The sequence below is a fragment of the Priestia sp. D3YE.R1 genome, assembly GCF_049199565.1.
Lineage (GTDB): Bacteria > Bacillota > Bacilli > Bacillales > Bacillaceae_H > Priestia > Priestia aryabhattai.
On sequence record NZ_JBLTHW010000002.1, the window covers coordinates 576716 to 634386 of the forward strand.

The following is a 57671-nucleotide window of genomic DNA, read 5'->3' on the forward strand; positions in this document are numbered from 1 at the left end:
TTTCTTTCCACACGCAAAGTCCGGTAATATGGATGGGTTTTTCATTTAAATAAAAGCTGATTTTTAGCTGAATTTGATGGTTGAAAATAGGTAAATCAAGCGGCGTAATTATTTTGATTCCTTTTGGTGAAAGGTCGATAACAGACAAAGGACCGGGCTTAGAATCAATTTCTTTGTTGTCGTATTTAGCAATGGAAAACGTTCCAACAATGGGAGTCTCAAATAAAAAGCGAAACGGTTCTTCACGTTTAAAATGCATGTATCATCAGTCCTTTTCGTAATCTAAGTTTGTTAAGTAAGTATTCGATGAAAGTCTAAAAATTCCTACACGTTTTTCCCCATCACCCATATAATGTTTATCGATGTAGAATACTACCATGGCCAAAGACCGGCCATAGTAGATATTCTAGACCTTTGTGGGAGGATTCAGGGGGTCTTAGTTATCGATTGCCGATTGTGAGTACGATCGGATTATTAAATAGCGGGTATACTAGTAGGGCTTTTATAGTAGCGGAAGTTTTGTTTGAAACTTTAAATAGAGAGGGAAAGGTTTTGAAAAAAGCGCTACGCTAGAGTTGGATTGTATGTTAAAATTAAACTTTGTGAAGTAGCTGTATTACAAGTCAGCGTTCCTTCAACTAATTAGGAGGTGAGATGAATGGGCACTGATGACCCCATTTCGATGAAGGTTACTGCAAAACAAGATAGGGGCAGCAAAGGTGTATGTGTTCCTCTCATTTCAACGAAGGAAAATACTCCTTAATGCCTCAATGATGTGAGGTGAAAAATCAATGATTAAAACATACTTATATGATGATGAAACAAAAGAAATGGTAACGAATCTTGATTTAGGAGACGTGCATGAGAAATTGCGCAATCCTGATAATTTGCTGTGGATTGATTTGTATGATGTCCACGGACAAGAGCTTGCTCAAATTGCTAAATTATTCGATTTTCACCCATTGGCGATTGAAGACTGCTTACACGACAGTCCTCGCGCTAAAATGGATGATTACGAAGACTATAAATTTTTCGTTTTTCACGCGCTTCGCTATAATGAAGAAAGTGATGACGAGATTACGACGCTTGAGTTAAATGCCTTTGTCGGATCAAATTACGTAGTAACAATTCATAAACATAAAATGGGCTGGCTTCGCAAAATGGATGCTGTATGCTCACGCTATCCAAAGTTTATGAACCGCGGCGCCGACTTTTTATTATATGCTTTGATTGATGGCATCACGGACGAATACTTTCCGATTTTAGACCGAATCGACATGCGTATTGATGAATTAGAAGACGAAATCTACAACAAAGAAGTGCGCGGAGTGACGGAAGAGTTCTTGGCGTTAAAAAGAACGATTATCTTAATCCGGCGCGTTATTCTGCCTCAGCGCCGAATTTTCTTAACGGTGAATGGAAAGTGGAAATTCGATATACGAGAAGAAAATGTTCCTTTCTACATTGACTTGCTTGACCACTTAGAGCGTATTGTAGACTCTGCCGAAACGTTTAGAGACCTCGTAAACAGTGCGCTTGATACGTATTATTCTATTACCAATGCAACTTCATCTGAAAAGCTGAACGTCTTAACGTTAATTTCAACGATTATGCTTCCGCTAACGTTCGTAACCGGATTTTTTGGAATGAACGTGCCGATTCCATATCAGAATTCCCACTGGGCTACTGCTGTTATTATTGTTATGTTAATTGTGTTAACGTGGGGAATGTGGAAATACTTTAAAAACAAACAGCTGCTATAACAAAAAGGCACTTGGCCATAAGCCAAGCGCCTTTTTTCTTTATTTTGTCACTGTTTTTGTTGTTGCCTTACTCGTATTGTTCGCTTTGTCTTTTGCCGTTACGCTTAAGACTGTTTTTTCTTTTTGTTTTTTAATTTTTACTGAGTATTGTCCTTTGCTGTTAGCAGCAGCAGAGCCGATGCTTTTTTTGTTTACTGTTACCGTTACGGTAGCATTTGCTTCTGCCTTACCTGTTACAGCCGTGCTTTTTGTTGTGACAGCATTTACGCTTGGTGCAGCAGGGGGAGTTTTATCGCTCACTTTTACAGTCGTAGCTTTACTTGTGTTGTTGGCTGCGTCTGCTGCTGTTACACTGATTGCTGTACCTGCTTTTTGTTTTTTAATTGTTATGCTGTACTGACCTTTTGCATTGGCTTTTGCTTTGCCGATTTCTTTGTTGTTCACTTTCGCTACAACAGATGCATTTGCTTCTGCTGTTCCTTTAATAGCTGTATCCGCGTCGCTGACTGGATTCACTTTAGGTGCATTTGGAGCAATAACGTCACGCACCGTTACTTTTACTTCTTCACTTTCTTGCTTTTGGCTGTTTGTAGCCGTGATATACAAGACTGTGTTTTCTTTTTGTTTTGGAATCTTCACTTTGAACGCGCCTTTTGCATCAGCTTTTGCCGAAGCAATCACTTTTTTAGCGCTGTTTTTAACATTTACCGTAAAATTCGCTTTAGACGTTCCTGTTACGTATTCATCTTTATTCGTCACGGCTTTTACCGCTGGTTTGGCAGGTGCTTTTTGAACAACTGCACGAATGCTCGTGCTTGCTTTTCCGTTTGTTACAACCACTTGTAAAACGGTATCAGCTTTTTGAGCTGGAATGTTCACAGAGAACGTATTTTTTGCATCAGCTTTGGCAGTGCCAAGTGTTTTTGAGCCGCTCATTACTTTAACAGTTGAACCGCTTTGAGCTTTACCTGTAACAACTTTTTGCGTGCTGACAAATGTATTTACCTGCGCTTGCAGCTGCTGTGCACTTACCGCGCTGTACGCATTTAAACGTCCCCATCCTGATACGTAATCGTAGCCTGGAGCAGGGGGAGCTGCTGGACTTTCTTCATCATCGTATACAGGAGCATCTTTTTCATCAAACTTAATATCTTTAGCTGTATCCGTTAGGCGTTTTTCAACGTCTTTTGGCTTTAAGCCTGGGTTTTGGGATAGCAATAATCCCGCAACGGCAGCTACGTGAGGTGTTGCCATTGATGTTCCGCTTAAGTAAGTAACGTTTCCGTCTGGAACAAGACTTGGAATATCAGAGCCAGGAGCTGTAATATCTAATCCTTTTCCATAGTTTGAGTAGTCAGATACGATATCTAAACGGTTTGATGCGCCTACTGAAATCGCATAGGCAGATGAAGCAGGGTAAGAGAGTTCTTCCATACCGTCGTTTCCGCTTGCTGCTACAACCGTTACGTTATGGTCGTATGCATATTTTAATGAATATTCAAGCACGCGGCTGTAAGATCCGCCAAGGCTTAAGTTAATGACTTTTGCACCGTGGTCAACCGCATATTTAATACCGTACGCAATTTGTTCTGTATCTCCGCTTCCAGATGCGTCTAGAATTTTAACCGGTAAAATTTTTGCATGAGAATTAATACCGGCCATTGAATAGTTATTGTTTGCAGAGGCTGCGATAATACCTGCTACGTGAGTTCCATGTCCATTGTCATCAGTTGCATTTGACGAACGATCCACATAGTTATAGCCTGTTTTTGTATCCACCACGCCTTTTAAATCAGCTAGTGATGAATCGACGCCCGTATCCGCAACGGCAATAACCGTATCTTTTAACTTTTGACCGTTTAGTAATTTTTCAAGTGATTCGTATTGAATATCGGCATGCTGAGTACCGTCATTTTTACCCGTGTTATTTAATGACCATTGATACGGATATTGTGAATCCATTGAAAGAGCGTGGTACTCTTGAACCGGCTCGATAAATTCAGTTTCAGGAAGTGCCTGAATTTGTTTTGCCGTCATTTTACCTTGAGCAGATGACGTGCTGAAGCTTTTTCCATTGCTGTCATCTAATTGAATAACAAACATATTATCAAAAGAAGCAGCTGATTGTTTTAATGGATTAATAGATTCAATGCCTGCTGATTTTGACTGTGCTTTTGTTTTGAATGATTTAGCATTTGCACCATCTTTTATTTTAACAATATAGCGAGTTTCCGCTTTTGTTGAAACGCTGTTTGCGCTGACTAGTTTAGCTCTTACTAATACAGACGATACGTTTAAGTCCGTTACGTCTTTTAATTTTGTCTGCGCTGCTACTTTTTCTAAATCTTTCTTTAAAGCAGCCGGCACGGATTTATATGCGATGCTGTATAAATCATTGATTGCTTTTTGATCAGCACTTGTAATCATGTACGTGCTTGATGCGCCGTTTTTCGCCACATCTGTAAATAGACCCTTTAGCTGAACTAAATCTTTGTATACTTGTTCACGCATCGATTTATCAATAATCATTTTAGAGCTGATAAACGGAGCGGCTTTGTAGTAAAGAGAAGAAAGGTCTTTTCCGCTTGCTGTTTTTGAAAGCACAGCGTCGCGAATCGTACGCAAATCTTTTAAAATACCTTTTCCGTTTTCTTTTTGGCTTGTACTCAATTCAGCCGGGCATTCTTCTGCCTCCATTTGAGAAGGGGGAAGTGAAGCGCCTTCATAGCTGATTGTGTAAGGAACTTCTGTTTTTAATTCCGGTTGAGGTTCAGAAGGTGTTTTTCCATCTTCTTCTGTATCGTCTTCGATGATGATATCTTCATCTCCATAATACTCAACTTTCACATAATAAGGGCCAGTCCAGGCGATTGGAAAATCTAGCTGAGCAGGCTCGTCTTTGTAGGAGTATCCCATATAACGGTCAAATGCCACGTTGTTTTTGGCATTTTCAAGACTAGAGTAAACTGTGATGTTTACTTCATCATCACTTTGAAGCCTAATTCGGTAGTGTGAAAACTTTGCTACATCTTGTTTAGAAGGATTAATTTTGTACCAATGTGCTTGTTCTGGTTCTGTAAATGTTCCTTTTGCTGCTTTGCCAATGCTTAATGTTTTTTCATTAGCAGGAGGATTGCCTGCTGCTTGTGTTTTCAGTAAGCCCAATTGGCTAAAACACAAGGTGAACATTAAAGCAAAAGCAATAAAACGATAAATTGACCCTTTTTTCATGTTAAACCTCCAAAAAATATAGTAAAAAACAGGAATTACATACCTATTAAACCATAAAGTTTAAAAATTTGTAAATAATTACTGTTGCTTATTTTGATATTTTGTCAAGTTATTAATCTCATAGGATAAATGGTGAGATAAGTCCTAGTTGCAAAAAGTAGAAAAAATTGGAATAATAAAGGTTGAGCCTATTTATAAGAGGCGAGAGTATGCTGAAAAGGGAAGAAGGGAATGAGAATTATTTTTAAAAGCAGAATCTGTTGGAGAAAATCTAATCGGTTTCTTTTTACCTGTGTTTATAAAGAGGAAATCGGGCTATATAAATAAAGATTGGAAAAATTTTCAGTCTAATTAAGTTCATTTGTAGCATATAATACGAGCTGGATTTCTTTTATAATAAACAAAAGCAAAGAAAGAGCAAATGGTGAAAAGGAGTGAAAGAAGTTGTCAAATGTGATGCAACGACAGGAAAAACGAATGAAGTTTGATGCCGAACAGCTTGCACCCCTTGATATTGATAAAGAGATAAAGAAGTTGCTAACAGAAAAAGGATTGCCAAAAGAAGCTTCACCATTTCTAGAGTTCGTTTCATCAAAAGGAAAGCTAACAACGCTATGCGAAACATTTGAGTTATCATCTCGCTATCAACACTATTGGTTTTTAGGAACAACAGGCGCCGGAGATCCAATTTGTCTGCACCACAAAAACGGTTCTGTTGTACTGCTCGATACGTCCAACGATGACTGCGAGCGCTTTATTAATACAACTTTTCCACAGTTTTTAGCATGCTTAGATGTGTTTGAAGAACTGGTAGAAGAAACGATTCAAGCGAACGGAGAATCTGCATACTTAGAGCGACACATTCCTGCTGAGGTGCTTCAGCGATGCAAAAAACGAATGAATGAAATTGATGAAGCTTGTTTAGCCCCTTATTCTTTTTGGTTCAAAGAACTTTCTTTTTAATATAGTAGAAAAATAGACATGACCATTTTGGTCATGTCTATTTAGTTGTGGCTGCAGGGCTATTAATATAGATAGAATAAATAAAAATGATAGTATATAATGGATATAAATTCCTTTTTTAAAGAGGGAGGAAGGTGTAAATGATTTCTTTATTTGGATTAATGGGTGCTTTCTTTGTACTGCTGTTTGGTGCGTCGTATTTCTTCTATAGAAAGAACTCGCCCGTGCAGTACGGGATTTCACTTAGCAGCATGCTAATAAGCATGTTTCTATTTCTATATAGCATATTTGGAGTTGGCGGCTTTGAAGGAAGGGGTCTTGGTGCTTTAGCGGCTGCTTTGTTCTTGGCGTCGGTTCTGAGCTTGTTCGTCAGCGTTCTTTTTACCATCATAAATAGACACAGGAAAGGTGCTGTTTGAAATGGGAGAAATAACCTTTAGAGAAGCAGTCCGGGAAGATTTAGATAAAATTGTTGAAATGCTCGCTGATGATATGCTTGGAAGCAAACGAGAGCGCTACGAATTACCGCTTCCAGCCTGTTATGTTCAAGCATTTCAGGCAATTGATGCGGATTCAAACAATGAACTGATTGTCGCATGTAAAGATAGTAAAGTAATAGGTGTTCAACAAATAACCTTTACGCCCCACATTGCACGACAAGGCGGGTGGAGAGCAACGATTGAAGGAGTTCGAACAGCTTCATCAGAGCGCGGTAAAGGGGTTGGATATCAGCTGATTACATGGGCGATTGAACGAGCGAAAGAACGTAATTGTCAGTTAGTACAATTAACAACGGATAAAGAGCGGTCAGAGGCTTTGCGTTTTTATCAAAAGCTTGGATTTACTGCTTCTCATGAAGGATTAAAGCTCCATTTATAATAGGCTGCTAATGGTTATAAACATAAAGAATAATAAGTATGACAGCAAGAGAAGAGGTTGAGACAAAACGAAATTAAATTAATCGAAAGACGAACAAATGAGATACATGAGTTGAACCGCTGGTGACAACGCAGTTGATTTCCGTGCAAGACTTCGCTTTCCGCGGGCGGCCGCTGAGCCTCCTCGTCGCATACGCTCCTGCGGGGTCTTCGTCTTGCTCTCCAATCAACAGCTAGAAGAACGAAACAAATGAAATCTACGTTCACCCTCAACAAAAACACTTTTGTCTCAGCCGCTTTTCTACGTCTAGCTTATTGCAAGAAACTAACGGAAATTGTTTTTAATAAATGTTTTTTCGTCCGATTCGCTGAGTCTGCCCGTTGCTTCTCCAATGTTGCCTCCTTGAAGAGTCCAAAAGTAATTATGATCTTCTACTACCGTACTAAAATCATTATTCTCCCATTTAGTTAAGATTTGAAGAAGCTGAGCTTTATGTTCAAATTCATTCATTTCTAATACATGTTTAACTTTTTGAATATTAGCCGAAGTCATTTCGACTGCGCCCCATTTATCAGGAGAATATACTTTTTGATGAGTCATTTTGTGCATCGTTTCAATGACTGTTTCTTCAGTTGTAGATTGATTCAGTTCAACTTCGGGCTCAGGCGTTCCTCCTATATAAGAAACTTGCTCTTCTAATTGTTGGTCTTTTTCCTTACTTTCTTTAGCTGATGGAAGGGCAGATTTAGTATGGAAAGCGCTAATCAACCCAACACCTAATGCAATAATGACCGTACAGCAGGCTGCTATAAATGTCCAAAATAGGATCTTCTTCATAAAACGTTAGCTCCTCACTTCATAAAAAATATGTATATATACCTAACTATGTATAAGTATAAACTTATTTACTGGTATAGTAAATATAAGGTACTAGTATATTGCCATTGTAGTAGGTAGTGAGAATGACACGAAGTGGGGTAGCAGTACGGACAATTATTGTTTGACACCTAAGGTATAAAAGAGTATACTTATGTTAAACATAGTAATTATGTCGGATAAGTAGGTTATGGTGCTGTGAACAAGACTTCTACTGATAAAGAGGAGATCTAGTCCAAATCGTACAGTCCGACTTTGATGAGATGCTTTTAAGCATCTTTTTTTTGTGCAAAAAAACAGCCGCACGGGCTGTTATAGGGTATTAATTCTTCCTTTGTAAGCATCAATCAACCGCTGGTTATGTTCATCTGAACCTTCCATGTTTCCACTTAAAAAGATAGGAGGCGTGATGCCGCGGCTAAGCAGTTTTTGAATGGTTCTAGATAGGATATCGTTTAAGATAGCACCTCCAATTACAGTAGAACCAGAAGCGAAAGAAATGTCTTGCTGATGAAGAAGAACGTCTCCTTTTGGAATATGATTGTTAATAACAAGATCCACGACATCATGAAGGTATTTTCCGCTTTTATGTCGCGAAGCCCGGCTTGTGGCATAAGAAGGAGAGGTAAGACCGATAACAAAGGCGCCTTTTTCTTTTGCAATTAAAGCCACATCAATGGGAACAGGATTTACGCCTGACGTAGAAATGACAATCATAATATCGCCTGGTACGATATCTTCTTTTTCCATAAAGGTGGAGGCATAGTCGTTTTTACGTTCTAGCTGTGAAGAGCGCGAAGCTCCTTTATGAAGCATCAGTTCTTCTACAAAAATAGGATGAATCGGTGCAAGCCCGCCGGAACGGTAAAACACTTCTTCCGTTAAAATATGAGAATGACCGCACCCAAATAAGTGAATGAGGTGATGAGAAGCTAGTTGCTGTGAAATTTTCTCGGCTGCGGATTCCATTGCCTGCTGTTCATGCGCCTCCACTTTAGCAAGCAGTTTTGTTAGTTCCTGTAGATATAAACTAGACATAAAAAAACTCCTTAGTTAAGATCGTGTCATGTTAATCGTAAACTTATAGCGGTCTGCTCGGTACGAAGACTTCACCACTTCAAGCGGCGTGCCGTCTTGCAAATACGTATTTCGTTGAATCAGTAGAACCGGTGAATATGAGCTGATTCCAAGATGCTTCACTTCGGTTTCAGAAGCTAAAATGGATTCTAGTGTTTGATTGGCTTCGCCAATTTTCAGCCCGAGCTCTTCTTCAATATAGCGGTAGAGAGAGTCATTAACAATGGATTCTGTTAGTCCTTTGACTAAGTTAGCGGATACATACACGCTTTCGAGCGCCATTGGCACGTCATCAGCTAAACGAATACGCTTGATTTCATAAACAGGTGCATGAAGAGAAATGTGCAGCTGCTCGGCAATTTTTTCTGAAGCCGCAATAATTTCAAAGCTCAGCAGCTTACTGCTTGGCACCATTCCGCGCGCTTTCATATCTTCTGTAAAACTCGTTAATCCAACGAGCTGCTGCTCCAGCTTTTTTTCAGATACAAAGGTGCCGCGGCCTTTTTGACGGTATAAATAACCGTCGTTTACTAAATTATTAATCGCTTGGCGAACGGTCATTCTGCTGATTTCAAATCGTTCTGCAAACTCGCGTTCAGAAGGAAGCGAATCATTTGGTTTTAACTCTCCGTTTTCAATTTGTTTTTTTAGTTGTTCTTCAATTTGATAATAAATCGGAAGAGGTGAGCTTTTATCAATCACGTGAGTTCTCTCCTTTATGTAAACCTCCTCATCTAAAAGAGACGAGGAGGCTATAAATTAAACCGCAGTCGATACTTTACTTAAAGCTTCTTGGTCCGCAATAATTGTAACACAGTGATGCCTTTTTAAAATAGAAGCGGGAAAGTTCTCTGTAATTTCTCCGTTAAGCAGCTCATACATCGCTTCTGCTTTGGCTTCCCCGGAGATAAGCAGTAAAATTTCTTTGCTTTTCATAATCGACTCAATTCCCATTGTAATTGCCTGAGTAGGCACTTCGTCAAGAGAATTAAAGTAGCGTGCATTGGCTTTTCGCGTTGACTCTTCTAACGTCACAATATGAGTAGGAGAGTTGAATGATGTACCGGGTTCGTTAAAGCCAATGTGTCCGTTTTGGCCGATTCCAAGAATCTGAAGGTCAATGCCTCCGTGATTTTGAATCATTTCATCGTAGCGGCGGCACTCTTCTTCAGGCGTATCAGCTAAGCCGTTAGGAACATGGGTGCTGCTTGCGTCAATATCAATGTGATTAAATAACGCATCTGCCATATAGTAGTGATAGCTGTTTGGATCTTGCGGCTTCATTCCGACATATTCATCTAGGTTAAATGAAGTAACGTGTTTGTAAGACGTGCCGTGCTCTTTATGATCTTGAATTAAACGATCATATAATCCTTTCGGCGTGCCTCCCGTTGCAAGTCCCAGATTCATATTTGGCTTTTCATGAAGTTTGCTAATCAGCATATCAGCTGCTTTTGCACTCATTTCACTGTAATTTTTCACTTGGATGATATTCATTGTTAGTCCTCCTTTTGAAAGCTCAATGTGCCTCGGCAAAATGTCATTTCAACATCTAAGTTTTCATTTAATACCACGATATCCGCATCTTTTCCAATTTTGAGGCTTCCTTTTGTATCAAACAGATTAAGCTGTTTTGCTGGGTTTTCAGCAGTCATTTTTACGATGTCTTCTAATGAACAGTTCGTAAAGCTCATCGTGTTTTTAATCGCATCGTTCATCTTTAAGATGCTTCCTGCCAACGTTCCGTCTGCAAGGGTAGCCGTTGTGTCGTTTACGTGAACAGGCTGTCCTCCTAAATCATACGTACCGTTTTTTAGCCATTTGGCACGAAGAGAATCCGTGATAAGAATCATGCGTTCACTTGTAATTTGATCGTACGCAAGCTTGACCATTTCAGGTCGGCAGTGGATGCCGTCTGTAATTAGCTCTACAAATAATTCATCTCTCAAATAAGCGGCGCCTAACACGCCCGGCTCTCTATGGTGAAGGCCGCGCATGCCGTTATATAAGTGCGTAATATGAGAAGCTCCTGCTTTGATAGCTTTACCAACTTGATCATATGTGCTGTCGGAGTGGCCAATAGAAGCGACAACGTTTGTTTCTTTTAAATAAGAAGTAAGTGCTAAGCCGTTTGGCTGCTCCGGAGCTAATGTGACAAGTTTAATATGTCCTTCGGCTGCTTTTTGCCACTCTTGAAACAGTGCTACATTCGGATCTTGAATGTGAGTAGGCGGCTGTGCACCCGCACGTTTTGGTGAAATAAACGGACCTTCTAAGTGAATACCAACTATTTCAGCATCTCTATCTGTTTGTTCTTCTATATAAGCCCCCGCATTGCGAAGCGCTTTTTCAACCGCTTCATTCGACTGCGTCATAGTGGTTGCTAGAAAGCTTGTTGTACCTTCTTTTGGGAGCGTGCGCGCCATTGTTTTTAATGCTTCTGCCGTACCGTCCATCGCATCGGCATTGTTAACGCCATGAATATGCACATCAATGGCACCAGGAATCACTTTATAGGAAGGAGAAAGCTCAATCACATGATCATTCGACTGACGTACGTATTGATGGATCTCTCCGATTTCAGTAATTTTCTTGTTCGTTAGTTTAATATACCCGTTTTTTAATGTCTGATTTTCACTATAAACGGTTACATTATAAATAATGATGGATGAATGTGTATCCATACATACACTCCTTTGCTCGTTGTATTGATTTAAGTGTAACGCTTTTTGGAATAGTTGTCTAGACCAGTTGATTCTTTTTTGTAAACTAGAAAGTTTTGTAAGGGCTTTTAACATTGATATAGAGAGGTTTTTAAAAATAAAATTGGTATAGACAACTATATATTTTATGTGCTAGTATGAGTCCATGCAGTAAAACCGCCTTCATTTCAGCTGATGATGTAATCATAGGCCGGGGATGAATGCGGTAACTTGTCATCCGATAAATACTGTTACGAAAATCCTTGCTCGTAACATCGGGTTAAATACGTTATACAAAGGGGATAGAAACATGCTGAATTTTTTACAACGTATTGGTAAATCGCTTATGCTGCCAATCGCAGTATTACCTGCTGCGGCATTGCTTCTTCGTTTGGGTCAAAAGGACTTATTGGATATTCCATTTATGGCTCAAGCCGGAGATGCGATTTTTGCGAATTTAGCACTACTGTTTGCACTCGGAATTGCTGTAGGGCTTTCAAAAGATGGAAGCGGTGCAGCAGCACTTGCCGGAGTCGTTGGTTATTTTGTGTTAACAAAAGGAACTGTAGCTATTGATAAAGATATTAACATGGGTGTACTCGGCGGGATTGTTTCAGGGGTAACGGCCGGTTTACTATACAATCGCTTCTCAGCGATTAAGCTGCCCGAGTGGCTCGGCTTCTTTGCAGGAAAGCGGTTTGTGCCGATTATTACGTCAGTCGTTATGCTTGCGCTTGCAGGAATCTTTGGCGTTATTTGGCCGCCGATTCAAGATCAAATTAACAACTTAGGAACGTGGATTACAGGAGCAGGAGCCCTTGGTGCAGGTATATACGGATTTTTAAACCGTCTGTTGATTCCAATTGGACTGCATCATGTGTTAAACAGCTTAGTGTGGTTTGTATTCGGAGACTATCACGGCGTAACGGGAGACTTGAATCGCTTCTTTAAAGGAGATCCAACGGCAGGAACATTCATGTCTGGATTCTTCCCGGTTATGATGTTTGGTTTACCGGCAGCTGCGCTTGCGATGGTTGCAGCAGCTAAAAAAGAAAAGCGCAAACAAGTCAGCGGTATGTTAATCGGACTTGCTGTTACTTCTTTTTTAACAGGAATTACGGAACCAATTGAATTTCTATTTATGTTCGTAGCACCGCTATTATACGTTATTCATGCCGTTTTAACGGGAATATCGATGGCTTTAGCCGTTGCTCTTGGCATTCACGCTGGATTTGGATTTTCAGCAGGTGCCATTGACTTCTTCTTAAACTACGGAATTTCACAAAAACCGCTGCTGTTAGCGGGAATTGGAATTGTATATGCAGTGATTTACTTTGTCATTTTCTACACGCTGATTAAAGCGTTAAATTTAAAAACACCGGGACGTGAAGATGATGAAGAAGTAGACACATCAAACGAAACGGTTGTAGCAACAGGCGATAAATATGTGGATATGGCATCGTATTTTATTGAAGATTTAGGCGGAAAAGAAAACTTAACCGTAATTGATAACTGTGCGACTCGTCTTCGCTTACAAGTAGCTGATGCCGGCAATATTAATGAAGCTGCCTTAAAGCGCCACGGAGCGAGAGGAATTATGAAGCTCAGCAAAACAAATGTTCAAGTCATTGTCGGAACGGAAGTAGAGTTTGTTGCAGACGCAATGAATCAATTAGTTCAATACGGCACGGCGTCAACCGGTGCACCTGTTGAACAACAGGCTGTTCAAGCAGACGCACACACAGAGTTTGTTTTACCGTTTGAAGGCGTTGTAAAGCCGCTTAGTGAAGTAGAAGATCAAGTGTTTTCACAAAAAATGATGGGTGACGGCTTTGCGATTGAACCGATTGAAGGAACGCTCGTATCACCGATTAACGGTGAAGTCATGACCGTATTCCCAACAAAACATGCGATTGGCTTAAAAACAACAGAAGGAATTGAAATTCTCATTCACGTTGGATTAGATACTGTGAATTTAAAAGGAGAAGGATTTGAAGCGCTTGTTCAAGAAGGCGACAGCGTTCAACAAGGAACACCTCTTTTACAGGTGAATTTAGACTATGTTAAAAAGCATGCACCCTCTATTGTGACACCAGTTGTATTTACCAACTTGCCAGCGGATAAAGAAGTGAAGCTGTTAAAAACAGGCTACCAAAAGCAAGGTACAAAAGATGTTATTACATTTTAATAAAAAGGTTGGAACAAACCTGTTCTAGTTAAAAGAAGATCCGAACGATGAAGCGTTCGGATCTTTTTATTGTGATGGTGAATGTAGATTTAATCTATTTAGTTGCTTCTGGCTGTTGATTGGAGGGCAAGGCGAAGACTCCTGCGGGAAAAGCGGAACAGGTGAGACTCCGCAGGAGCATAAGCGACGAGGAGGCTTACCGGCCGCCCGCGGAAAGCGAAGCCTTGCACGGAAATCAACAGCCAGAAGCAAGCACTCAGCTCATGTATCCTATTTGTTCGTTTTTATATGGGGGTAATCTAGTTACGTTTCAATCTCTTTTTTCTTTTCTTCATAATTGAAAGAATTTTGTGTTAAAATTTAGGGTGTTTGATACAGCTAGTGTGGAGCAGAGAGGGAGTAGAACAAATGAAAAAAGAAGCGGCATTATTCAGAGTAAAGGTGACGGCATGTTTATTATAGGAGCATTAGTCAATGGATTAGCGATTGTTGTAGGAACATTAATGGGCAAGTTTGCTCACCGCATTCCTGAAAAAGTAAGCGTGACGGTGATGCAAGTGATGGGGTTATCCGTTATTACGCTCGGTTTGCAAATGGGCTTTAAAAGTCATCAGTTTTTAATTGTAATTTTGAGCTTAGCCATTGGAGCGGTTATTGGTGAGTTCATTGATTTAGATGAAAAGCTAAACCTTTTAGGCAATATGATTGAACGAAAATTTCAATCGCAACAAAATGACAAGCAAACATTCAGTATTTCACAGGGCTTTGTGACAGGAACGTTGATTTTTGTTATTGGAGCGATGGCAATCGTAGGAGCATTAGACAGCGGAATACGAGGCGATCACAGCGTATTGTTTACGAAAGCGGTGATGGATGGGTTTATCTCGTTATTATTAGCGACTACGCTTGGAATAGGCGTCATTTTCTCAGCGGTGCCTGTATTTCTGTACGAAGGCATCATTGCGTTATTTGCTACGCAAATTAATGCAGTCGTGCCGCAAGATTTAATGAATAGTATCATTGCTGAAGTAACAGGAGTAGGCGGGGTATTAATTTTAGCGATTGGAATTAATTTATTAGAAATTATTAAAATTAAAGTTGCCAATTTACTGCCTTCGATTTTGATTGCGGTTGTGATTGTAGTTGTACAGCATACATATTTTTTATGAAAAAAAAGAGACTCGGACAAAAGTATGTTAGGTGAAAAAATCCGAATGATGAATTGAGATTCTTGATAAAAAACTCAACTCGTTCGGATTTTTTCATGGTTAGGGTGAAGGCAGGTTTACTGTATGTAACTGCTTCTAGCTGTTGATTGGAGGGCAAGGCGAAGACTCCTGCGGGAAAAGCGGAACAGGGGAGACCCCGCAGGAGCGTACGCGACGAGGAGGCTCAGCGGCCGCCCGCGGAAAGCGAAGTCTTGCACGGAAATCAACAGCGGCGTGGCAAGTGGTCCAACTCAGTTATCTCATTTGTTCGTCTTTAGATTGAGTCTCCAATTACTTCTTTTGATGATTTTTCGTTTTTTACGATAAAAGATCCGGATGGACATGTGGTCATGATTTGCACAGGGTAAGTCGTTAGCTCCAGAAGTTTAAGGTATAGTATACTAATAATAAAACCCTAATGAGATGAAGTAAGGAGAAATACTGCTTATGAAAGACAATCAACCGATTACAGCTCTTATTGCTGCACAAGTGGAGAAGTTAGCACATCAATTTGGCTATGACTTTTTATCTGAAAAACAAGGGAATCAAACGCTTTGTCAAATTCTTCAGCGAGATGAAGACGGATCTATTTTGGCGACGCCGCTTAGTTTTCATTTACATATAAATGAAGACAAAGGAACAGGAGATATTATTTATTACCATGAACAAGGAGAATTTAAGCGTCAGCAGGTGAATGTATATGAAGAAAATAGCCTTGTGAACGTTTTGTTATTTATCCAAGAGCGGTTGAAGGTCAATCGATAAAAGCGATTGACCTAACATATGCAAGAAAAAAAGCAGGGAGCTCCCTGCTTTTTTCTATGAATTGATATAGCGCAATCCTACGCGGTTATTAAAAATTTGGTTATGATTTTTGAAGACAAAAGCACCTGCTGCGTGATCAATCACCAGCTCATTGTCGTAAACTTCTTCCATGTCATCATCAACAATAAACTCTAAGTCTTCAACCGTTACCACTTTTTCGTAGGGTTGAAGACTGCGCTTTGAGATGATCTTCATTTCATAAATTGTATTAACAATATCGCAGCTTCCCCGATCAAAAGAAAGCTGAATCATTTGGTTTTGTTCCACATTCTGCAACGCTTCTTTTGCAGAAGGAGTGACGCGTATATTCATAATGATATCCTCCTTTTTCTATCCTCAAATTAAATTGTGTGAAATGTATTTAGAAATACTTTATTTGATTTTTATGTCACGGGCAAGAAAAAAGCTTTCTTACTATTAGTATTTCCCTTTCAAAATGGAACAAAACGCTGATGTTTTTATCATGTTTTCATAAAGACGTACATAGATATCACCTGTATGTGATTAAAGAAAAAAGAGATAAGCTAAAAAAACTGCGCTTCGTAATTCTTAGGTGTAAATGCTCAATGATAGGAATATATTGTAAAAATACAAGAGGATAAGTCATTTACGTATTTTAATAGTTATTGAGATAGTTTTGAATAATTGGTTTTATTTTCAATATATTGGGTACTTAAGTAGAGTACTTTGCACACGGTATTGCACCGAAAGACATCGGTTTATCGGACTAATTATTGTCTTATTTTGTCGAAGTAGTAGAATTTATGGAAACCATTCCTTATCATGTACAAAGTGACTAACAAAATACATAGGAGGTTCTGGTCTAGATGAGTGAGAAAGATCAAAACAGAACAACAGACGAAACAGCGGCTTCGCTAGAAACAGCGCCCGCTCCCAAAAAAGCGCCGGCTAAATGGATTATCATTTTGGCAGCTTTAATTGTGATTATTGGAGGAGCAATTACATTTGCTACGGTATTTAAAAAATCTCCTAAGCAATTATACTTAATCTCTGAAGTAAATACGTACCAAAAAGCAGCAGATGAATTGGAAACGAAGTACAGTGAAACGATGGCTTATCAGGAAAAAGCGATGAAGCAGCCTTCTACCACAAATGCTACTATTAAAGGCGGCTTTAACATGGATTCACTTTCGTATGATCCAAGCTTTAAAATGATTCAAGATCTTATCAGTAAAGCTGAAATTAAAATTAAAGCGGAACAAGATCCGAAAAAAAGTGAAGGATACGGTTCACTGGCTCTTAATATCGGCGGTTCAAAAGCGCTTGACCTAGAAGGTTTTCAAACGAAAGAAAGAATAGGCTTTAAAGCTCCGATTCTAGCAAATGAATATTTCTATTTAAACTTAGACGAATATGGACAGGTAGCGCGTAAGTTCGATCCTTCGTATTCAGGTCCTGAAACGCTTGATATTAACACGAGCAACGTAAGTTTAGAGGATTTAAAGTTAACGGAAAAAGAAAAGACCTACATTGCAAAAGAGTACGGAACGTTCATTTATGATGAGTTAGACAGCGATTATTTTACAAAAGAAAAAAATGTGGATTATAAAACAAATGGCAAAACGCTTCAGTTAACAAGCGTGACGCTTAACATGTCTGACAAAGAAACAAAACAATTTATGGATAAGCTTATTGCAAAGGTAGCAAAAGATGACAAGCTTCATACTATCTATGCAAATCACGTGTCTAAGCTATTTAAATCTTCAGCAGCGACAAATCCAGAATTAAAAGATATGGCAGATCCAAAAGAATTGAAAAAATCAGTAAAAGAAAGTCTTCAAGACTTCCAAAAAGAAGCAAAAGATACGACTTACCCTGGCGGTGTTAAATCAACTGTGTACGTTCAAGATGATGTTGTGGTAGCTCGCGATATGAACATGGGCGTAAAAAATGCTTCTAACGAAAAAGGAAAGATTAACGTTGTGACTAAAAATGTTCCGTACGAAGATAACAAAACGGCGAAGCAGTTCAAAACAGTACTCACGGAGAACAGTAAGGATGATGTGCTTACGTTTGATATGAAAAATGACGTAACAACGGAAAGTGATAAACGAAAAGAAAATATGTCTATTCATTTGTTAACAAAAGATTCAAAAGATGAAGACACGAATATGACGTTTAAAATGAATTCAGTAATCAACGGTAAAACCGATGCAAAACAAACGGCTGACCGTACTTTCTCTTTAGACTTAGGTGATCAAGAAGATCTAGTAGTAAACGGAGAAGTAAAGCAAAATCAAGCAATAAGTGCTTCAAAAGGAAAAGCAGATTATTCGTTTGATATTCGTACAAAAATAGGACCAAAAGCAGATCCGGCAAACGTTACGTTAAAAATTGACTCTGCTTCTCAATTAAAAAAATCAGCCACTATTCCAGAGCTTGACGCATCTAATGCGACAAACGTAAAAGATGTAACGCCTGAAGATATGCTGTCGATTCAAGAAAATTTCGCTAAAAATGTTCAAGGTCTCATGATGAATATGGGAACCGCTGGTTACTAAAAGGTGCAAAGCAGATGAAGATATATTTCTCTTTGACTCTTTTTACATGTAAAGCTCTATTGAAAAATATAAAATCTCTCATACTGCTAATAATGATCCCTGCTCTGTTTTTACTTGGAGCAGGGATCATTATTAGTCAGACCATGCAAGGTGAGGAGAAAGTCAATCGGTTTCCCGTGGCCATTGTGGATAAAGATGATACTGCACAAACGAAGTACGTCATTGAACAGCTGACTGAAGGTAAGCTTCGCAAGATCATGAAGCCTCTTTACACGAATGAAGAGAAAGCTAAACAGCTGCTGCAGCAAAATAAAGTGGCAGCCATTGTAACGCTGCCAAAAGGTTTTAGTCACGATATTGCTCATGGGAAAAATCAGCCTTTACACGTCATTGGAAACAACAATAAGCCGCTTCAGTCACAGCTGTTTCGCTACGTGATGGAAAGTGCAGCTGACTACACGTCAGCCGCTCAAAGCGGTATTAATACGGTTAATACCTTTTTAGAAAAAGAAAATGTCTCTGATAAAAATAGACACGCAGAGTTTAAGAAGAGCTTAGTAACGTTTGGGCTTCATGTATTAGATAGAGGAAGTTTATTTGATGAACAAGTAGAAACGAGTTTCTTTCAGCAGGATATGAAGCAATATTACGTCCTGTCTTTTGCTGCTTTGCTGCTTATGATTTGGAGCTACGGCGGATGGCTGCTTGCTAGTGAAACGCAGACTTATCCCGTACTGGCTCGAATGAAAACAAGAGGTGTATCGTTTGTCCACATTTATTTAGCGCAGCTGACGGCTCTGTTTGTTCTTTTGCTGCCGGTATCTGTCGTTTTGTTTGGAAGCCTCATTAAAGGACTGAAACTGCCTGTAACCGGTACGTACGGAGAGCTTTTTTTAGGGGTAAGCGGAAGTTTGCTTGCTTTTTTATGTTTGTTTTTACTTCTTCGGGTTCTTTTTTTATCACAAAAAGCTTATCAAATAACCGGTTTGCTGTTCATTTTGCTGAGTGCGATTTTAAGTGGACATGTTGTGCCGGTCGTCTATTTACCGGACTGGGCGAGTGGTTTTCAGAAATGGTCACTCAACACCCGCGTCTTGGAGCTGTTATTTTATGAATTTGATGGATATAACACAAACGAAGCTTTTCTTTACCTTACGCCTATTCTCATTACGGCAGCAGGAAGTTTTGTTCTTGCTGTTGGCTACGTGATGATTATGCAAAGGCGGTGGAGAAAATGATCAGTGAAAAAATAAAGCAGCTGCTGAAGCGTCCTATGCTTATTGTCATGATCTTCTTTTTACCTTTAATAGGAACGGTCATCAGCAGCTCATTTTTAGCAAAAGTACAAAGTGATTCAAAAATCCCTGTTGCTCTTGTCGATCAAGATCACAGCAACATGTCTAAACAAGTGATGGATCGACTACAGAAAACAACAGAAATTCAGTTTCTTTCTCTGAACGAAGAACAAGCGAGAAAGCAGCTGGCAAAAAATAAAATTGACAGCATTTTTATGTTTCCTAACGGATTTCAGGAAGAAGTAGAAGCGGGGAATTATCAAGGAGTCATTGATTTGCTCACGCTGCCTTCTTCAGTTGCCACAGAAGCGGTTCGAGAAGTCGTGGCGAGTGAAGTGACAAGGTTAACAACAAATGTTAAAGCGGCAAATGAAGTGCGTTTTTTATATAAAGTCTATCACATTCAGGCAGGACCAGATTTATGGAAAGAGGCGTATCACTATACCGATAACCAGTGGAAGCCAAGGCCGCTGATGACAATTGATTACGAGGAGCAAGGAACGAAGAAGCGTACGAAGCAAGGGAGCGTTCAAATGACCGGATACGTGCCGCTATGGGGATTTTTTACGCTTTTGATTTGCTGCATCACATCAGATTGGATGATTAAAGAGAGAAGGCATCTTTTTAAACGAATGAAAACGATGCAAAAAGGACTTTACGGTTATATTCGAGGCGTCAGCGCCGCTTATGCTGTTTTATACGTGCTTCAAGCCTGCATCAGTTTTGCTTTATTTAAATGGCTTTATGGAGTAGAGTCTTACGGTGTACTGCTGTATATGTGTATTTATGTGGTTGTATGCGTTGCTTTGAGCACGTGGTTTGCAAGTGAAAGTCAGCGAGTTGGATCTTATTATATGATCAGCGTTGTCATGGTCACAGGACTCAGCATAATAGGAGGAAGCTTTTTCCCGGTAGGAGAGCTTTCTGCAACGATTGAAAAAATAAGTCAGTGGCTTCCGCAGCATCTGCTTCTGTATCAGCATGCACTGCCGCTTACGCTCATTTGGAAAGAGATAGCTGTTTCCATTGCATGCATATGTTTGTGCGCATTTAAAATAGTGTGGAATGTGAGGAGCATCAAATGATTGAAATTAACAATGTTAGCAAAACATACGGAAAAAAACGTTCGTTAGCAAATGTTACGCTGACCGTAGAAAGTGGGGAAGTCATTGGACTTTTAGGGCCAAACGGCGCTGGTAAGTCGACGCTTCTGTCTATTTTGTCTACCATTACGGCTCCTTCAAGTGGGAATGTCACGATTGGAGGCTTATCGCTTAAGAAAAATCAAAAAGCGATTCGAGAAGTCATTGGCTACGTTCCACAAGATATAGCGCTGTGGGAAGAGCTTAGCGTAAAAGAAAACATGAAAATGTGGAGCAAAATGGCTTCACGCTCTTTGTCGAATGAACAGCTTCAGTCTCTTTGCTCAGCTGTACAGCTGGAAGGAAGATGGAAGGGAAAAGTGAAAAATTTATCAGGAGGTATGAAGAGAAAGTTAAATATAGCCGTTTCGCTTATTCATGAACCGTCCGTTTTGTTAATGGATGAGCCTACGGTCGGAATTGATTTGCAGTCCAAGCTTGAGATTATTCGTTATATTAAACAGCTGGCGGCAAAAGGAAAGACGATTATCTATATTACCCATGATTTGAATGAAATCTTGGGCGTGTGTGATCGGTTTGCGGTCTTAAAGGAAGGAAAGCTGGAGTTTGTCGGCACGATGGACCAAGCAAAGGAAAAGACGGGGGAAGATGCAGAAGAGAACGTTGTGTATAAGCTGCTGCATGATTAAGAGTAAGCAATAATAAAAAAAGAGCCGCTTCATGAAGAAGCGGCTCTTTCTATTATGCTTGTGTAACTTCTTGTTCTGGTGAATGACTTTCAGGCTGCACGCGTTCTTCCTCAGGAAGGGCACGTACTTCCACTTCTTTCATTTGGTGACCGTCCATTTCTTTTGCAATAAACTCGTATCCAAAAAGTTTGAACGATTCGCCTTCTTGAATATCGATATTTTGCATCAGCATCCAGCCGCCAATTGTATCGATATCATCATTTTCAATTTCGATATGAAGCACTTCGTTGACTTCTTCAAGCAGTACTTTTGAGTTAAAGACAAAATGCTGATCGCTGATTTTTTGAACAAGCGGCTTTTCATCTGTATCAAACTCATCTCGAATTTCTCCAACGATTTCTTCTAAAATATCTTCAACGGTAACGATCCCTGCCGTACCGCCGTACTCGTCAATCAACACAGCCATATGCGTACGTTTCTTTTGCATCGAGCGCAATAGGTCTTGAATCGCTACAGTTTCAATTACTTGAATAATAGGATTCATATAAAGCTTCACGCTTTGCTTTTTTAACGCATCGTTGATTACGACATCGTTTAGAATTTCTTTGACGTTGACTAAGCCGATAATATTATCTTTGTCTCCGTCAACGGTAACAGGGTACCGAGTGTAGCGATCTTCTACAGCAAGCTTTAAGAAATCTTCAATGCTGTCGTCTTCAGAAACAGCTGAAATTTCTGTTCTTGGTACCATGATTTCGCGAGCAACACGGTTATCGAATTCGAAAATGTTGTTCACGTACTTATATTCGGACTGGTTAATTTCCCCGCCTTTAAAACTTTCTGATAAAATAATGCGCAGCTCTTCTTCACTGTGCGCAAGTTCATGCTCTGAAGCTGGCTTTAATCCAAACATGCCAGTTAATAAACGGGCAGAACCATTTAGTAACCAAATGAAAGGGAACATAATTTTATAGAATAAAATTAACGGACGAGCAAACAATAACGTAACTGTTTCAGCTTTTTGAATCGCAAATGTTTTTGGCGCTAATTCACCAACAACTACGTGAACAAACGTTACAAGCGCAAATGCGATAATGAATGAAAGAATATGGGTTAAAGATGCAGCAACACCCATTTCTTCAAACAGAGGTTCTAAAATCTTCGCAACAGTCGGTTCTCCTAACCAACCGAGTCCTAAAGCAGTAATCGTAATACCAAGCTGACACGCAGATAAATACTCATCTAAGTGTGTCGTCACGGTTTTAACCGCATTCGCTCCTTTTTTTCCTTCAGCAACAAGTTGATCTACCCGTGAACTACGAAGCTTCACAATTGCAAACTCTGAAGCAACGAAAAAAGCAGTGAGTACAATTAAAATCGCAAAAATAATTAAGTTAATGGTTATCAATGAATATACTTACTTTATAGTGCTATAAAGTAAGTAAACACCTCCTGTAAATAATAAATTTACGACAGCAGCAGCAGTAAAGAGTGCAAAAGAGTGACGCTTTCTGGTGAGAGCCGATTCATCATTACTTTTCGATCTTCTTCATTCAGCTTTTCCATAAGCGGTGCAACTTCTTTTAAACTGTCGTTTAGTACGTAAAATTTGGATGCTAATTCGTCTTTGGAGTGGCTATTCTCGGATTGCTCTATAGAAAATAGAGAAGAAATCTCTTCAAGAGAACGGCCTTCGCTTTTTAATTTTTCAATTAAGTAAAGACGTTTCAGCGCTTCTTCGTTATAAAAGCGATAGTTAGAAGCAGAGCGTTCTGCTTTTAATAACCCAATGTTAGTATAATAGTCAACCGTGCGTTTCGTTACATGTGCCATCTCTGCAAGTTCTCCAATTTTGTATGTCGCAACCCCATCAGAATACCACCTCCTTTAACTATGTCAACCATCACGTGATGGTTTTTATCTACGCAACTATTTATCTTTTATCCTATCGTAATTAAGTATACGCGCGTAAGATCAAAAAGTTTCATTTTTTTATTAGCATTCAGTATATCTCAAAATAAGGTAGTTTGACAAAGATTTTATAAAAAAAACTCGCTTGTATTAAGCGAGTTTTTTAGTAGGATGACGTACGATAATGTGCATGCGTTCATACACATATTGAATACGTTCAGTATATTCTATGAACTCAGGGCTCATTGGAGATAGCTGATCAGCAATACGGTGCATAATAGCAGCTTCTTCTTTTAACGAATCTAAATTTTGAGTTCGGTCAATTCTGGCTTTAAATGTTAACGAAATCATGTTATTCACCTCGTTGTTATATTACTTGTTATGAAGCGCTATGTCCGTGACTTTTATCACTCTAGTCAAAGGTGATAACGTAATTATTTGATGTTTGCCGGCATTTTGTGTAGGATGATTAGAAAAGGGTTTTTATGGGAGAATGAAATGAATTTAAAACGAATGCACCACGTAGCCATTATAGGAAGTAATTATGAACGTTCAAAAGCTTTTTATGTAAATGTGTTAGGATGCAAGATTATAGAAGAAACATATAGAAAAGAAAGAGATTCATATAAGCTAGATTTAGAAGTAGCTCCTGGCTATCAAATTGAGTTGTTCTCGTTTCCAAATCCGCCACAGCGTCCTTCAAGACCTGAAGCGTGCGGCTTACGCCATTTAGCTTTTGCGGTTGAAAGCGTAGAGGATTCCAAGCGTGAACTAGAGCAGCAAGGGATTGATGTGGAACCTATTAGGGTAGATGAACTAACGGGAAAAAAATTCACATTTTTTGCTGATCCGGACGGGTTACCGCTAGAGCTTTATGAAGAGAAAGAGGGGGAATAAGGAGTATGTGCAATTATTTATTCGTATACGGAACGCTTCTTGAAGGAGAAGGTAATCACGGATTGCTGCATCATGCGCGCTCAATTGCCAAGCAGGCAAAAACGAAAGGGAAATTATATGACACTAAGCAAGGCTATCCTATGCTTGATATCGACAGTGAACATATTACGTACGGAGAAGTATATGAAGTGACCGATCAGCTTATGTGGAAGGCGCTTGATGAATTAGAAGGTTATATTCACGAAGGTCATAAAGACAATGAATATGATAAAGTTGTGCAAACGGTTGAAACGGACCAAGGTGAATTTGAAGCCGTTGTATATGTAGCAAGAGATCGTTCCCTGCTGCAAGAATTTATCCCAGGCGGAAACTGGCGCGTGTGGAAAGAAGATTTATTAGAAGGTATGCTGTACTTTGCTTACGGTTCATGTATGGATAACGATCGTTTTATTAAGCACGGGGTGGATCAGTATTTCCAAGACTGTCTCGGCAAAGCTGTTTTTAAAGGCTATACGCTTCGATATAACCACGTTATTCATGACGGAGGACGTGCAGACATGGTTGAAGAAGGCGGAGTCGTTGAAGGCAAACTGTACCGCGTGCCTCCTGAAGCGATTACGTACCTTTACGGCAGAGAAGGCGTAGATAATAACGGCTATCGTCCTGCCATTATCTCTGTAGAGCATGAAGGAAAGATTGTGGATCATGTTCTTACTTTTTTTGTGTTAAATAAAGAAAAAGAAGTCGCACCTCCGGATCATTATTCGGCTGAAATTATTCGAGGAGCAACAGGTGTACTCAGCGAAGAATACGTTCAGAAGCTAATAGAGCAAGTCCATGCGCTAAAAAATAGTGATGTCGTAAATAACTAATATAAAAAGAAGCAAAGACAAAAGTAGTTTAGTTGAAGAAAGCTCCGAACGAGTAATCGTTCGGAGCTTTTCATTGTTATGGTGAACGCAGGCTTAATCTATTTAGCTGCTTCTAGCTGTTTATTGGATTGATTTTGTTATGTGTTGAATTAGTTAAAGGAAACAGAGAATTCTGTTTGAAATACACTGTCTTTTGATAAACGGTTGATGCCTAATTTTTCTTTGAAATTTCCGTTGTGGTCATGCGTATCTGCAATTCCAAACCAAGGTTCGATGCAAAGAAATGGAGCGATTGTATGATTTTCTGCATCATACTTTGACCAAATACCTACGTACGGGAAATCATTAAACTGAACGTTAATTTGATTTTCATTAACCGCCGATTTAATTGTAATTCCGTCAATATGGCTAAAAATTAACGCATCATTTGCAAATAAACCTGCGCTTAGCGGCAGCTGATGCAAATTTTCTGCAGCTCCTTTTTCATGAATAAGCGCGTCTTTTAATACAAATTCCTTTGGCGTAGTTTCAGAAGGCTCTATTTCTAAAAAGTAATCAGAAATCTGCTCGTTTTCACGTAACGGAATACGAAAAGCAGGGTGGGCTCCAATTGAAAAATACATATTCTCTTTATCTTCATTTACTACTTTCCACTGAAACGTTAATCGGTTGTTTTCCAGACGGTAGCTAATTTCAACTGAACATTCAAACGGATACACGTCTTTAAAATGGCCGTTTGTGGCAAATTTCAGCCGTGCTGTTTCGTTTGTTTGCTCAATCACGCTGAAAGTAGAATCACGTAAAAAGCCGTGCTGAGGCAAAGAGTATTCGCGCTGATCAACGGTATACTGATCATTTTTTAATCGGCCTACGATTGGAAACAATACGGGCGATACTCGTCCCCAATAAGTAGGGTCTCCGCTCCACATAAACTGCAGGCCTTTTTCTTTATGAAATACTTCTACAACTTCCGCTCCTTTTTCTTCAATGCTGACTTTCATTTCGCTATTTTCTAGTACAATCATTACAACATCTCCCAAATCATTGTTGTACGCTAGAGCTGTCTCAAACGTACTGGCTTTGCTTATATTATACCCTTCTTGGCAAAAAAGGTATTAATTTCCCTATTTTTGTTCAAATTAATATAGAAAAAGGAGGGTTCAAATATGAATCATGCAACATTATTGCTCATTAAATTTGCAGCGGCACTTATTGCGTTTGGTATAGGCCTTGATTTGTTTTTTGATGCAACCATCGGAGACATTATTTCTTTTAGCTTGCTAACGACAGTTGTGACATATCTAGTAGTGGATCGAATTGTACTGCCTCGAGTGGGCAACCGTGATGCTATTATTGTTGAATTTGTTCTAACCTATATGAGCGTATGGATTTTTGGCACATTGTTATTAGACAGTTACGTTCAAATTGCTTGGGGAAGTATTATTTCTGCAGCTATTATTACATTTGCTGAGGTTTTTGTTCACCGCTACTTATTCAACCATATTGAAACAAAGCATACAGCGAGAACGCGCCCGGCTTTTAAGCGAAAACTAGCGTATGACACAGAATTTGCAGAAGAACAGCATGTAGAAAACAAGGAAAACCCAAAATAAAAAGAAAGCTCAATTTTGAGCTTTCTTTTTATGTGTTAATGCATAAAAGTCATTTCTTTTAAAGGCCAGTATTTCATGTTGACTTCTCCCATGATTGAAGAGATAGGAGTAAGGCCAAAATGCCTTCCATCTCGGCTGATACGTCTGTTGTCACCTAGCACTAATACGTATCCGTCCGGTATCGTGCCGTCTGGAGACAGTTCGTACGTTGAAAAATTTTCGGTGAATCGCTCGTAAACGGGCACTTTGGATAAATATTTATGAAGATGCGGCTCTTTTTTGACCTTATTATTTATATACAGAACATCATCTTTGTATTCGACCGTTTCTCCTGGTAAGCCCACAATGCGCTTTACTAGAAAATCACTGCTGTAGGGAGCTTGCAAAACGACAATGTCAAAGCGCTCCAGCTTGCTGTGTTTGTTAATAATAATTCGATTGCCTTCGTGCAAAATAGGCTTCATAGAATCGCCTTTTACAGTGTAGGGCTGAAACCAATAGTGCTGAACGACCACAGAAAGCAAAACAGTGCCGAGGATGACGCTTGTGTATGTAAGAATTTCACGCTTTAGTTTTTTATTGACCATAATGGATGAACACCTTCTTAACGGTAAGACTGTCAATTTAAGTTTTTCATAGAGATATAACAGTGTTGATTGTACCATTCAGAACTAAAGTTTTCCATATCTATCTATTTATGCGTGTATCGCGAAAATATGCTTGGCGGAACAAAAAATGAAAAGAGCCGTTATTCTTTAAAATAACGGCTCTTTTTTATTATAACTGAGCGCGCTCAGTTCGAGTAACTGGTTGATTCGGCTCTTCTTCCAAAACAGGCTCAACAGACTTATGCTGCTTGATTTCTTCTTCCAGTTCAGCAATTCGCTTGTTTTTCTGTTTCACTTGTCCTCTTAGTTGAACAATTTTTACAAAGCTCAATGAAGCAGCAACAACTCCTCCAAACACAGCCGTTGTTAAGATGATTAAAATAAGAGGCCATTTTTGTGAACCAAATACATAGTTAAATTGTACAGGATCGTTGTTAATTACAGCTAAAACAGCAATGATAAGAGCAAATATAAGTCCTAAAATAAAAAAGCTCTGTCCTTTCATAAGCTGCACTTCCTTTCTTTACATGGTCATTACAACTTTTGTAGCGTAACCACTCGTCTTAAGTGTTTGCTATCTTGCTTATAGGTATACGTATCCACATTTAAACAAAATCAAACATTTTCTTGATTATATATATCTTTCTTTTAAAACACAATATATCGATTGATGTAGAAACTTTGACATGTCCAAAGACCCGGTCTGTCGAATTTTTGGAATAAAGAGCTCGCGTATCCTTTTTTGCTTAAGCAGATTAAGCAGGGGGAGAGACTTTCATTCCTAAAGACGAACAAATGAGATACATGAGCTGAACCGCTTATGACACCGCAGTTGATTTCCATGCAAGGCTTCGCTTTCCGCGGGCGGCCGCTGAGCCTCCTCGTCGCTTGCGCTCCTGCGGGGTCTCATCTGTTACGCTTTTCCCGCAGGAGTCTTTGCCTTGCCCTTCAATCAACTGCTAGAAGGACGAAACAGATGAAGCTGTATTCGTTTTTCACTTGGGCTAAGATACTGTTGTCCCAGCCTCACTTTTATTAAAGAGTTTATATAAACGCAAGCTGAGACTTTAGCTTAATTGCATTAAATTATTTCATTATCTATCACCTGGAGCAGGGTGGTCTACGCCTTTGACATGATGCCGATGCTGGTTGTCTTCGCTGGTGTAAAAGTCATAATAGTGAACATGCATACCGTTGCCAATGGGAATAGCGGGACCAGAGTAGGCTTTGTAATGATGTGTATGTCCGTCTTCAAACACAACATAGCCTTCTGTATAGTGAATGTGGCTTCCATCCTCGCTTTGAATTGGAGGAGACGTTACATCGAGGCACTGATGGACATGTCCTGATGCAACAGAAGTGTAGTCCACTGAGCCATGATTGTGATGAGGAACAAACCCTGAAATAAAATCATCCTTGCCTATTTTTTTCATTTTACTTCCCCCTACAAATTCAATTTTAAAAAACTGTTTAAGTAAATTCTTTAAATAGGAATCTGAATTTCTCTTTTTAGTTAAATTCAAAAATACATGCTATTGATATGAACAAAGAAAAATAAATATGACTTTTGATAATCAGGATTTATAAAATGGGTAGTTTTCCTGTGTGTTTGCCGTTTCTACTTGATAACTTTCACATATATTTATTAAGGAAGGACAAGTTATTATAAGAGAGGAAGTCAGCATAATGAGTTGGGAAAATAAAAAGAGTTTATGTCAGGAGTTTGCGAGAATTTTAGGTGGACAAGGCAGTTTAGATGAAAATGGCGTTTGTTTGGTACAAAAGTTTCGTACTATTCGTTTTAAAATTTTAGGGCGTCCAACACGCTCTCCATTAGTTACTCCTCAATTTTTTACTTTTGAAGATTTAGATAGTAAAGGAAGAGCACTGAATCTAGGTGAAACCGTGCTTTTGCAAGAAGAAGTAAATCCATTATTAACGGAGCTTAGAAAAAGAGATATTAAGGTTACGGCCGTTCACAACCATTGGCTATTTGAAGAGCCGAGAGCAATGTATATGCACTTTGAATCTGTAGAGCCACCGTTAGATTTTGCACGAAAAGTAAGAGAAGCGTTTAGAGTATTAAAAGGGTAAAAATCAGCTTTATATAAAATCAGTTTAGTCTTACTTACTGCTTTTAAAATTAGATTAATAAACCTTTAAACATGTATATTATATATTTGTTTATAAGATGCAATTGAATGAAGCTATCAGGTTAACTAATTTTTGAGCAGTGAGACTCTTAAAATAAAAAAAGCACGCGTTCGCCGCGTGCTTTTTTTATGTATAAACTTAAAATGCGTTTAGGGTGTTATCGCTTAACCACTGTTTGCGTTCAGCTGCATCTTCGAATAATTCATCTGCATTTGTAAATTGAGAAGCAATGACATATTCAATTGTTGCAAGAGGAGCTGTTAGCAAACGCCAGTTTAATACGATTGTATTATCTTGAGTCGTAGCATATTCTTCACCTAACTCGTCCCATTTAACAGATTCAGGAGCATTGTCTGCTGCTTTTTTAACAGATTTCAAAGCTTCTTGGAATTTTTCACCTGCGCGGCCTTGGTACCATTCTGTTAATAGTTGTCCAATACCTTCATTTGTTTGCTGCTCGTTCCAGCTTTCAGGTACTGTAGCAATGAATTTTGCACGGAATGTCATTTCAGCTTTTGCTACATCTCCACGAACGATGTTTAAGCGGTATTGACGCCCTAGGTAAGGGAATTTGTCTCCTTCTTCAAAAGAACCAGTTTTAGCTGCAGAAGCTGCTGCTTTAGGAGCCTCTTTTTTAGCTGTTTCTTTTTTTACTGCTTCTGTCTTTGGAGCAGCCGGCTTTTCCTCAGCTGGTTGTGAAACGTTTAGTTGTTTTAAAATCCATGTTGCTTTGCGTGCGATGATTGAACGCACATTGTTTTCATTAAGACCTCTTGGGATAATAACTTTTACCCCTTCTTTGTCACAAATTTGCACCGTGATATCGGTTCTATTTGGAACGACTTCAATTTTGTAGTCAATTGTTTGATTGCCTGTTTGATACGTATACATAAAATTTTTCGTACTCCTTTCTACAAATCTTCATTTTATAAGCAAAGGTAGAGTTTGGTCAAATGAAAGAATAATCAGACAGTTATCAACTGCTGTTGCAGCGCCTTGCAGAATGATATGTATTCCAATATTTAGTGGAAAAGCGCCAATAATAATTGTTTCAATTCTTCTTTAGTTTTTACAAAAAAATATAAAAATATGCCGATACTACTAATATAGATTAGACATTCTATGTCTTTAGATTGTATAGGGGATGAAAAAATGAAAAAAGCTTTTCAAAGTTTACGCATGAAAATGCTATGTATGATTGCAGCCATGATGGCCATAACATCTACTGTAATTGAAGTAACAAATTATTATCTTATTGTGAAACAAGAGCAAGCAGCTTCGATTACGCTAGTGATTACATTTCTGTTTGTTTCTTTTACAACTACCGTGTTCTATTTTATCATACGTCGCTACATAATTGCGGTTGAAAATTTGTCAAAAACAATGAAAGGGATTTCAAACGGTGATTTATCTGTAGATGTTGTTCCTTTGAAAGAGAAAAATGAGATTAGTACACTCATATCTTCATTTAATGAAATGATGACTCACATGAGAACGCTGCGTCAGAAAATAAGTAAAACAACGAGCACGGTCAGTCATTCCTCAGAGCAATTGCTTGCAAGCATGGAGGAAACAAAAACAGCTGTAACAGAAGTTACGATGTCTATTCAAGAAATTGCTGCGGGTTCTGATAAGCAGTTGTTAAGTGTGGTTGAAACCGAGCAAGCTATGGTGGATATGGCCAAGCTGCTTCAGAAAATGACTGATCATTCTTCAAAGGTACAACAATCGATGAACAGAGCCTCTGAACATGCTTCTACCGGAAATGTTGCGGTGAAAGAGGTGACGGATCAAATGAATAAAATCTATGAAACAGTTAAGATATCCACTAGTGAAGTAAAGGGGCTCGAAGACCGTTCCACAGAAATTGGCCGCATTATTAATACAATTACAAGAATTGCTGAACAAACAAATCTTCTTGCACTTAATGCTGCTATTGAAGCTGCAAGGGCTGGAGAACATGGGAAAGGTTTTGCTGTAGTAGCAGGGGAAGTACGTAAGCTAGCGGAAGAATCTAAAACGTCCGCTATACAAATCAGTCATCTGTTAAAAGAAATTGAAGCACAGGCAAAGCTGGCTTATCAAAACATGGAAATCAATACGGAAGAAGTCACGCTTGGTATTTCCACTGTCGAAGATGTAACGCAACAGTTTTCCACAATTATGGAAGATGTCTTTGCCGCTCAAGAACAAATGAACAAAATGACAAAGGCAACAGGAGAAATTGATGGGTATTCGTTCAAGGTAATGGAGTCTGTCATGGCCCTTTCGGAGGTTGCTAAACAAGCAGCTGCTTACGCTGAAGAAGTAGCTGCGGCTTCACAAGAGGAGTTAGCATCTATAGAAGAACTTGTGACGTTGGCCGCTAATTTAAAATCTACGGTAAGTGAGTCCTGAAGTCTATCTTGATATGTACGTAATACGCGCAGTTTTCTACGTGTATTTGTTTTATTTATACCCTTTATAGAAAACGATAAATAGAATTGACACGTTATAAAAGCAGCTGTATAGTGAGTACGCAAGGCGGCAGTCTGTCTTTTTTAATTCTTAGTAAACTTATAAGTTAAATAAAATATTTAAGCACTACATAAGGAGACGAAGAGATGAAAAATGAATTCCGTTTGGCAACAAATGAAGACGCAGATAGCTTATTGAACTTAACTCTACAAGCATATAAGCCTATTCGAGAGCTAGGCATTCCTTTCTTAGCAGCTACTGCTGATCTTGCTCTCGTTAAGAAAAATATTTCTCAAAACCTTTGCTATGTATATGAAGAAGAGAAAAGAATCGCTGCTACTGTGTCGATACGAATGCCTTGGGAGAACATCCAGGTCTGTTTGCTGTTCCGCATCTTTGGTGGTTTGCAGTAGACCCGTCGTTTGCCAGGCAAGGCGTTGGATCTAAGCTGCTGCGTCTAGTAGAGGAAGAGGTAATAAAAAATACGTTTAAATCACCAGGTGTGTCTTTAGGAACAGCAAAAGAACATCCTTGGTTAGTTGAAATGTATGAACGAAAAGGATATGTTCAAGCTAAAGAAAAGCACCTTGCAGAAGACTATACGACCGTATTTCTTTATAAAAAACTCAATGAGGTACCCTCTTTATCGTAAAAGATAGAGAAGTTCTCCAAATTAAGAAATGTGAAAGAGTGATAAATATGACAGATCAATTACTACTAAATACGCTGATAGACATACGCCGTGAGCTGCACCGGTTTCCAGAGCTTTCAATGAAAGAATATGAAACAACTAAACGTATTAAAAAGTGGTTAAAGCACTATGATATTTCTATAGCAGATGTATTCCAATTAGACGTAGGAGCAGTAGCGGAAATCGCGGGAGGAAAGCCGGGACCTACTATCGCAATTCGAGCTGATATTGATGCGCTGCCAATTGAAGAAAAAACCAATCTGCCATTTGCATCTAAAGTAAACGGTGTTATGCACGCATGCGGCCATGATTTTCATACGGCTTCTATAATCGGAGCAGCCATTCTTCTTAAAGAACGTCAGCAGGAGCTTTGCGGTACGGTTCGATTTATCTTTCAACCGGCCGAAGAAACGGCTTCCGGGGCAAAAATGCTAGTTGAAAAAGGTGTGCTCGACGGAGTAGAAGCGATATTTGGGATGCATAACAAACCGGATCTTCCTGTAGGAACCATTGGTATCAAATCGGGACCTTTAATGGCAAGTGTTGATCGTTTTGAAATTGACGTCAAAGGAGTAGGAGGTCACGCGGGTATTCCAGAAAAAACAGTAGATCCGATTGCTGCTGCTGGTCAAATCGTGACTAGTTTACAAACCATTGTCAGCCGTAATCTCAGCCCATTTCAAAATGTTGTTGTCAGCATAACTCAAATTCATGGAGGGAGCTCGTGGAACGTCATTCCTGACAAAGTAACGCTTGAAGGAACGGTGCGTACCTTTCAAGAAGAAGCGAGAGAAAAAATACCGGCTCTTATGAAACGAACTGCTGAAGGGATTGGAGCAGCTTTCGGGGCTTCAGTAGACGTTAAATGGTATCCATATCTTCCTGTAGTAAACAATGATGATACGCTGGAAAAACTGGCTATTAACGCTGCAGAGGATCTTAGTTATCAAGTCGTAGAAGCTGAACAATCGCCTGGAGGAGAAGATTTTGCCGTATATCAGCAGCATGTACCAGGATTTTTTGTATGGATGGGTACAGCTGGAGAATATGAATGGCACCATCCTTCTTTTTCATTAAATGAAGAGGCGTTACTTGTAGCAGCTTCTTATTTTGCTAATCTAAGTTTTCATTTTTTGAATTCATTCCATTACCCGAAAAATTAAAATATTTTTATTTTTCTATTTACGCGGATGAAATTGTTTGATAAAATAAATTTTAAATTAAAAAGTTATCACGAGTGGACGAGAGATCTGGCTCTTTGACTCCACAGCAACCTACGAATGTAAGGTGCTCCTACCAGCAAAGCATGTGCTTTGGGTGATAAAACGGGTGAAAAACTCATTTTGCATCAAAGCAAAATGAGTTTTTTTTATTTTTCTAAAAGGAGAGGGTTTTATGAGTCATACAGCAGTAGCAGCACATACAGGAGAGAAAGCATTAAAGGAAGCCGTGAAATTATTAGGAAAGCATTATGAAGTAGCTTATCGTGAATTAGAAACATTTTACGAAATTGTGGTCGAAAACCAAGTTCGTACATATGCTGTAGGCATAGATATTAAAGATGTACAAAAAGCAAATGAACTAGAAATTTATTCATCATGCTGTTCCAAGCTTGAGCGAGTAGGCTGTCTGTTATAGAAGTCTTCTCGCGCCTCTATTTTTAAAGTGTTTTTAAATAGAAAGCATGTTTTTTGACAATCGAAGAATCTGGTGGGTATAATCATTACTCACTAAGTTTTAAAATTAATCATAAATTGTCGAAATTTTTACACAAATTAAAGGTTACATTCGAAATGAATTGTGGTATGTTATAAAACAAGAATATTTTATGAAAGGAGCATTGAAATGGAAATGTCTCTTGAACATGGGAACGATGCAGGAAGCGAACAGCTTATTGATCGTATCCTAGACTTTTTAGAAGATGACGAAAAGTAAAAAAAGAGTGTGCGGTGCTAGCCCTAGCCGCGCACTCTTTTTTTATCATGTGCGTCAAGGCAGCGCATACTATGATACATAGGGATAGAATGAAAGGGTCTCTGTCAAAGGGATTGACGAATCGTTTTGTTTGATGGAAAATTTAGAAAAAGGAAAGAGATGAAGGGTATGTCGAACAAAACATCTTTGTATCAAACAAAAGAACAGTTAAAGAAGCTTGTAAGCGAATTGGTTTCTATACCTAGCGTGACAGGAACGATGGCAGAAGTGGAAATGGCTGAATCGATAGCGTCTTATTTATTGAAGCTGCCTTACTTTCACAAAAACGAGCAAGTCGAGCTTCATTCAACAGGAGATGGGCGATCGATTGTCACAGCTTTTGTTGAAGGGAAAAATAAGAATAAAACAGTTGTATTAGTAAGTCATTACGATGTAGTGGATGTACAAGATTATGGACAGTGGAAAAAGGATGCTTTTCACGCTGATACGTTAACGAGTACTTTTTATAACCATATGGAACAAGTTCCGGCGCACGTACAAAAAGATATGATAAAAGGAGACTGGCTTTTTGGCCGAGGAACGATGGACATGAAAGCAGGCATTGCCCTGCATATCAGTATGATTGAACGAGCATGCAACGGGGAGTTTGACGGAAACATCCTGCTGCTGTCAGTGCCAGATGAAGAAGTAAATTCGCTCGGAATGAGAAAAGCAGTGCCTGTTCTTTTAGAACTTGCGCGCAAACATCAGCTGGATTTTTCTCTCATGCTAAATGCAGAACCAGTGTTCAGCCGCTATCCTGGAGATCAAACGAATTATGTGTACTCAGGATCGATTGGCAAGATCATGCCAAGCTTCTTGTGTTATGGAAAAGAAACTCACGTAGGGGAACCGCTAGCTGGTTTGAATGCTAATTTACTAGCTTCTTATTTAACAAAAGAAATAGAATTAAACGTTGATTTTTGCGAAAAAGTAAGAGATGAAACGAGTCCACCTCCTACGGTGCTGATACAAAAAGATTTAAAAGAAGAGTATTCAGTTCAAGTTCCGCACTCTGCCGTTGTATTGTTTAATTTATTTATGTTAAACCGCTCTCTTAAAGAGGTGACAGATCTGCTGTTGAAATCGGCTCACAAAGCGGCTTTGAATGTAAAAAAACATTATAATAAAGCCGCTAGGCAGTATGCTGCGGGAATGGAGGGTTCATCTCTTGAAGTGAACGTATGGACGTATGAAGAACTTTATACTCATGCAGTCAAACAGCACGGTGAAAAATATGTGCAAGAAATGGAAGAAGCACTTTTGGCACAAGAAGATGATGACAGAAATAAAACCATTAAATTAGTAAACACTTTAGCTGGTTTATGTAAAGAAGCAGCTCCGATGATGGTCTTATTTTTTACCCCGCCTTTTTATCCGGCCGTTTGTTCACATGATGATCCGTTTGTACAAGGGATTTTGTCAAACGTACAGGAAACTGCCAAAGAGCAATTTCAGGTGGAGCTAGTTGAACAAAGTTATTTTGGGGGAATTTCGGATTTAAGCTATGCCAGCCTGCAGCATCCGCTTCATACATTTAACACGTTAGTAGCAAACATGCCGCTATGGAATAAAGGGTATCATATCCCGCTAGAAGAGCTAGAGGAGCTGAAGATGCCGGTGCTGAATATTGGACCGCTGGGAAGAGATGCGCACCAATGGACCGAAAGATTAGACGTTCAGTATTCCTTTGAAATTTTGCCTCACTTCATTTATCAAGCTATAAAAGAAGCACAGAAATAAACATCCGCTTGCGGATGTTTATTTGTTGAATTTAAAAGAAGCTCCTTGTACGGTAATTTGTTGCGATGTTAGAGCGTGATCCAATTCAACCAAAAATGGACGTTCTCCAACTTTTTTTAATGTATCATGGACAACGCCATGTGTTCCGCTACAAAAGATAAGGTTTCCTCCATTGATATATAGTTTTTGGCAACGTGCATCAAGTAAAGAGTCTTTGTAGCTTTCGCCAGACTGAACGCCCAGCAGTTTCGTCCACTTGCTGATGGATTTTTCGAGGTTATGTACAGCACAGTAAATATTTTTTAGCTGCAGCTGACCAGCTTGGTGGGAAGAAAGAGCAGCTAGCTTTGGTTTGCGTTTTTCTTCTGGTTCACCCCATTCAATAAAAAAAGGAAGAGGCAAGGAATCGTGGTCAGCTTCAATAAAACACATTTTCCATTGAAGTTTTTCTCCATCAGTGGTTTGACGAGAACCCGCTACAGGACCTTTTACAGCGTAGCTTTTGCTTTGCAGCTCTTTTATCAGCAAATCCATATCATCTGTACGAAGGGCAAATCGGCCAAAATGACCAAACGGCGTATGTTCGTTAACAAGCTGCTGAATAAGATCATTATCTGTAACTGTTTGAGCTAATGCGATATCTCTGAGTCCAAGCCACTCAATATAGCTCAGCTGAAAATATGCCAACGTGTTAAAAGTACCCCATTTTTCATGGGTACCGCCTTTAATAACATTTATTCCGTATTCGTTTAGTTCTTTCTGAGCTTTGATAGGATCAGGTGAAAAATGAACAAGGTGATCAAAAGATAGGCGCATGGATAGTCCTCCTTTTAAGAGAGAGTCTTTCCTATTATTATACTTTGTTTTCTCCTTCAAGAAGAATGAAACGAATAATTATGTAAAATAAAAAAAACAGAAATCGTTAAAAAAAGCAAGCCGCGTATGTTTTAAACTCGACTTGCTTTAGATTTATTTAGCGGCGACAGCCATGCCCTTTAAAGCAGCAGCCAAATGATTTATTAAACCATGGATATGAGCAGCAAGGTGAACCGCAGCGACAGCGGCGACGGCTAGAACGGCGAGTAGAACGACGAGTAGAACGGCGAGTAGTGCGGCGAGTAGAACGGCGAGTAGTGCGGCGAGTAGAACGACGAGTAGAACGGCGAGTAGTGCGGCGAGTAGAACGGCGAGTAGTGCGGCGAGTAGTGCGGCGAGTAGAACGGCGAGTAGTGCGGCGAGTAGTGCGGCGAGTAGAACGGCGAGTAGTGCGGCGAGTAGAACGGCGAGTAGTGCGGCGAGTAGTGCGGCGAGTAGTGCGGCGAGTAGAACGGCGAGTAGTGCGGCGAGTAGAACGGCGAGTAGTGCGGCGAGTAGTGCGGCGAGTAGAACGGCGAGTAGTGCGGCGAGTAGAACGACGACGAGAGCGTCTGTGAAGAGCAGTTGGCTCTTGGTACATAAATGTTTCAAGCTCAGTAGAAGCAAGCGCTTCTGTTGCTTCTCTAATTCTTTCAGCAGTGATATGCATATAAACACCTCCTGGCTAATTCGGTACATAATACAATATGTACAAGGAAGGCGTTTGGATATAGTGAAAACATGGAATTTGTCTAAATTTGTGAAAGAAATGGAGTGTTCTTCATGCTTCAAACCCTCGAACATCAAAGAGTGGATATCGCTCTTCAAATAGTAGCTGTGCAAGTAGAAGCTTATCAAGAAGAAGCTAGGATCATTGGTTTTTCAGATATTCCTCAGCTTACAGAAAGCAAAGAGGATATTATGAAAAGCAAGGAAGTGTTTATCGGAGAAATAATTGAAGGTAAGCTAGCAGGCGTGCTGTCGTTTGAAAAAGAAAATGAGCGATTAACGATTTGCCGCCTCGTTGTGCGTCCTCGGTACTTTCGAAAAGGAATTGGAAGCCGTCTTTTAATACATGTATTTCAAAGATATTCAAAATGTGAATATATCGTGTCGACAGCCGAACGAAATACACCTGCTATTAAGCTGTACGAAGCTCATCGGTTTTCCATTATAAAACGCACTGCAGCTGCTGATAATCTTGTGTTAGTAACGATGAAAAGAGATTGAGACATAACGAAATCAATTCAATCTAAAGATGAACAAATGGGATACATGAAACCTACGTTTACCATACCAATGAAAAGATCCGAACGCGTTGGATTCTTTATCAAGAATCTCGATTCATCGTTCGGATCTTCCTTTAACTAAAATACTTCTGTACCAGCCTCTACGATGACAGTGTTTGCTCAGAATAATCTAGAGCTGTATGGCGCTGAATCAGCAGTAAAGCAGCTAAAGTGACAACTGCTCCTATAATAAAAGGCAGCGTCATATTGAGTTTAAAGGCAAATGCACCAAGCAGAGGGCCAAAAATACGCCCTAAGCTATCCATTGAAGCAGTTAGCCCAGAAGCAGAGCCATATCCTACTTTGGTTCTCATCGTAATTAAAGAGAGGACACAAGGACGAATAAGGGCATTTCCTGCTGTAAATATGCACAGAAATAAGGTAGCGTTAGCGGCACTAGAAGATAACAAAATAGACGTGAATCCTATTGCTGAAACCAACAAGCCAATGGCCATCAGCTTTTTTTCATTTCCTTTTTTAAATCGCTGCAGCACACCGCCTTGAATCAGCGCTTGAGTTAAACCGCTCGCCATAAACATCCATCCAATTGTCGTAGGAGTAGCATTAATTTTCGCTATTTGAAAAAATTGAAAAGTAGCTTCTAATCCAGCGAGCGTAAAAGTTGCTAAAAATGAAAGAACATATAAATACTTCATAGCTCCTTGAAAATCTGACGTGAAGTCATGCCATCTGGATGTCTGTACTTTGGCAGCAGATTCTTTTCGTAAAGATTCTTTTAACGTAAAGAATGAGAACGCTGTCATAATCAGTGACAAGATACCAGAGATAACGAAGGGAACAAACAAGCCGAAAGATGAAAGGACACCGCCTAATGCCGGTCCAAAAATAAAGCCTAAGCCAATCGACATTCCTAACAGTCCCATTGCTTTCGTGCGGTTTTCTTCATCTGTACTATCAGAAGCGTATGCAAAAGCACAAGGAATAACAGCTCCTGCAAACAAACCTCCGATGATGCGTGACGTATACATTAAAGTCAGAGAGTTTTCTGCCACCGAAAAAAGAAAAAAGCTTGCGCTAAAGCCAAGTAAGCCCCAAAGTAAGATGGGACGGCGGCCTTTTATATCGGAAAGCTTTCCCCAAAAAGGTGCGGTAATAAAAGATGCGATCGAATAGCTAGCCATGAGTATCCCTAAATTGACCGTGCTTGCACCCGTGGCACGAATAACTTCAGGTACGATGGGGATGATCACTCCGAAGCCGACAAATACCATAAAAATAACAAACATTAACGTTCCAAGCTGTTTGTTCATATGCAATTAAGCCCCTTTCTCTGTAGAACATGCCGTGAGTTTAGTATACCAAATACAAAGACGTTTTTTACGTATATTTGGTAAAAAGCGTTTTATTTACAAATGGATAACTATGTTAATATTTACCTGTTGCGCTGAAGCTGATACAATTAAAAAAAAGGGGCGTGAAGCGATTGCCAATATGGATTGTATTTGCTGGGGTTATAGGCGGTCTTTTAGGGTTTGGGGCGCTAGTGGATTATATAGCTAAAAAGAGAAGTATCGAGCTAGATCCAGAAGGAGGGATCAAGAATGCTTCTGACGCAGAACAAATCTATGTGGAAAATTATCTTTATTAAACAAAAGAAAATAACAATCACTTTCAATAAAAAAAGCTTGGAGACGAATCTCCAAGCTTTTTTAATGCGGTAAAAAGATGAGCTGATAGAGAAATAAAATAGCAAAGACATACACAAGCGGATGAACTTGTTTGCCTTTTCCCTTTACCAGCTTCATTAACGGATAAGAAATGAAGCCAAGGGCAATTCCTGTTGCAATACTGGATGTAAGAGGCATTGCTAGAACAACTAAAAAGGCAGGGAACGCTTCATCAAAGTCATTCCAATTAATTTTAGCTACAGCACCCATCATCAAGCTTCCGACAATAATTAATGCAGGTGAAGTAATAGCTGCTACGCCAGAAACCGAGCTTACAACCGGACTAAAGAATGCTGCAACAATAAATAGAATGGCTACCGTCACGCCCGTTAGACCTGTACGTCCGCCTGCTGCTACACCAGATGAAGATTCAACGTAAGCCGTTGTTGGGCTTGTACCAAATAAAGCTCCAATCGTTGTACCAAATGAGTCAGCAAGCAATGCTTGACGCACGCGAGGCATCTTATTACCTTTCATAAGACCGGCCTGTTGAGCTACACCTACCATTGTACCTGTTGTATCAAAAATTGTCACAAGTAAGAAAGAAAAAACAACTGTGTACAAATCATGGTGAATAACATCTCCAAAAGCAGCAAAAGGATTTGAAATCATTAAGCCGTCTGGAAGGTGAGGGGAAGCAAACAAACCTTTATCAAATGAAAGCTGTCCTCTAAAGAAAGCAATTAATCCGGTAATAATCATACCGAAGAATAAAGCGCCGTTTACATTTAGCGTATATAAAATGATTGTAATCGCAAGTCCGATCAGTGTTAAAACTACTTTTTCAGGCTGCAAATCACCAAGTCCAATTAAATTTGATTTATTTGCAACAATAATACCGGCTGAACGAAGTCCGATAAAAGCAATAAATAAACCGATACCAGCACTGATCGCGTGCTTTAAATTGCTTGGAATAGCTTCAATTAATTTTTCACGAAATGATGTTAACGATAGGATGATAAAGATAATACCCGCTACGAATACAGCTGAAAAAGCAGTAGCATAGTCGATACTTCCATTTGAACCAACAACTAAAGCAGCAAAGTATGCGTTCATTCCCATACCGGGAGCAATAGCAATTGGATAGTTAGCTGCAAGAGCCATCCATAGCGTAGCTACGACTGCTGAAATAATAGTAGCTGTAAATACTTGATCAAAAGGAACGCCGGCGCTGGACAAAATAACTGGGTTTACAATGACGATATAAATCATGGTTAAAAACGTTGTAATACCAGCTAAAATCTCCGTTTTAGCATCCGTGTTATATTCTTTTAACTTAAACATAAGTAACCTCCAAAAATAACGAACATTAAAAGCAACATGATATATAATATTCGTTTTTTACTTGAAATGCAATAGATTTGCATATAAAAAATCAAAAACTAAAAAAGTGACGATAAAAGAGCTAAAACAAGTGTGAAATATTTCTTTTTTTCGGTGCTTTTTATAGTGTGCGCGTATAGAAGAGGCTCATACGAAAAAAAGCCGCTTGGGCTATAGCGGCTATGTTGCTTGTTTTGAGGTAACGACTATCGGAAATTTTATTTTAATGGAAAGAGTTAAATCGTGATACGTATATTCCAAGCGTCCGTGGTAGTTAGAAACAAGTTCAGAAATGATCCACGTGCCAAGGCCTTCGTGGCGTTCTTTCTTTTCTGTCACATGAAAAGAAGTAAACAAGTGATCTTGACGCTCTCGTGATAAAGGAGCGGTAGAATTGCTGACTTCTAAAATGTAAATGCCACTTCGAATCATACTCGAAACGGTTATCTCTTTTTTCTCAGAAGAATGAGCAGCTTCTAAAGCATTATGCAGTAAATTCATGATGAGATTCATTTGGTCAAGGTGCTTTAAAGGCAGCTGTGATAACGGTGAATCTAATTGAACATTCATATGTATTCCCCACGTATGTGCTTGATTTTTGCTTTGATGTACAACAGAAGCTACGTGCGAATGTTCACCTTGAATATATGAATGGGTATCATTCAAAGCTTCAACGTAATCTTGAATATACTCTTGTGCCTGCTGTCTTTGATTTGTTTCTAGAAGATAGGATACGGCGCTGACATGTTTAATAAAATCATGTCTTTCAGCTCTTAATGCTTGAAAAAGCTCATTGTTTTTTTGAATTTCACGTGAAGCACTGCTTTCCCGGTTGGTTACGAATATGTATTGTTGATAAGACGAAAACATGTCGGTCATGCAACAAATCATTGCGATAACGGTTAGCCCAATACTAAAAGGTGAAGATAGGCTAAATAAAAGCAGGAAAAAAGACGTCAGTACGATTGCTTTTTTTATCGTTAGTGAAGGAGCCGTTTGATATTTCTTTCCCCATATAAAAAATGAACCAATTATAAAAGAACTAAATAGGAGATGTAAGCTAACAGGCAGGTCTTTAAAAAAGAGGAGCACGAAAACAGTTAGTAAAACTAGTGTGTAAAATAGTTTCATTTTAAATAGTTCCTCCTTTAAAAGTATTCTTTTTGCAAGATGTCTAAATTTGTTTTCGTGATTAAAGCTGTTTTTTCGGTGCTTTGAAACATCACTGAGTATGAGTGCTTAGTATACAGGGAGAAATTTTGAATATAGGAAATATTGATAATAAAAGCTCGATGAGACCTTAGAAAATGACTCGCTGTTAATTCTTTTTCAATTTCGTTTAACGATTGATACGTACTAAACTCTCCATTTGTCGTTATGATGGTGGTAGATCGACCCGTTCGTTCTGCAAATATAATATCTTGTTTGCTCAGCACTTGCATTTCGGTTTTTTGTTTTAAAATAAGCTTATCTCTTGTGTTATTTGATTGTTTTTTTTGATGAAAACGCTGAATGCCTTTTAACAGACGCTCTTTAGAATATGGCTTCATAATGTAGTCTAAAACGTTGAGTTCAAACGCATGAACGGCAAAGCCGCTGTGCCCAGTGACAAAGATGACTTGAATATCAAGTGCGTAAGCATTGATAAAGTCTGCAAGCTCATAACCTGATAGCTTCGGCATTTCAATATCTGTAATTAATAAATCAATTTCATTTTTTTTAATTTCGTTATAAGCTTCCTCCGCGCTGCTAGTCGAAAAAAGTATGTCTATATCATCTTCTCTTTCTAAAGAAATCCTCAATTTCTCTAAATCATATGAATGATCATCCACTAATCCTACCTTCATAAATAAAAACCCTCTTTGTTTCATTCTATTGGATATTACCACACTATTTTACCATGATTTACAAGATAGGAAGGACGTTTCGCGACATAAAAAACCCTCTTTATGACAAGATGGAAGATGCTGTATAAAAAATAAGCTAAGATATAGTCAATCACAGTAAAAGGGGAGAGCGGATATGATTGAAATCAAAGGTGTGACGAAATATTTTAAAGAGAAAAAGCAAACAATTGCAGCTGTTCAAGATATTCATGTAACCATCGCACAAGGAGAAATTGTAGGACTATTAGGTGAAAATGGAGCGGGGAAAACAACTCTTTTACGTATGCTGTCGACTGTACTTGAACCATCGGAAGGTAATATGTTCATTCACGGAATTAACATTCATAAACAGCCTGATAAAATAAAGCAAAAAATCGGCGTGCTTTTTGGCGGTGAAACAGGTTTATACGACCGTTTGACAGCTCGTGAAAACTTAGCTTATTTTGCTAAGTTTTATGGAATGAGCAAACATGAAACAAAGATAAGGATTGAGGAACTGGCCAAACGTTTTGGAATGAAAGACTACTTGGACCGCCGCGTCGGAGGCTTTTCAAAAGGAATGCGTCAAAAAGTAGCCATTGCACGCACTATTCTTCATAACCCGGACGTTATCCTATTTGATGAACCGACTACAGGATTAGACATTACATCAGCAAACATGTTTCGCGAGCTTATTAAAAGTCTGCAAAGAGAAGGAAAAACGATTATTTTTTCCAGTCACATTATGGAAGAAGTAGAGATGCTGTGTCAGTCGATCATCATGATTCATAAAGGGAAAATGATTTATCAAGGAACAAACGAACAGCTGTATAAAGAAGAAGAAAGCACAGATTTAAACTACATCTTCATGTCCCGTATCGTGAGGGGGGCTTAATATGATTTGGCACATCTATAAAAAAGAGTTGATTGATTGTTTTCGAGACCGCAAAACCATTATTTTTAGCGTGTTGATTCCCATTTTATTAAATGTAGGAATTATCCTTTTTGTAGACAAAATGATGGCCAGTGATCAAACAGATTCCATGTCGGTAGCTGTTACAAAAGGTTCTGATGCCAGTGTAATCGACTGGCTAAAAAACGATGACAGTATCAAAGTAATTGAAAGCAAAAATCCACTCAGCGCTGTAGAAGAAGGAAACGCATTAGCGGCTTTAAAGCTGTCGGACAATTTTTCTTCAGAAGTGCTTAACATGAAATCGCCAGAAGTTACTATTTATACGGATGAGGCGAGCATGAACTCAAGTGCTACAGCGGAGTATATACAAAATATCTTGAATAAACATCGAGAAGCCATAGTCAGCGAACGCTTAAATCAATTAAATGTAAATAGCCAAACCGTTGCCCCATTTAATGTAATTGAAAAAGGATTATCTAAAGACGATGACGGTTCTTTAACAATGATTGCGATGTTTGCGCCAATGATTATCATTATGGGCGTTTTGGGGGGGATTCTTCCTTCAGCAAATGATATTTTTGCAGGTGAAAAAGAACGGAAGACGATGGAAGCTCTATTGATGTCTCCTGTAAAACGAACGCAATTATTGATTGGGAAATGGCTTACAATCTCGACATTTGGTATACTGAGCGGTCTTTTGTCCACATTTACATTTGTTCTGTCTGTACGTTATTTAACAACCGCATTAAATGATGCACTGCAGCTCAACGGTCATTTTATAACCTTTATCTTCTCGTTTTTAGTCACCCTTACCCTGCTAGCACTGCTAGGAGCTATGGTATTATGCATTCTTAGCCTTTTGGCGAATTCGGTTAAAGAAGCGCAGAGCTATACATCTCAAATTATGATGGTAGCCATGCTTCCATACTTTTTACTAATAGGGAAATCCGTACACGAGCTGGACTCAAGCGTATTTTTAATTCCTATTTATAACGTATTTGCACTTATGAAACAACTTCTCTACGGTGTCTACGACATGCAGAGTCTTGTCTATACAATAGGAAGCTTGTCGATTTGTACAGTTGTTTTATTTGTCCTTGGTCATACGATGTTTACGAAAAGCCGCTGGGTGCTTGGTAAAGGTTAAGAGATTGGGCAAAAGTAGTTTAGTTGAAGGAAAGTCCGAACGAGTGATCGTTCGGTTTTTTTTATTGAAATGGTGAACGTAGGTTTCAAGTATGCAGTTAGTTGCTTCTAGCTGTTGATTGGAGGGAAAGACGGAGACTCTTGCGGGAAAAGCGGAACAGGTGAGACCCACAGGAGCGGAAGCGACGAGGAGGCTTACCGTCCGCCCGCGGAAAGCGAAGTCTTGCACGGAAAGCAACAGTGGTATAACAAGCAGTCCAGCTCATGTATCCCATTTATCGGTCTCTAGATTGAAGTGATCTCGTTATGTCTCAGCCTTTTTTTGTAGAGAAATAGAAATTAAAAGAGAATGTAGAAAGAAAGGAAAGGAGAGTGAGACAGCTGCAGCCTATTATAGTAGAAGAAATTCCTCATTCTATAAAAAAATATGTAAAGCAAAGCGAAAAAGTGACGTTTCCAAAGCAAGTGTGGACATCGGATGTCGGTATTCTTCATACCGCTAAAGGGAGATATGTTTTAAAGCGAGCAAAAGGGGAAAAGTACAGAAAATGGTTATTTAAGGAATATTATGTATTAAAAAATATAAAAACGCTGGAGAAATTTCGAAGTCCGAATGCTTACGAGTTTGTTCAACCCCCAGAACAAAGCTGGCTGCTGCTAGAATTTTTTGAAGGAAAGACGGTAAGAGAGTATTTAGAGAAAGAAGATAATGAAAAAAAGCGCGAGCACATTGTCTATGAAATGGGGCGTCTTTACAGGTAAAGAGCGCGCGGCTTTTTTAAGGGATATGGCAAGGGGATTCCACAGGGCGAATTTTGTTATTTTGCAGAAGGTTTGTACGAGTTTTCTTAAGGAATAATGACATCATTTTCTTCATTTGTTGAACGTCCACTTTCTTTGACGAATTCATACTAGTTTTGTCACGTATGAAGGGATTTAAAAATTTCTCTCGAAATGGCTAGTAAATGAAAAAAATGGAGGGATGGAACATGATGATGAAAACAGTAGATGTGGCAAAGTCGCTGGGAATACATCCAAGTACGGTATTAAAGTGGGTCAAAATGGCGGATATCGAGCTAGAGAGAAATGAATCGGGACACTGTGAGTTTACAGAAGAAAATATTGAAGCACTTAGAAACTTTCAAAAAAACCGCAATCGTCAAGCCGTCGTCAAAGTGGTAGAAAAAGTAGTAGAAAAAGAGGAAGTCGTTATATCTGATGAACGTGCACAAGATATGCAAAAGCAGCTTGATCAGCTTTTTTTAAGACTGATTGAAAATGAAAAGCGTACAGAAGAAAAAGCGGGAGAAGTAGTAACCTTTCAAATTTTAGAGCATCGTTCAGAAATCGATCGATTAAATAAAGTTATTACGAAATTAGAAAATCGCGTAGTGGAACTTGAAAGTCAGTTAAAAAGTGAAGACAGCTTAAAAGGTAAAAAGCCTGTTCCGAGATGGAGAAGCTTTTTAACCGGTATTTTTAGCTACTAGCAGCGATTTACCATAACGGTAAATCGCTTTTTTTATGGAATTTTATGAAAAATACATCAATTCGTACAGGTTTGTGGAAAAAAATCTCAATAATAGTTGACGAAACGCTTAGTAATTTGATAAAACTAATTAAGTTAAGAAAGTGAAATACTTTCGTAAATACATATTCGTTATCATGCGATAGCGTTAAGGAGAGTGACATGTGAAAAAAAGAGAAGAGCTCGTTCAAGAAATGGAGACGCTGTTTCGCTTTGTGTTCAGACAGCTTCGCCAAGAAATTAATGAAGTATACAATTCAGAGCTATCAACAAATGAATTTATGGTGCTTCGCATGCTGGTTGATTCCGGGAGGCAGCGATCAACTGATTTATCCAAGTATCTTCAAGTGTCAGCAAGCCACATTACGGCGGTAACCGACTTGCTTTTGTCAAAAGGCTACATTGCACGCAAACGGTCTGAAAATGATCGACGTATTATTGATATTGAACTGACCAAGGAAGGACAGGATATTTTTAATGTGATTCAACAAAAAAAACGAGCGTATTTCCTTGAGCGTTTTGAGCACTTTACAGATAAAGAAATTGAAACGGTGAATAAACTGTTTCACAAAATTAAAGGTGATCAAAAATAAAGCGCTTTAAATGCGGGAAAATAATCAGTGGATACGGCCTTCACTGGTTATTTTTTTTGCTCAAAACGGAAAGAGTACAAGAAGCAAGTTAGTTGGTGAGAACATCAAATCAGCGTATAATAATAGAAAGAACACATGAAGGAGGTCATCTTTTTGACAGAACAATATGAAGTAGCAACTTTTGCCGGCGGCTGTTTTTGGTGTATGGTGAAGCCCTTTGATGAACAGCCAGGCATTATAAAAGTTGTATCTGGCTATACAGGCGGTCACAAAGAGAACCCGACGTACAAAGAAGTATGCTCAGAAACAACGGGCCACTATGAAGCGGTCCAAATTACATTTGACCCAGAAGTTTTTCCATATGAAAAGCTTTTAGAACTATACTGGCCTCAAATTGATCCAACGGATGCAGGCGGACAATTTGCGGATCGAGGCGATTCATATCGAACAGCTATCTTTTATCACAATGAACACCAAAAGGCACTAGCTGAAGAATCGAAGCAACAATTAGAAGCAAGCGGTCGTTTTTCTGAGCCGATTGCTACACAAATTCTACCGGCAAAACCGTTTTATGAAGCGGAAGAATACCATCAAGGTTACTATAAGAAAAATAAATTCCGCTATGCGATGTATCGACGAGGATCTGGACGTGATCGTTTTATTAAAGAAAACTGGAAAGACTTTGGCCGTGATGAGCAGCTGAAAACGACATTAACGCCTATTCAATATGAAGTTACTCAAAATGACGCAACGGAACCTCCGTTTCGCAATGAATTTTGGGATCATACAGAAGATGGTATTTATGTAGATATCGTATCAGGAGAGCCGTTGTTTAGTTCAACTGATAAATATGATGCTGGATGCGGATGGCCGTCTTTCACAAAAGCGATTAATAAAGATGAAGTAAAAGAAAATATGGACGTTAGTCATAATATGGTTCGTACAGAAGTACGAAGCAAAACGGCTAACTCTCATTTAGGTCATTTATTTGATGATGGTCCGCAAGATGCAGGCGGCCTGCGCTACTGCATCAACTCAGCAGCTCTTCGCTTTGTTCCGAAGGAAGATTTAGAAAAAGAAGGATACGGGGAATACGCTGTTTTATTTAACAAATAAAACAATATGAAAAAAAGAGCGTGATTCAACTTAAAGTTGGCTCACGCTCTTCTTTTTGTGCTTTCTTTTGTTTTATTTTGGCTCGAATGAGGCTATAGAGAAAAAGGAAAGGAATGTAGCCATAAATAAAGTAAAAGCCGGTCATGGATAATCGTGTATTAAGATGATCGATGGTTTCTCGATCATCAAAGAAAATAGAAAAACCAAGAAGGGCAATAAGAACTAATATGAGAAAAATCGTAGGCGGCTTATTAAATGTTTTACTAAATCCACGAATTGTACACCATACGCTGACAGCAATAGTAGGAAGAACGACTAAAAGCCACAGAGAAATTAAAATATATTCAAAACGCTGTAAAAATGGAATTTCAATAATTTTAGCCATCGTTAAAGTTGGCCAGATGGTATGGCCTAACTGTCCTTGACTAAAGTAAGCAAATGATACTAATGCCGTGCACAAATATAAAAAAGTACTGAACAAAACGCCATATTGCCCCCACTTCTGACTAGTAGCGCCATTTTTTATAAATGGATAGAAAAAAAGCACGGATTCAAATCCCAAATTCTCAAAGGTCATCATTTTAGTTGAAATTAAAAATTCCCATATTGTGTGGTCAAATAAAGGAAATAAATTATTAAGATGCCCATACTTTAACGGATAGAGTAAGGCAAATACAAGCGGCAAGGGAAGCATGACCCCAAAAAAGGCAATTCCAGTAATCACACGGAACCCACCGGAAACTGTGTAGTAAATAATAGGTAAGTAAACGAGTGATACAATCCATGTTTCTAACTGCGGAAACATCCATATTTGTAAAATCTCTACATACGTTCGGTAAATGGTTAACGCAAAAATAAAATAATAAGCTGATGCCGCAAGAGTTAAAGCACCTCCAAGATACTTTCCAAAATATAGCCGGTGAATATCAACGATATCACTGTTTTCACGGGTTAAGATATTAAAAATCATTGCTAATAAAATACAGGTGCTGATCGCTGCAAGGATGACAGATATCCATGCTTCATATCCGGCACCTTTAATAATATAACGCTGAAATCCTAGTATTCCAACGCCAATCTGAGTAGAGTGGACTAAGAAAAAAAGAAAAGAAGGGGAAACTTGGTTTTCTTCTTTAATTGTATTGTGCATCTTTTCTTCCTCCTAGTTGCTAATACCGGTTTGAATAAGGTGAACGCGAGCTTTTACTTCAATATTCATATCCGGATATTGCGCTTTGAATTTTTCACTGTTAAACCCTCGCGTTTTACTTCGAACATAATCTGTAAAACAAATGGGGTCGATTTTGTGCCTCTGAAGCTTCTTAATAAAGGCATCCCCATCTTTTTCAATATCTTTTTGAAGCGTTTTTTCAACCATTTTAATACGAGTCGGGTCTGTTAAATCTATCCATCCAGGAAACTCTTTTACAAGTCCATCGATAGTTAAGTGTGCAACAATACTTGGATGTTGATGATTTCCTTTAATTTCATACTTTGTTTTGGTGCGCAAGTTTTGCAGTATAATTTCGCCTTTACGGTCATTTTCTTTAATTGTTACTGAGTAGCGGCCGTGCTTTGTTCCGCTTGTTAGCAGCTTAAATAAAAACGTTTCTTTCATTCCGATGGTTGTAACGACTTTTTGTTGTTTAAAAAGCGCTAGACCCTTTAATTTAATAGCATCTTTTTCTTGGGCTAAAACGGGAAGATACGGATCACGGTCATCGCTAAAAAAACTGAATAAAAAAATTTGTAAATTAGTGTTAGGCAAATTTTCTGTGCGGATATTTTGTTCGATTAAATTAGAAATAAACTGATAGTCCTTAATTTTCTTTTTTGTAACAGAACTCAATAATTCATGTGCGTTGCCATCTACAATGCTTAATTTAATATTACGTCCAAGGTCTGGATTTCTAGCAATTGTATTTACTAATTCATCCACGCCGTGTGTTGCAAATTCTTTTCCCATGACAATGCTCCTCAGCTGCCCAAAAGCGACCGGAAGAGATGATTTATTGTTTAAGCGGAGTGGAATATCAAATGATGAATTAGCAGTAGCCGCAATAATACTAGGTTCTTCCGTTGGCCCGTACTTATAGATAGGGTATAAAATAGTTCCTCTGACTTTATTGCTTTGAGGAATATAATCATATCCTATGGAGTTAACTACTTGAATTTCGTCAATTGTTTCACGGTCTGCACAGCTCGTTAAAAAAGTAAGGCAAGTGCATAAAATAAGTATTCTCTTCATGACGTTTCCCCGCTTTACTCATTATCTAAATTACTTTTTCGTTTAGTCTTATTCGCTTTATTAGGGTTATAGCGAAAGCGTTCTAAAGGACGCAAGTAGCTTGGCCGCTTCGCTGTATGACTATACGGCAAGCGCAAAAAGGTATCTCTGTACTCTGTTGGACGAAACGGAAAAAGCGGAACAAGATAAGGCATGCCCAAAGACTTTAAACGAAGCAAATGAACCAGCAAGAAACAAAAGCCAAAGGTGATGCCGACTAAACCAAACGCAGTAGCAAACAAAATAAACGGAAACCGTAGCAGCCGGATCGTGTTAGACATTTTAAAAATAGGCGTTGTAAAAGAGGCTAAAGCTGTCAGTGAAACAATAATAAGCAGAATATTACTTGTTAACGCCGCTTCGACTGTTGCTTGCCCAATAACAATCCCGCCTACGATTCCCAGTGTTTGTCCTACTTTTGTTGGAAGCCTGGCTCCGGCTTCTCGAAGCAGTTCAATGGTAATTTCTAAAAAGAGTACTTCGATGACCGGTGGAAAAGGAACGTTTGTCCTTGAAAAAATAATAGGACCCAGCAAATCTTTTGGAAGCATCTCATAATGATACGTAACAATCGCTACATAAAGAGGCGTAGCAAAAATAGAAAAAAAGACGCCTAAAATACGAATAACTCGGAAAAATGACCCTAGAACCCACGGTAAATAGTAGTCTTCAGGCGAAATAAAGAAGTCAAGCAGCGTTGACGGACCTGTAACTGCGTAGGGTGAACCGCTTGAAAAGAAGGCAGCTTGCCCGTTTAACAAACTGAACAGGACTCGGTCGATCCGCTCTGTTGTTAAAAAAAGCGGAAACGCCGTAGAAGAATTATCGGAAATTAATTGATCAAGCATTGTACTATCAAAAATGACGTCGAAATCTATATCTTCAAGGCGCTGGGTCATAGTGTCTACGTGCTGAGGGTTCGTTACGCCTTCTAAGTAAACAAGCACCACGCGCGTTTTCGATTTATTTCCTACGGTGAGTTCTTTAAAAATAAGGTTTTCAGAAATGACCGTTTTTCTCATTAAATAGAGATTGACATCTAAATCCTCTACAAAACCAATTTTAGGACCGACGACGCTGAACTCATTTTCTGTTTCATTTTCTTTTCGAAACCCCGTATCAAAGCTTTGAACTTTAATAAGAGCTACTAGCTTATCGTCTTTATGCAGTTGAAACATCACATAGCCGCGCAGCATCTTTTCTAAAATTTCTTTTGTATCTCTTGTAACTGAAATATCTTCAATCGGCAGAACGTTTTCGACTTCATGTACACTGCTTAACGTGAAGTCTAGTTTTTGAAAAGGCTCGAGTATTTTATCTTCAACGCTTTGCATGTTTACGAGCTGTTTAAAATACGTAATGATGTATTTTCGATGCTGTGAGCCAATGGCTAACGTCATAAAATCACTTGATTTTTTAAACTGTTTGATCAGTTCATCCAGTGATTTTTTTGGCTGATCGTCTGCATTCTTTTTTTTAAATAAATGTTTAAACATAACCGTGCCCCTCGCATGACTTTCTATTACTGGTAGTTTGTTCATGTACTTCCTTTTTATTCGACTATTTTTTCTCAAGAAGAAAGGAAGAATATAAAGACAAACTTTACACTCTTTTACAGTAGATAAACAGTAGATTTACGTTTGAATGGTAACTTTAGACATGTCGAAGATAATGAAATAAAGGAGCGGGTACATTTATATGAAGAAAAAATTAGCAGGTATTACACTAGCAGGAGCAGTAGCATTGGCCTCGTTTGGTTTAGGAAACTCACTTATTCAAACGGAAGCAAAAGTGGAGCATAAGTCAGCTAAGAAACCCCAAAATGTCATTATGATGGTAATGGACGGGACGAGTTCAAATGCTACTACACTCGCAAGATGGTACAAGGGAAAACCGTTACATATGGATCAGCTGATGGCCGGGGGAGTACGTGCGTATTCGGCGGAATCTGCTATTACAGATTCCGCTCCGGCAGCTACTGCTTTAGCAACAGGAAATAAATCAAATTCAGGTTATGTAGGTGTGCTCCCTTCAGTAGTGAATACACCTGGGGTTAAACCCGTAGAAAAAGAAGATCAATTTCGTCCCGTAGCAAACGTTCTAGAAGGAGCAAAGCTTTCAGGGCGCGCGACAGGAATTGTGGCTACTTCTGAGATCCAGCACGCCACACCAGCTGGTTTTTCAGCCCACAACTACAGCCGTGATGACTTTCAAACGCTAGCGGAGCAGCAAGTGTATCAAAACATTGATGTAGTACTCGGAGGAGGTAAGCAATCTCTTCTACCAGGAAAAGAAGAAAAAAGCCGGAAAGACGATGAAAACTTAGTCAATGTGTTGAATAAAAGAGGATATGACTTTGTAGAAAATAAAAAGGAATTAGAGCAGTCGGGCTCCAAAAAAATCTGGGGGAGCTTCGCTGACCGAGATTTAGCATATGATATGGACCGACCGCAGACAAAAGCAGAACAGCCAAAGTTGTCCCAGATGACAAATAAAGCAATAACAACACTATCCAAAGATAAAGACGGTTTTTTCTTATTTGTTGAAGGAAGCAAAACGGATTGGGCAGCTCATGCCAATGATCCAGTAGGCATGATTAGCGATGTATTAGCGTTTGATGAAGCAGTGGGCAAAGCAGTAGAGTTCGCTAAAAAAGATGGAAATACGATGGTTATTGCGATTGCCGATCACGGAAACAGTGGTCTTTCAATCGGTAATGCAAATACAACAAAAGGATACGATACCACACCTGTTTCTGCTTATATTGATCCATTAAAAAAAGCAAAAATGACGTTAGAAGGCGCTACGTCTAAATTAAAAGAAGATTTATCAAATAAAGAAGAAGTAGCTGCTTTGTATGGTTTATCAAATCTAACTTCAGAGGAAAAAGCGCAGCTGACTAAAGCAAGAGATAAAAAAGAAATCAGTGCTGCACTATCGAAGTTATTAGCCAACCGAGCAAACCTTGGATTCACAACGGGCGGTCATACGGGTGAGGATGTATTTCTGTATTCCTACGGCGTCAATCGACCAATGGGGCACTTTGATAATACGGATATTGCCAAACATATGGCTAAGTCAATGAACATTAACTTAAACGAATTAACAAACGAATTGTTTATTGAAGCAAATAAAGCGTTTAAAGGCTCAAATGTAGCGATTGACTCAAAAGATAAAAACAATCCTGTGCTGGTTGTTACAAACAATAAGCGAACGGTACGTTTTCCAGTAAACAAAAATATTGCGATTGTAAATGGGAAAGAAATGCAGATGGACAGCGTAATTGTACAGGATAAAAAAGGTCGCTTCTTTGTACCGAAACAGGCACAGCAAATTGTAAAAAATGCAGAATAAGAAATGAATGTAAAACAGGCCAAAGTATAACTTTAGGCCTGTTTTTTTACAGATAATAGATGGATAGTTAGGTGTATTAGCCTTTATAGAGAAATGAATTGATTTATTTTACAAATAAATAGCTTTGAACTCTTAAAGGAATGGAAAGTCTTTACCTTTAAATATATGTGATTTACACTATGAAATGGTATAATAATCATAGTTCTAAAAGGAACTAGTTCGGAATACATATGTAAGTTCATAACGTTATATGCTAGAATTTTTATAATAAAATGAATAAAAAATACATAAATTTCTTCAAGTGAAATTAAAAATACAGGGTTATTGAGGGTTGTATGTAAGTAATTACCTTGAATAAAAAGTAAAAAAATGAATAAAAGTATGGGTGGAAGAACGTAGAACATGTTTTAATAGTAAGAGAAGACAAAATGATTGAAAATAGCGTGTTGCCTTTATTAAAAATATTGAATAAAGATTCTGGCATGCTGATTTACAGATTATAAAAAGGGTATTAAATCATTGTTAGGAAAATAAATGATAATAGATAAACGGTTTTTATTTCTTCTTCTAGAAAACCTACAATTATTGCAATATTCCCCATGAACAATCGTTATGTGTTCATTAACGATTAGCGTCCGTGTAGATCATTCATCTCACCATAAAAACACTATAAAGATGTGTAGACATGCATAAAACAGAATGGGCAATAGTTCGTACTATACTTTAACATTGTATCCTAGGGGGAGTCAGGATGAACAAAATTAACTTAATTATTGCCGATGATAACGAAGATTCGGTTGAAATTTTAGATTATTTTATAGAACAGCTTCCGGAATTTGAAGTGATTAGCATCTGCAAAGACGGAGAGCAGCTTGTACAGGAAGTGATGGCTAAGAGCCCAGACCTTTTGCTCGTAGACATTAATATGCCTACGATTAACGGTGTAGATGCCATAAAAAAGTGCCTGCGCATTAAGCCGAATTTAAACTTTATTTTTATCACCGGTTATGATGAATTTGCTGTGAAGGCATTCGAGTTGTCAGCATTGGATTACATTGTAAAACCAATTGAAAAAACCAGACTTTATATGGCGTTAGAGCGGGCAAAAAACTCCATTGGAAGTGATAAAAATCAATCAAAAAAGCCAGGTGAGCAATTAAAAAGACTGCCTGTAAAATTTAATGGATCTACTTATTACATTCCAATTGATCAAATTATTTTTATCGAAAAATCCGGAAAAAAATGCTTAATCTATACTCAATCACGTGTCTATGAGACATATGAAAATATTAGTGATATCTATATGTATTTGAACCCTTCTGTATTCAGTCAAACACACCGGTCTTATATCGTAAATTTGCAGAAAGTTTCGCACATCACACCAAAAAACGAAACATATCTTGTTTATTTCTTAGAAATTGATGAATATGCTCATATCTCAAAATTAAAAATCCAAGACGTTCAAAAACAGCTGCATCAGTTAATGACAAATTAAGAGATGCTGCTTCTTCTAAAATAGTTATGCTGACGAAAGGACGAAGCTTATGTAAGTTTCGTCTATTTCATGTGTCTGCTTTCGGAATAAATGATAGTAATATAGTTCTTATAAGGAGAGTTAGATAGAAGAAGTAACGTTAAAGTGAAAGGAAAGAAAATGATTTCAATTACTGGTCACTATAATGAATTTACCGTATTTCTTGCTGTCATTGTAGGGATTCTTGCCTCTTATACAGCACTTGATATTGTGAGCAAAATGATGAAAAAACAGCAGAACAATTATTTGTGGCTCACACTGTCAGCAACTTCAATGGGGGTTGGAGTGGGGGCGATGCATTATATTGCGATGCTTGCTTATTATGTTCCTGTTAGCTTTCATTTTGATGCTGTACTTTCTGTCCTTGCTTTAATAACAGCGATTAGCGGATCACTAGGTGCGTTTTGGACATTTTGGAAATGGGGCACGTCGGTATGGTCAGGGCTCATTTTAGGAAGCAGTATTCTGGGTACACATTATATTGCCATGGCAGCAATCGAAACGGAAGCACGGATTCATTATGCCGTGCTATCTGTTTTGCTTTCTATCATCGTTGCTCTAGTCGTTGCATTTTATGCGATGCACTTGTTTTTTCGTTCGAAAAACGTGAAAGCTAATCCGTTTCTCAAACTTGTTAGCTCTATTTTGCTAGGTATTGGCATTTCAGCTATGCATTTCATCAGTATGTATGGAATGAAGCTGCATATTGCACATTCAGTTGCAAGAAAATGGGGCCAGTGGCTGCCGTATCAAGCGCCATTTTCCAATATGATTGCAAGTATCACGATTACGCTACTCATTGTCTTCCTGCTGGTTGCTGCTTTTAAGCGTCAGGAAGAAGTGAGGGAAAGTCAATTAAAAGAAGAGTATTATCAATCTCTTTTTAACTACAATCCCAATATTGTGTGTGCGGTTGATTTATACGGCAATATTCAAACGATTAACCCAAAAGGAATTGAGCTGACAGGATACACGTTAAATAAAATGGAGAAAATCCCGTTTCCTTCTATGTTCAGAGAAGCTGAAAGAGCTGAAGAATATATGTGGAAATCCCTGAGGGGAGACTCTGTATATTATGAGGCAACGCTGATTCGCAAAGATAATCAGTCTGTATATGTTGAAGTAACGCAAATGCCTATTATTGTTCATGATCAAATTAAAGGCAGTTACGTCATCGCCAAAGATGTGACAGATCGAAAAAGGGCTCAACAGCAGCTTCTGGATTTACAAAAAGATTTAAAACGCACGCTTTCACAGCAAGATGGTACCATTTTTAAATTTGTGAAGAACAGTAAAGGATATGTCTATACGATGTGCGAAGGCAAAATGATTCGTGAAATGGGATATGAGGAAATAGATGTTGTCGGAAAAACACCTGAGGAATTTTTACCTGAATCCTACGCAAGAGATAATAGGAGTTACTATGATAAAGCATGGGCGGGAGAGAAAGTGTCGTATGAAGTACTTTTGAACGACTTTGCTTACTATACGAAGTTAACACCTCATATCTACAAAGGAGAAGTACAAGAAGTTATTGGTTCTATAGTAGATATTACTGATCTTCACGAAGCAAGAGAAAAGCTGGCTAAAAGTGAAAGCATGTATCGATCCGTTCTTTCTACAATGTCAGAAGGCGTGGTGTTTCATGACCCTGAAGGTAACTTAATTGCTGCCAATGCATACGCTGCTAAGATTCTAAACGTGCCTTATGACCAAATGTTATCAGTTAACCCGTTTGGTTTAGACTGGGAAATTATTCATCCTGACGGTACACCTTTTGCACTCGAAGACATTCCATCTGTTCGATGTCTTCATACAAAAGAGCCTGTGCGAAATACAGTCATGGGCATTTATTTAAAAGAGAAAAAGTTGACTTGGCTTTCGGTGAATGCTGAACCTCTGCAAGAAAGCAAATATTATAAAGGCGTAGTTGTCA

At 38.8% G+C, this 57671-nt stretch carries 59 protein-coding genes, 1 pseudogene and 1 riboswitch (2 of these 61 running past the window's edge); of the genes and pseudogenes, 34 read left to right on the forward strand and 26 right to left on the reverse strand.

Annotated elements, in window-relative coordinates:
* Positions 1-259 carry the 5' portion of a PilZ domain-containing protein gene (locus ACOZIR_RS15110; protein WP_034270461.1) on the reverse strand. 113 nt of this gene lie to the left of the window's left edge, so the window shows 259 of its 372 coding nt (coding positions 1-259); it begins with the start codon at positions 257-259; its stop codon lies off the left edge, out of view.
* 532 nt (positions 260-791) lie between these two features.
* On the opposite strand from ACOZIR_RS15110, the gene corA reads away from it, so the two are divergent.
* Positions 792-1763: a magnesium/cobalt transporter CorA gene (gene corA, locus ACOZIR_RS15115; protein ID WP_013055874.1), complete on the forward strand. Its 972-nt coding sequence runs from the start codon at positions 792-794 to the stop codon at positions 1761-1763.
* A gap of 39 nt (positions 1764-1802) precedes the next feature.
* Here the strand turns inward: corA and ACOZIR_RS15120 are convergent, their stop codons facing one another.
* Entirely contained in the window at positions 1803-4994 is a 3192-nt protein-coding gene (locus tag ACOZIR_RS15120; RefSeq protein ID WP_328121581.1) for a S8 family peptidase, read from the reverse strand.
* Positions 4995-5447: 453 nt separating this feature from the next.
* Here ACOZIR_RS15120 and ACOZIR_RS15125 point away from each other — a divergent pair, with 453 nt between their 5' ends.
* From ACOZIR_RS15125 to ACOZIR_RS15135, 3 genes are all read left to right on the forward strand, one after another.
* On the forward strand, positions 5448-5957 hold the full coding sequence (locus tag ACOZIR_RS15125) for an SUKH-4 family immunity protein (protein WP_224358185.1): 510 nt from the start codon (positions 5448-5450) through the stop codon (positions 5955-5957).
* Positions 5958-6097: 140 nt separating this feature from the next.
* Positions 6098-6376, forward strand: a complete 279-nt coding sequence (locus ACOZIR_RS15130; RefSeq protein WP_045293068.1) for a YesK family protein — start codon at positions 6098-6100, stop codon at positions 6374-6376.
* 1 nt (position 6377) lies between these two features.
* Entirely contained in the window at positions 6378-6836 is a 459-nt protein-coding gene (locus tag ACOZIR_RS15135; protein ID WP_045293066.1) for a GNAT family N-acetyltransferase, read from the forward strand.
* 324 nt (positions 6837-7160) lie between these two features.
* On the opposite strand, the gene ACOZIR_RS15140 is transcribed toward ACOZIR_RS15135, so the two are convergent.
* The 5 genes from ACOZIR_RS15140 to nagA form a co-directional block, all read right to left on the reverse strand.
* Positions 7161-7673, reverse strand: coding sequence for a DUF6241 domain-containing protein (locus tag ACOZIR_RS15140; RefSeq protein ID WP_045293065.1), 513 nt, complete (start codon positions 7671-7673; stop codon positions 7161-7163).
* A 351-nt stretch (positions 7674-8024) separates the two neighbouring features.
* The gene (locus ACOZIR_RS15145; RefSeq protein ID WP_045293063.1) at positions 8025-8750 is read right to left on the reverse strand and encodes an SIS domain-containing protein; all 726 of its coding nucleotides are present in this window, start codon (positions 8748-8750) and stop codon (positions 8025-8027) included.
* A gap of 15 nt (positions 8751-8765) precedes the next feature.
* Positions 8766-9491 carry a GntR family transcriptional regulator gene (locus ACOZIR_RS15150; protein ID WP_025749507.1) on the reverse strand — a complete coding sequence of 242 codons (726 nt, stop codon included), beginning with the start codon at positions 9489-9491 and terminating at the stop codon, positions 8766-8768.
* Positions 9492-9548: 57 nt separating this feature from the next.
* Positions 9549-10286: a glucosamine-6-phosphate deaminase gene (nagB, locus tag ACOZIR_RS15155; RefSeq protein ID WP_310878127.1), complete on the reverse strand. Its 738-nt coding sequence runs from the start codon at positions 10284-10286 to the stop codon at positions 9549-9551.
* Between the two features lie 2 nt (positions 10287-10288).
* On the reverse strand, positions 10289-11473 hold the full coding sequence (gene nagA / locus ACOZIR_RS15160; protein WP_045293059.1) for an N-acetylglucosamine-6-phosphate deacetylase: 1185 nt from the start codon (positions 11471-11473) through the stop codon (positions 10289-10291).
* A gap of 328 nt (positions 11474-11801) precedes the next feature.
* Here nagA and nagE point away from each other — a divergent pair, with 328 nt between their 5' ends.
* From nagE to ACOZIR_RS15185, 5 genes are all read left to right on the forward strand, one after another.
* A complete protein-coding gene (gene nagE, locus ACOZIR_RS15165; RefSeq protein ID WP_045293057.1) occupies positions 11802-13679 on the forward strand; it encodes an N-acetylglucosamine-specific PTS transporter subunit IIBC in 1878 nt (625 codons plus the stop codon).
* A gap of 115 nt (positions 13680-13794) precedes the next feature.
* Entirely contained in the window at positions 13795-13977 is a 183-nt protein-coding gene (locus ACOZIR_RS15170; protein ID WP_421535704.1) for a hypothetical protein, read from the forward strand.
* A gap of 151 nt (positions 13978-14128) precedes the next feature.
* Positions 14129-14848, forward strand: coding sequence for a DUF554 domain-containing protein (locus tag ACOZIR_RS15175; protein WP_045293142.1), 720 nt, complete (start codon positions 14129-14131; stop codon positions 14846-14848).
* A 142-nt stretch (positions 14849-14990) separates the two neighbouring features.
* A complete protein-coding gene (locus tag ACOZIR_RS15180; RefSeq protein WP_080890191.1) occupies positions 14991-15170 on the forward strand; it encodes a hypothetical protein in 180 nt (59 codons plus the stop codon).
* Positions 15171-15334: 164 nt separating this feature from the next.
* A complete protein-coding gene (locus ACOZIR_RS15185) occupies positions 15335-15652 on the forward strand; it encodes a hypothetical protein (protein WP_045293055.1) in 318 nt (105 codons plus the stop codon).
* Between the two features lie 54 nt (positions 15653-15706).
* Here the strand turns inward: ACOZIR_RS15185 and ACOZIR_RS15190 are convergent, their stop codons facing one another.
* Positions 15707-16024, reverse strand: a complete 318-nt coding sequence (locus ACOZIR_RS15190; RefSeq protein WP_013055888.1) for an iron-sulfur cluster biosynthesis family protein — start codon at positions 16022-16024, stop codon at positions 15707-15709.
* A gap of 515 nt (positions 16025-16539) precedes the next feature.
* Between ACOZIR_RS15190 and ACOZIR_RS15195 the strand changes: the two genes are divergently transcribed.
* Genes ACOZIR_RS15195 through ACOZIR_RS15210 form a run of 4 tightly spaced genes read left to right on the forward strand, consistent with a single transcriptional unit; the run spans position 16540 to position 21321 of the window.
* The gene (locus tag ACOZIR_RS15195) at positions 16540-18234 is read left to right on the forward strand and encodes a DUF6583 family protein (protein ID WP_045293053.1); all 1695 of its coding nucleotides are present in this window, start codon (positions 16540-16542) and stop codon (positions 18232-18234) included.
* A 14-nt stretch (positions 18235-18248) separates the two neighbouring features.
* On the forward strand, positions 18249-19472 hold the full coding sequence (locus ACOZIR_RS15200) for an ABC transporter permease (RefSeq protein WP_045293052.1): 1224 nt from the start codon (positions 18249-18251) through the stop codon (positions 19470-19472).
* Positions 19469-20614, forward strand: coding sequence for an ABC transporter permease (locus ACOZIR_RS15205; protein WP_045293051.1), 1146 nt, complete (start codon positions 19469-19471; stop codon positions 20612-20614). Before ACOZIR_RS15200 ends, ACOZIR_RS15205 begins: the two co-directional genes overlap by 4 nt.
* Positions 20611-21321, forward strand: a complete 711-nt coding sequence (locus ACOZIR_RS15210; RefSeq protein WP_045293050.1) for an ABC transporter ATP-binding protein — start codon at positions 20611-20613, stop codon at positions 21319-21321. Before ACOZIR_RS15205 ends, ACOZIR_RS15210 begins: the two co-directional genes overlap by 4 nt.
* A gap of 52 nt (positions 21322-21373) precedes the next feature.
* Here ACOZIR_RS15210 and ACOZIR_RS15215 read toward each other — a convergent pair whose 3' ends face one another.
* From ACOZIR_RS15215 to ACOZIR_RS15225, 3 genes are all read right to left on the reverse strand, one after another.
* A complete protein-coding gene (locus tag ACOZIR_RS15215; protein WP_025749495.1) occupies positions 21374-22729 on the reverse strand; it encodes a hemolysin family protein in 1356 nt (451 codons plus the stop codon).
* 59 nt (positions 22730-22788) lie between these two features.
* Positions 22789-23154: a MerR family transcriptional regulator gene (locus ACOZIR_RS15220; protein WP_013055894.1), complete on the reverse strand. Its 366-nt coding sequence runs from the start codon at positions 23152-23154 to the stop codon at positions 22789-22791.
* Positions 23155-23382: 228 nt separating this feature from the next.
* Positions 23383-23583, reverse strand: a complete 201-nt coding sequence (locus tag ACOZIR_RS15225; protein ID WP_029325051.1) for a hypothetical protein — start codon at positions 23581-23583, stop codon at positions 23383-23385.
* Positions 23584-23730: 147 nt separating this feature from the next.
* Here ACOZIR_RS15225 and ACOZIR_RS15230 point away from each other — a divergent pair, with 147 nt between their 5' ends.
* A complete protein-coding gene (locus tag ACOZIR_RS15230; RefSeq protein ID WP_014461134.1) occupies positions 23731-24129 on the forward strand; it encodes a VOC family protein in 399 nt (132 codons plus the stop codon).
* Between the two features lie 5 nt (positions 24130-24134).
* The gene (locus ACOZIR_RS15235) at positions 24135-25001 is read left to right on the forward strand and encodes a gamma-glutamylcyclotransferase (protein WP_045293049.1); all 867 of its coding nucleotides are present in this window, start codon (positions 24135-24137) and stop codon (positions 24999-25001) included.
* Positions 25002-25150: 149 nt separating this feature from the next.
* Here the strand turns inward: ACOZIR_RS15235 and ACOZIR_RS15240 are convergent, their stop codons facing one another.
* Complete coding sequence (locus tag ACOZIR_RS15240; RefSeq protein WP_045293048.1) at positions 25151-26026, reverse strand: aldose 1-epimerase family protein; 876 nt, start codon at positions 26024-26026, stop codon at positions 25151-25153.
* A gap of 141 nt (positions 26027-26167) precedes the next feature.
* Here ACOZIR_RS15240 and ACOZIR_RS15245 point away from each other — a divergent pair, with 141 nt between their 5' ends.
* Positions 26168-26614: a YndM family protein gene (locus ACOZIR_RS15245; RefSeq protein WP_016763336.1), complete on the forward strand. Its 447-nt coding sequence runs from the start codon at positions 26168-26170 to the stop codon at positions 26612-26614.
* Positions 26615-26649: 35 nt separating this feature from the next.
* Here ACOZIR_RS15245 and lepB read toward each other — a convergent pair whose 3' ends face one another.
* The 4 genes from lepB to ACOZIR_RS15265 all read right to left on the reverse strand — a co-directional run bounded on the left by lepB (position 26650) and on the right by ACOZIR_RS15265 (position 28655).
* Entirely contained in the window at positions 26650-27201 is a 552-nt protein-coding gene (gene lepB / locus ACOZIR_RS15250) for a signal peptidase I (protein WP_045293047.1), read from the reverse strand.
* Between the two features lie 190 nt (positions 27202-27391).
* Positions 27392-27727: a LapA family protein gene (locus ACOZIR_RS15255; protein ID WP_045293046.1), complete on the reverse strand. Its 336-nt coding sequence runs from the start codon at positions 27725-27727 to the stop codon at positions 27392-27394.
* A gap of 313 nt (positions 27728-28040) precedes the next feature.
* A complete protein-coding gene (locus ACOZIR_RS15260) occupies positions 28041-28178 on the reverse strand; it encodes a hypothetical protein (protein ID WP_160297359.1) in 138 nt (45 codons plus the stop codon).
* A gap of 138 nt (positions 28179-28316) precedes the next feature.
* Positions 28317-28655 carry a YmaF family protein gene (locus ACOZIR_RS15265; protein ID WP_013055902.1) on the reverse strand — a complete coding sequence of 113 codons (339 nt, stop codon included), beginning with the start codon at positions 28653-28655 and terminating at the stop codon, positions 28317-28319.
* Between the two features lie 253 nt (positions 28656-28908).
* Here ACOZIR_RS15265 and ACOZIR_RS15270 point away from each other — a divergent pair, with 253 nt between their 5' ends.
* Positions 28909-29316, forward strand: coding sequence for a DUF1259 domain-containing protein (locus ACOZIR_RS15270; protein WP_016763340.1), 408 nt, complete (start codon positions 28909-28911; stop codon positions 29314-29316).
* Between the two features lie 198 nt (positions 29317-29514).
* On the opposite strand, the gene ACOZIR_RS15275 is transcribed toward ACOZIR_RS15270, so the two are convergent.
* A complete protein-coding gene (locus ACOZIR_RS15275) occupies positions 29515-30267 on the reverse strand; it encodes a M48 family metallopeptidase (protein WP_045293045.1) in 753 nt (250 codons plus the stop codon).
* Between the two features lie 261 nt (positions 30268-30528).
* Here ACOZIR_RS15275 and ACOZIR_RS15280 point away from each other — a divergent pair, with 261 nt between their 5' ends.
* From ACOZIR_RS15280 to ACOZIR_RS15300, 5 genes and pseudogenes are all read left to right on the forward strand, one after another.
* Positions 30529-31773 (forward strand): methyl-accepting chemotaxis protein, encoded by a 1245-nt coding sequence (locus ACOZIR_RS15280; RefSeq protein WP_421535705.1) that lies wholly within the window; start codon positions 30529-30531, stop codon positions 31771-31773.
* Positions 31774-31979: 206 nt separating this feature from the next.
* Positions 31980-32485: pseudogene (locus tag ACOZIR_RS15285) on the forward strand (GNAT family N-acetyltransferase).
* 47 nt (positions 32486-32532) lie between these two features.
* Positions 32533-33687: a M20 peptidase aminoacylase family protein gene (locus ACOZIR_RS15290; RefSeq protein ID WP_045293043.1), complete on the forward strand. Its 1155-nt coding sequence runs from the start codon at positions 32533-32535 to the stop codon at positions 33685-33687.
* Between the two features lie 62 nt (positions 33688-33749).
* Positions 33750-33851, forward strand: a riboswitch (SAM riboswitch).
* Between the two features lie 68 nt (positions 33852-33919).
* Complete coding sequence (locus tag ACOZIR_RS15295) at positions 33920-34162, forward strand: hypothetical protein (RefSeq protein ID WP_045293042.1); 243 nt, start codon at positions 33920-33922, stop codon at positions 34160-34162.
* A gap of 465 nt (positions 34163-34627) precedes the next feature.
* The gene (locus ACOZIR_RS15300) at positions 34628-36241 is read left to right on the forward strand and encodes a M20/M25/M40 family metallo-hydrolase (protein ID WP_045293041.1); all 1614 of its coding nucleotides are present in this window, start codon (positions 34628-34630) and stop codon (positions 36239-36241) included.
* A gap of 18 nt (positions 36242-36259) precedes the next feature.
* Here ACOZIR_RS15300 and ACOZIR_RS15305 read toward each other — a convergent pair whose 3' ends face one another.
* Positions 36260-37057: a VOC family protein gene (locus ACOZIR_RS15305; RefSeq protein ID WP_045293040.1), complete on the reverse strand. Its 798-nt coding sequence runs from the start codon at positions 37055-37057 to the stop codon at positions 36260-36262.
* A gap of 157 nt (positions 37058-37214) precedes the next feature.
* On the reverse strand, positions 37215-37766 hold the full coding sequence (locus tag ACOZIR_RS15310; RefSeq protein ID WP_421535706.1) for a CotG/ExsB N-terminal domain-containing protein: 552 nt from the start codon (positions 37764-37766) through the stop codon (positions 37215-37217).
* Between the two features lie 113 nt (positions 37767-37879).
* On the opposite strand from ACOZIR_RS15310, the gene ACOZIR_RS15315 reads away from it, so the two are divergent.
* Positions 37880-38326: a GNAT family N-acetyltransferase gene (locus ACOZIR_RS15315; protein ID WP_045293039.1), complete on the forward strand. Its 447-nt coding sequence runs from the start codon at positions 37880-37882 to the stop codon at positions 38324-38326.
* A 160-nt stretch (positions 38327-38486) separates the two neighbouring features.
* On the opposite strand, the gene ACOZIR_RS15320 is transcribed toward ACOZIR_RS15315, so the two are convergent.
* Entirely contained in the window at positions 38487-39656 is a 1170-nt protein-coding gene (locus tag ACOZIR_RS15320) for an MFS transporter (protein ID WP_045293038.1), read from the reverse strand.
* Positions 39657-39829: 173 nt separating this feature from the next.
* Here ACOZIR_RS15320 and ACOZIR_RS15325 point away from each other — a divergent pair, with 173 nt between their 5' ends.
* Positions 39830-39994, forward strand: a complete 165-nt coding sequence (locus ACOZIR_RS15325; RefSeq protein ID WP_169746670.1) for a hypothetical protein — start codon at positions 39830-39832, stop codon at positions 39992-39994.
* A gap of 61 nt (positions 39995-40055) precedes the next feature.
* Here ACOZIR_RS15325 and ACOZIR_RS15330 read toward each other — a convergent pair whose 3' ends face one another.
* The 3 genes from ACOZIR_RS15330 to ACOZIR_RS15340 form a co-directional block, all read right to left on the reverse strand.
* Complete coding sequence (locus ACOZIR_RS15330; protein ID WP_421535707.1) at positions 40056-41357, reverse strand: NCS2 family permease; 1302 nt, start codon at positions 41355-41357, stop codon at positions 40056-40058.
* A 219-nt stretch (positions 41358-41576) separates the two neighbouring features.
* Positions 41577-42527 carry a sensor histidine kinase gene (locus ACOZIR_RS15335; RefSeq protein ID WP_045293036.1) on the reverse strand — a complete coding sequence of 317 codons (951 nt, stop codon included), beginning with the start codon at positions 42525-42527 and terminating at the stop codon, positions 41577-41579.
* A gap of 17 nt (positions 42528-42544) precedes the next feature.
* Complete coding sequence (locus tag ACOZIR_RS15340) at positions 42545-43243, reverse strand: LytTR family DNA-binding domain-containing protein (RefSeq protein ID WP_310878197.1); 699 nt, start codon at positions 43241-43243, stop codon at positions 42545-42547.
* 175 nt (positions 43244-43418) lie between these two features.
* On the opposite strand from ACOZIR_RS15340, the gene ACOZIR_RS15345 reads away from it, so the two are divergent.
* The 7 genes from ACOZIR_RS15345 (at position 43419) to msrA (ending at position 48560) form a co-directional block, all read left to right on the forward strand.
* A complete protein-coding gene (locus tag ACOZIR_RS15345) occupies positions 43419-44156 on the forward strand; it encodes an ATP-binding cassette domain-containing protein (protein WP_045293032.1) in 738 nt (245 codons plus the stop codon).
* A 1-nt stretch (position 44157) separates the two neighbouring features.
* Positions 44158-45324 carry an ABC transporter permease gene (locus ACOZIR_RS15350; RefSeq protein WP_045293030.1) on the forward strand — a complete coding sequence of 389 codons (1167 nt, stop codon included), beginning with the start codon at positions 44158-44160 and terminating at the stop codon, positions 45322-45324.
* Positions 45325-45438: 114 nt separating this feature from the next.
* Complete coding sequence (locus ACOZIR_RS15355) at positions 45439-45612, forward strand: hypothetical protein (RefSeq protein WP_169746669.1); 174 nt, start codon at positions 45439-45441, stop codon at positions 45610-45612.
* A gap of 83 nt (positions 45613-45695) precedes the next feature.
* On the forward strand, positions 45696-46085 hold the full coding sequence (locus ACOZIR_RS15360; protein ID WP_052942402.1) for a hypothetical protein: 390 nt from the start codon (positions 45696-45698) through the stop codon (positions 46083-46085).
* 227 nt (positions 46086-46312) lie between these two features.
* Entirely contained in the window at positions 46313-46813 is a 501-nt protein-coding gene (locus ACOZIR_RS15365) for a MerR family transcriptional regulator (RefSeq protein WP_045293029.1), read from the forward strand.
* A 202-nt stretch (positions 46814-47015) separates the two neighbouring features.
* Complete coding sequence (locus ACOZIR_RS15370; protein WP_045293027.1) at positions 47016-47444, forward strand: MarR family winged helix-turn-helix transcriptional regulator; 429 nt, start codon at positions 47016-47018, stop codon at positions 47442-47444.
* 153 nt (positions 47445-47597) lie between these two features.
* Entirely contained in the window at positions 47598-48560 is a 963-nt protein-coding gene (gene msrA / locus ACOZIR_RS15375) for a peptide-methionine (S)-S-oxide reductase MsrA (protein ID WP_080754393.1), read from the forward strand.
* A gap of 25 nt (positions 48561-48585) precedes the next feature.
* On the opposite strand, the gene ACOZIR_RS15380 is transcribed toward msrA, so the two are convergent.
* The 3 genes from ACOZIR_RS15380 to ACOZIR_RS15390 are packed head-to-tail and all read right to left on the reverse strand — an operon-like array spanning position 48586 to position 52343.
* Complete coding sequence (locus tag ACOZIR_RS15380; protein ID WP_045293025.1) at positions 48586-49710, reverse strand: GerAB/ArcD/ProY family transporter; 1125 nt, start codon at positions 49708-49710, stop codon at positions 48586-48588.
* A 12-nt stretch (positions 49711-49722) separates the two neighbouring features.
* A complete protein-coding gene (locus ACOZIR_RS15385) occupies positions 49723-50808 on the reverse strand; it encodes a Ger(x)C family spore germination protein (RefSeq protein WP_045293023.1) in 1086 nt (361 codons plus the stop codon).
* Positions 50809-50822: 14 nt separating this feature from the next.
* A complete protein-coding gene (locus tag ACOZIR_RS15390) occupies positions 50823-52343 on the reverse strand; it encodes a spore germination protein (protein ID WP_045293021.1) in 1521 nt (506 codons plus the stop codon).
* Positions 52344-52545: 202 nt separating this feature from the next.
* Here ACOZIR_RS15390 and ACOZIR_RS15395 point away from each other — a divergent pair, with 202 nt between their 5' ends.
* The 3 genes from ACOZIR_RS15395 to ACOZIR_RS15405 all read left to right on the forward strand — a co-directional run.
* Entirely contained in the window at positions 52546-54201 is a 1656-nt protein-coding gene (locus ACOZIR_RS15395) for an alkaline phosphatase (RefSeq protein ID WP_045293019.1), read from the forward strand.
* Positions 54202-54952: 751 nt separating this feature from the next.
* Entirely contained in the window at positions 54953-55696 is a 744-nt protein-coding gene (locus ACOZIR_RS15400; RefSeq protein ID WP_114894533.1) for a LytR/AlgR family response regulator transcription factor, read from the forward strand.
* Positions 55697-55855: 159 nt separating this feature from the next.
* A protein-coding gene (locus tag ACOZIR_RS15405; protein WP_237758473.1) for a PAS domain S-box protein crosses the window boundary here: on the forward strand, positions 55856-57671 show its 5' portion. It continues 1208 nt past the right edge of the window; only the first 1816 of its 3024 coding nucleotides appear in the window; the start codon lies at positions 55856-55858; its stop codon lies beyond the right edge, outside the window.

Bases quoted from the DNA above. Each gene is read 5' to 3' on its own strand.
- corA (WP_013055874.1), top strand. From the start codon at position 792: ATGATTAAAACATACTTATATGATGATGAAACAAAAGAAATGGTAACG.
- ACOZIR_RS15120 (WP_328121581.1), bottom strand. From the start codon at position 4,994: ATGAAAAAAGGGTCAATTTATCGTTTTATTGCTTTTGCTTTAATGTTC.
- ACOZIR_RS15130 (WP_045293068.1), top strand. From the start codon at position 6,098: ATGATTTCTTTATTTGGATTAATGGGTGCTTTCTTTGTACTGCTGTTT.
- ACOZIR_RS15135 (WP_045293066.1), top strand. From the start codon at position 6,378: ATGGGAGAAATAACCTTTAGAGAAGCAGTCCGGGAAGATTTAGATAAA.
- ACOZIR_RS15140 (WP_045293065.1), bottom strand. From the start codon at position 7,673: ATGAAGAAGATCCTATTTTGGACATTTATAGCAGCCTGCTGTACGGTC.
- ACOZIR_RS15145 (WP_045293063.1), bottom strand. From the start codon at position 8,750: ATGTCTAGTTTATATCTACAGGAACTAACAAAACTGCTTGCTAAAGTG.
- nagB (WP_310878127.1), bottom strand. From the start codon at position 10,286: ATGAATATCATCCAAGTGAAAAATTACAGTGAAATGAGTGCAAAAGCA.
- nagA (WP_045293059.1), bottom strand. From the start codon at position 11,473: ATGGATACACATTCATCCATCATTATTTATAATGTAACCGTTTATAGT.
- nagE (WP_045293057.1), top strand. From the start codon at position 11,802: ATGCTGAATTTTTTACAACGTATTGGTAAATCGCTTATGCTGCCAATC.
- ACOZIR_RS15175 (WP_045293142.1), top strand. From the start codon at position 14,129: ATGTTTATTATAGGAGCATTAGTCAATGGATTAGCGATTGTTGTAGGA.
- ACOZIR_RS15185 (WP_045293055.1), top strand. From the start codon at position 15,335: ATGAAAGACAATCAACCGATTACAGCTCTTATTGCTGCACAAGTGGAG.
- ACOZIR_RS15190 (WP_013055888.1), bottom strand. From the start codon at position 16,024: ATGAATATACGCGTCACTCCTTCTGCAAAAGAAGCGTTGCAGAATGTG.
- ACOZIR_RS15195 (WP_045293053.1), top strand. From the start codon at position 16,540: ATGAGTGAGAAAGATCAAAACAGAACAACAGACGAAACAGCGGCTTCG.
- ACOZIR_RS15200 (WP_045293052.1), top strand. From the start codon at position 18,249: ATGAAGATATATTTCTCTTTGACTCTTTTTACATGTAAAGCTCTATTG.
- ACOZIR_RS15205 (WP_045293051.1), top strand. From the start codon at position 19,469: ATGATCAGTGAAAAAATAAAGCAGCTGCTGAAGCGTCCTATGCTTATT.
- ACOZIR_RS15210 (WP_045293050.1), top strand. From the start codon at position 20,611: ATGATTGAAATTAACAATGTTAGCAAAACATACGGAAAAAAACGTTCG.
- ACOZIR_RS15220 (WP_013055894.1), bottom strand. From the start codon at position 23,154: ATGGCACATGTAACGAAACGCACGGTTGACTATTATACTAACATTGGG.
- ACOZIR_RS15225 (WP_029325051.1), bottom strand. From the start codon at position 23,583: ATGATTTCGTTAACATTTAAAGCCAGAATTGACCGAACTCAAAATTTA.
- ACOZIR_RS15230 (WP_014461134.1), top strand. From the start codon at position 23,731: ATGAATTTAAAACGAATGCACCACGTAGCCATTATAGGAAGTAATTAT.
- ACOZIR_RS15235 (WP_045293049.1), top strand. From the start codon at position 24,135: ATGTGCAATTATTTATTCGTATACGGAACGCTTCTTGAAGGAGAAGGT.
- ACOZIR_RS15240 (WP_045293048.1), bottom strand. From the start codon at position 26,026: ATGATTGTACTAGAAAATAGCGAAATGAAAGTCAGCATTGAAGAAAAA.
- ACOZIR_RS15245 (WP_016763336.1), top strand. From the start codon at position 26,168: ATGAATCATGCAACATTATTGCTCATTAAATTTGCAGCGGCACTTATT.
- lepB (WP_045293047.1), bottom strand. From the start codon at position 27,201: ATGGTCAATAAAAAACTAAAGCGTGAAATTCTTACATACACAAGCGTC.
- ACOZIR_RS15255 (WP_045293046.1), bottom strand. From the start codon at position 27,727: ATGAAAGGACAGAGCTTTTTTATTTTAGGACTTATATTTGCTCTTATC.
- ACOZIR_RS15265 (WP_013055902.1), bottom strand. From the start codon at position 28,655: ATGAAAAAAATAGGCAAGGATGATTTTATTTCAGGGTTTGTTCCTCAT.
- ACOZIR_RS15270 (WP_016763340.1), top strand. From the start codon at position 28,909: ATGAGTTGGGAAAATAAAAAGAGTTTATGTCAGGAGTTTGCGAGAATT.
- ACOZIR_RS15275 (WP_045293045.1), bottom strand. From the start codon at position 30,267: ATGTATACGTATCAAACAGGCAATCAAACAATTGACTACAAAATTGAA.
- ACOZIR_RS15280 (WP_421535705.1), top strand. From the start codon at position 30,529: ATGAAAAAAGCTTTTCAAAGTTTACGCATGAAAATGCTATGTATGATT.
- ACOZIR_RS15290 (WP_045293043.1), top strand. From the start codon at position 32,533: ATGACAGATCAATTACTACTAAATACGCTGATAGACATACGCCGTGAG.
- ACOZIR_RS15295 (WP_045293042.1), top strand. From the start codon at position 33,920: ATGAGTCATACAGCAGTAGCAGCACATACAGGAGAGAAAGCATTAAAG.
- ACOZIR_RS15300 (WP_045293041.1), top strand. From the start codon at position 34,628: ATGTCGAACAAAACATCTTTGTATCAAACAAAAGAACAGTTAAAGAAG.
- ACOZIR_RS15305 (WP_045293040.1), bottom strand. From the start codon at position 37,057: ATGCGCCTATCTTTTGATCACCTTGTTCATTTTTCACCTGATCCTATC.
- ACOZIR_RS15310 (WP_421535706.1), bottom strand. From the start codon at position 37,766: ATGCATATCACTGCTGAAAGAATTAGAGAAGCAACAGAAGCGCTTGCT.
- ACOZIR_RS15315 (WP_045293039.1), top strand. From the start codon at position 37,880: ATGCTTCAAACCCTCGAACATCAAAGAGTGGATATCGCTCTTCAAATA.
- ACOZIR_RS15320 (WP_045293038.1), bottom strand. From the start codon at position 39,656: ATGAACAAACAGCTTGGAACGTTAATGTTTGTTATTTTTATGGTATTT.
- ACOZIR_RS15330 (WP_421535707.1), bottom strand. From the start codon at position 41,357: ATGTTTAAGTTAAAAGAATATAACACGGATGCTAAAACGGAGATTTTA.
- ACOZIR_RS15335 (WP_045293036.1), bottom strand. From the start codon at position 42,527: ATGAAACTATTTTACACACTAGTTTTACTAACTGTTTTCGTGCTCCTC.
- ACOZIR_RS15340 (WP_310878197.1), bottom strand. From the start codon at position 43,243: ATGAAGGTAGGATTAGTGGATGATCATTCATATGATTTAGAGAAATTG.
- ACOZIR_RS15345 (WP_045293032.1), top strand. From the start codon at position 43,419: ATGATTGAAATCAAAGGTGTGACGAAATATTTTAAAGAGAAAAAGCAA.
- ACOZIR_RS15350 (WP_045293030.1), top strand. From the start codon at position 44,158: ATGATTTGGCACATCTATAAAAAAGAGTTGATTGATTGTTTTCGAGAC.
- ACOZIR_RS15365 (WP_045293029.1), top strand. From the start codon at position 46,313: ATGATGATGAAAACAGTAGATGTGGCAAAGTCGCTGGGAATACATCCA.
- ACOZIR_RS15380 (WP_045293025.1), bottom strand. From the start codon at position 49,710: ATGCACAATACAATTAAAGAAGAAAACCAAGTTTCCCCTTCTTTTCTT.
- ACOZIR_RS15385 (WP_045293023.1), bottom strand. From the start codon at position 50,808: ATGAAGAGAATACTTATTTTATGCACTTGCCTTACTTTTTTAACGAGC.
- ACOZIR_RS15390 (WP_045293021.1), bottom strand. From the start codon at position 52,343: ATGTTTAAACATTTATTTAAAAAAAAGAATGCAGACGATCAGCCAAAA.
- ACOZIR_RS15395 (WP_045293019.1), top strand. From the start codon at position 52,546: ATGAAGAAAAAATTAGCAGGTATTACACTAGCAGGAGCAGTAGCATTG.
- ACOZIR_RS15400 (WP_114894533.1), top strand. From the start codon at position 54,953: ATGAACAAAATTAACTTAATTATTGCCGATGATAACGAAGATTCGGTT.